Origin of the sequence: Winslowiella iniecta, assembly GCF_001267535.1 — a bacterium.
Lineage (GTDB): Bacteria > Pseudomonadota > Gammaproteobacteria > Enterobacterales > Enterobacteriaceae > Erwinia > Erwinia iniecta.
In genome coordinates this window covers 78,064-127,124 of the sequence record NZ_JRXE01000016.1, presented here as the reverse complement: position 1 = coordinate 127,124, position 49,061 = coordinate 78,064, and the positions used below count along the sequence as shown (strand labels likewise).

The 49,061-nt window shown below is 54.1% G+C and carries 41 protein-coding genes, 7 tRNA genes and 1 pseudogene; 41 read left to right on the top strand and 8 right to left on the bottom strand.

Going from position 1 to position 49,061, the window contains the following annotated elements; translation table 11 throughout:
- Nucleotides 1–292: 292 nt before the first annotated feature.
- On the bottom strand, nt 293–493 hold the full coding sequence (locus NG42_RS12930; protein WP_052899841.1) for a YbfA family protein: 201 nt from the start codon (nt 491–493) through the stop codon (nt 293–295).
- Nucleotides 494–777: 284 nt separating this feature from the next.
- Here NG42_RS12930 and NG42_RS22460 point away from each other — a divergent pair, with 284 nt between their 5' ends.
- From NG42_RS22460 to kdpE, 6 genes are read left to right on the top strand one after another with little or no spacing between them, the layout of a single operon-like run.
- A complete protein-coding gene (locus NG42_RS22460) occupies nt 778–867 on the top strand; it encodes a potassium-transporting ATPase subunit F (RefSeq protein WP_156322112.1) in 90 nt (29 codons plus the stop codon).
- Entirely contained in the window at nt 867–2,549 is a 1,683-nt protein-coding gene (kdpA, locus tag NG42_RS12920; protein WP_052899840.1) for a potassium-transporting ATPase subunit KdpA, read from the top strand. Before NG42_RS22460 ends, kdpA begins: the two co-directional genes overlap by 1 nt.
- A 13-nt stretch (nt 2,550–2,562) precedes the next feature.
- Nucleotides 2,563–4,611 (top strand): potassium-transporting ATPase subunit KdpB, encoded by a 2,049-nt coding sequence (gene kdpB / locus NG42_RS12915; RefSeq protein ID WP_052899839.1) that lies wholly within the window; start codon nt 2,563–2,565, stop codon nt 4,609–4,611.
- A 9-nt stretch (nt 4,612–4,620) separates the two neighbouring features.
- Nucleotides 4,621–5,205 carry a potassium-transporting ATPase subunit KdpC gene (gene kdpC, locus NG42_RS12910; RefSeq protein ID WP_052899838.1) on the top strand — a complete coding sequence of 195 codons (585 nt, stop codon included), beginning with the start codon at nt 4,621–4,623 and terminating at the stop codon, nt 5,203–5,205.
- A 36-nt stretch (nt 5,206–5,241) separates the two neighbouring features.
- Nucleotides 5,242–7,911 (top strand): two-component system sensor histidine kinase KdpD, encoded by a 2,670-nt coding sequence (kdpD, locus tag NG42_RS12905; protein ID WP_052899837.1) that lies wholly within the window; start codon nt 5,242–5,244, stop codon nt 7,909–7,911.
- Entirely contained in the window at nt 7,908–8,585 is a 678-nt protein-coding gene (gene kdpE / locus NG42_RS12900; protein ID WP_052899836.1) for a two-component system response regulator KdpE, read from the top strand. The genes kdpD and kdpE overlap by 4 nt, the downstream gene beginning before the upstream one ends.
- A 120-nt stretch (nt 8,586–8,705) precedes the next feature.
- On the opposite strand, the gene pgm is transcribed toward kdpE, so the two are convergent.
- Nucleotides 8,706–10,346, bottom strand: a complete 1,641-nt coding sequence (gene pgm, locus NG42_RS12895; RefSeq protein ID WP_052899835.1) for a phosphoglucomutase (alpha-D-glucose-1,6-bisphosphate-dependent) — start codon at nt 10,344–10,346, stop codon at nt 8,706–8,708.
- Nucleotides 10,347–10,370: 24 nt separating this feature from the next.
- A complete protein-coding gene (seqA, locus tag NG42_RS12890; protein ID WP_052899834.1) occupies nt 10,371–10,913 on the bottom strand; it encodes a replication initiation negative regulator SeqA in 543 nt (180 codons plus the stop codon).
- 263 nt (nt 10,914–11,176) lie between these two features.
- Here seqA and ybfF point away from each other — a divergent pair, with 263 nt between their 5' ends.
- From ybfF to fur, 4 genes are all read left to right on the top strand, one after another.
- Nucleotides 11,177–11,941 (top strand): esterase, encoded by a 765-nt coding sequence (gene ybfF, locus NG42_RS12885; RefSeq protein ID WP_052899833.1) that lies wholly within the window; start codon nt 11,177–11,179, stop codon nt 11,939–11,941.
- Between the two features lie 167 nt (nt 11,942–12,108).
- A complete protein-coding gene (gene ybfE / locus NG42_RS12880) occupies nt 12,109–12,390 on the top strand; it encodes a LexA regulated protein (protein ID WP_052899832.1) in 282 nt (93 codons plus the stop codon).
- Between the two features lie 153 nt (nt 12,391–12,543).
- Entirely contained in the window at nt 12,544–13,074 is a 531-nt protein-coding gene (gene fldA / locus NG42_RS12875; RefSeq protein ID WP_052899831.1) for a flavodoxin FldA, read from the top strand.
- 360 nt (nt 13,075–13,434) lie between these two features.
- Nucleotides 13,435–13,878, top strand: coding sequence for a ferric iron uptake transcriptional regulator (gene fur, locus NG42_RS12870; protein ID WP_052899830.1), 444 nt, complete (start codon nt 13,435–13,437; stop codon nt 13,876–13,878).
- 63 nt (nt 13,879–13,941) lie between these two features.
- Here fur and mtr read toward each other — a convergent pair whose 3' ends face one another.
- The 3 genes from mtr to nagE form a co-directional block, all read right to left on the bottom strand.
- Entirely contained in the window at nt 13,942–15,189 is a 1,248-nt protein-coding gene (gene mtr, locus NG42_RS12865) for a tryptophan permease (protein ID WP_052899829.1), read from the bottom strand.
- A 74-nt stretch (nt 15,190–15,263) separates the two neighbouring features.
- Entirely contained in the window at nt 15,264–16,931 is a 1,668-nt protein-coding gene (gene glnS, locus NG42_RS12860; RefSeq protein ID WP_052899828.1) for a glutamine--tRNA ligase, read from the bottom strand.
- A 188-nt stretch (nt 16,932–17,119) separates the two neighbouring features.
- The gene (gene nagE / locus NG42_RS12855) at nt 17,120–19,153 is read right to left on the bottom strand and encodes an N-acetylglucosamine-specific PTS transporter subunit IIBC (protein WP_052899827.1); all 2,034 of its coding nucleotides are present in this window, start codon (nt 19,151–19,153) and stop codon (nt 17,120–17,122) included.
- A 334-nt stretch (nt 19,154–19,487) separates the two neighbouring features.
- Between nagE and nagB the strand changes: the two genes are divergently transcribed.
- From nagB to NG42_RS12795, 12 genes are all read left to right on the top strand, one after another.
- Nucleotides 19,488–20,288, top strand: coding sequence for a glucosamine-6-phosphate deaminase (gene nagB / locus NG42_RS12850; RefSeq protein ID WP_052899826.1), 801 nt, complete (start codon nt 19,488–19,490; stop codon nt 20,286–20,288).
- A 97-nt stretch (nt 20,289–20,385) separates the two neighbouring features.
- Nucleotides 20,386–21,534: an N-acetylglucosamine-6-phosphate deacetylase gene (gene nagA, locus NG42_RS12845; RefSeq protein WP_052899825.1), complete on the top strand. Its 1,149-nt coding sequence runs from the start codon at nt 20,386–20,388 to the stop codon at nt 21,532–21,534.
- Between the two features lie 7 nt (nt 21,535–21,541).
- The gene (gene nagC / locus NG42_RS12840) at nt 21,542–22,762 is read left to right on the top strand and encodes a DNA-binding transcriptional regulator NagC (protein WP_052899824.1); all 1,221 of its coding nucleotides are present in this window, start codon (nt 21,542–21,544) and stop codon (nt 22,760–22,762) included.
- Between the two features lie 46 nt (nt 22,763–22,808).
- Nucleotides 22,809–23,561, top strand: a complete 753-nt coding sequence (locus NG42_RS12835; RefSeq protein ID WP_052899823.1) for an HAD-IIA family hydrolase — start codon at nt 22,809–22,811, stop codon at nt 23,559–23,561.
- A 272-nt stretch (nt 23,562–23,833) separates the two neighbouring features.
- Entirely contained in the window at nt 23,834–25,501 is a 1,668-nt protein-coding gene (asnB, locus tag NG42_RS12830) for an asparagine synthase B (RefSeq protein WP_052899822.1), read from the top strand.
- A gap of 218 nt (nt 25,502–25,719) precedes the next feature.
- Nucleotides 25,720–25,796, top strand: a tRNA-Met gene (locus NG42_RS12825).
- 10 nt (nt 25,797–25,806) lie between these two features.
- A tRNA-Leu gene (locus NG42_RS12820) sits at nt 25,807–25,891 on the top strand.
- A 24-nt stretch (nt 25,892–25,915) separates the two neighbouring features.
- Nucleotides 25,916–25,990, top strand: a tRNA-Gln gene (locus NG42_RS12815).
- A 35-nt stretch (nt 25,991–26,025) separates the two neighbouring features.
- Nucleotides 26,026–26,100 (top strand) — tRNA-Gln (locus NG42_RS12810).
- Nucleotides 26,101–26,150: 50 nt separating this feature from the next.
- A tRNA-Met gene (locus NG42_RS12805) sits at nt 26,151–26,227 on the top strand.
- 16 nt (nt 26,228–26,243) lie between these two features.
- Nucleotides 26,244–26,318 (top strand) — tRNA-Gln (locus NG42_RS12800).
- A 41-nt stretch (nt 26,319–26,359) separates the two neighbouring features.
- Nucleotides 26,360–26,434 (top strand) — tRNA-Gln (locus tag NG42_RS12795).
- A gap of 145 nt (nt 26,435–26,579) precedes the next feature.
- On the opposite strand, the gene ubiF is transcribed toward NG42_RS12795, so the two are convergent.
- Entirely contained in the window at nt 26,580–27,755 is a 1,176-nt protein-coding gene (gene ubiF / locus NG42_RS12790; RefSeq protein WP_052899821.1) for a 3-demethoxyubiquinol 3-hydroxylase, read from the bottom strand.
- A 231-nt stretch (nt 27,756–27,986) separates the two neighbouring features.
- Here ubiF and miaB point away from each other — a divergent pair, with 231 nt between their 5' ends.
- From miaB to NG42_RS12740, 10 genes are all read left to right on the top strand, one after another.
- Nucleotides 27,987–29,411: a tRNA (N6-isopentenyl adenosine(37)-C2)-methylthiotransferase MiaB gene (gene miaB / locus NG42_RS12785; RefSeq protein ID WP_052899820.1), complete on the top strand. Its 1,425-nt coding sequence runs from the start codon at nt 27,987–27,989 to the stop codon at nt 29,409–29,411.
- Nucleotides 29,412–29,645: 234 nt separating this feature from the next.
- Nucleotides 29,646–30,704, top strand: a complete 1,059-nt coding sequence (locus NG42_RS12780; RefSeq protein ID WP_052899819.1) for a PhoH family protein — start codon at nt 29,646–29,648, stop codon at nt 30,702–30,704.
- Nucleotides 30,701–31,174: an rRNA maturation RNase YbeY gene (gene ybeY / locus NG42_RS12775; RefSeq protein WP_052899818.1), complete on the top strand. Its 474-nt coding sequence runs from the start codon at nt 30,701–30,703 to the stop codon at nt 31,172–31,174. Before NG42_RS12780 ends, ybeY begins: the two co-directional genes overlap by 4 nt.
- A gap of 106 nt (nt 31,175–31,280) precedes the next feature.
- A complete protein-coding gene (gene corC, locus NG42_RS12770) occupies nt 31,281–32,159 on the top strand; it encodes a CNNM family magnesium/cobalt transport protein CorC (RefSeq protein WP_052899817.1) in 879 nt (292 codons plus the stop codon).
- A gap of 7 nt (nt 32,160–32,166) precedes the next feature.
- Complete coding sequence (gene lnt / locus NG42_RS12765) at nt 32,167–33,699, top strand: apolipoprotein N-acyltransferase (protein WP_052899816.1); 1,533 nt, start codon at nt 32,167–32,169, stop codon at nt 33,697–33,699.
- A 506-nt stretch (nt 33,700–34,205) separates the two neighbouring features.
- Nucleotides 34,206–34,934 (top strand): class I SAM-dependent methyltransferase, encoded by a 729-nt coding sequence (locus NG42_RS12760; RefSeq protein ID WP_052899815.1) that lies wholly within the window; start codon nt 34,206–34,208, stop codon nt 34,932–34,934.
- 407 nt (nt 34,935–35,341) lie between these two features.
- On the top strand, nt 35,342–36,280 hold the full coding sequence (locus tag NG42_RS12755) for a glutamate/aspartate ABC transporter substrate-binding protein (RefSeq protein WP_052899814.1): 939 nt from the start codon (nt 35,342–35,344) through the stop codon (nt 36,278–36,280).
- A gap of 154 nt (nt 36,281–36,434) precedes the next feature.
- Nucleotides 36,435–37,175, top strand: coding sequence for an amino acid ABC transporter permease (locus tag NG42_RS12750; RefSeq protein ID WP_052899813.1), 741 nt, complete (start codon nt 36,435–36,437; stop codon nt 37,173–37,175).
- On the top strand, nt 37,175–37,849 hold the full coding sequence (gene gltK, locus NG42_RS12745; RefSeq protein ID WP_052899856.1) for a glutamate/aspartate ABC transporter permease GltK: 675 nt from the start codon (nt 37,175–37,177) through the stop codon (nt 37,847–37,849). The genes NG42_RS12750 and gltK overlap by 1 nt, the downstream gene beginning before the upstream one ends.
- Nucleotides 37,850–38,575 (top strand): amino acid ABC transporter ATP-binding protein, encoded by a 726-nt coding sequence (locus NG42_RS12740; protein ID WP_052899812.1) that lies wholly within the window; start codon nt 37,850–37,852, stop codon nt 38,573–38,575.
- 42 nt (nt 38,576–38,617) lie between these two features.
- On the opposite strand, the gene NG42_RS12735 is transcribed toward NG42_RS12740, so the two are convergent.
- On the bottom strand, nt 38,618–39,100 hold the full coding sequence (locus NG42_RS12735) for a zinc ribbon-containing protein (RefSeq protein WP_052899811.1): 483 nt from the start codon (nt 39,098–39,100) through the stop codon (nt 38,618–38,620).
- Between the two features lie 252 nt (nt 39,101–39,352).
- Here NG42_RS12735 and leuS point away from each other — a divergent pair, with 252 nt between their 5' ends.
- From leuS to rlpA, 9 genes and pseudogenes are all read left to right on the top strand, one after another.
- Nucleotides 39,353–41,935 carry a leucine--tRNA ligase gene (gene leuS, locus NG42_RS12730; RefSeq protein WP_052899810.1) on the top strand — a complete coding sequence of 861 codons (2,583 nt, stop codon included), beginning with the start codon at nt 39,353–39,355 and terminating at the stop codon, nt 41,933–41,935.
- Between the two features lie 14 nt (nt 41,936–41,949).
- Nucleotides 41,950–42,555 (top strand): LPS assembly lipoprotein LptE, encoded by a 606-nt coding sequence (lptE, locus tag NG42_RS12725; RefSeq protein WP_052899809.1) that lies wholly within the window; start codon nt 41,950–41,952, stop codon nt 42,553–42,555.
- Entirely contained in the window at nt 42,552–43,583 is a 1,032-nt protein-coding gene (gene holA, locus NG42_RS12720) for a DNA polymerase III subunit delta (RefSeq protein ID WP_052899808.1), read from the top strand. The genes lptE and holA overlap by 4 nt, the downstream gene beginning before the upstream one ends.
- Nucleotides 43,576–44,256 carry a nicotinate-nucleotide adenylyltransferase gene (nadD, locus tag NG42_RS12715; RefSeq protein WP_052899807.1) on the top strand — a complete coding sequence of 227 codons (681 nt, stop codon included), beginning with the start codon at nt 43,576–43,578 and terminating at the stop codon, nt 44,254–44,256. The genes holA and nadD overlap by 8 nt, the downstream gene beginning before the upstream one ends.
- A 106-nt stretch (nt 44,257–44,362) precedes the next feature.
- Entirely contained in the window at nt 44,363–44,680 is a 318-nt protein-coding gene (gene rsfS, locus NG42_RS12710; RefSeq protein WP_052899806.1) for a ribosome silencing factor, read from the top strand.
- Nucleotides 44,681–44,683: 3 nt separating this feature from the next.
- Nucleotides 44,684–45,154 (top strand): 23S rRNA (pseudouridine(1915)-N(3))-methyltransferase RlmH, encoded by a 471-nt coding sequence (rlmH, locus tag NG42_RS12705; protein ID WP_052899805.1) that lies wholly within the window; start codon nt 44,684–44,686, stop codon nt 45,152–45,154.
- A 117-nt stretch (nt 45,155–45,271) separates the two neighbouring features.
- The gene (gene mrdA / locus NG42_RS12700; RefSeq protein ID WP_052899804.1) at nt 45,272–47,176 is read left to right on the top strand and encodes a peptidoglycan DD-transpeptidase MrdA; all 1,905 of its coding nucleotides are present in this window, start codon (nt 45,272–45,274) and stop codon (nt 47,174–47,176) included.
- Nucleotides 47,177–47,185: 9 nt separating this feature from the next.
- A complete protein-coding gene (gene mrdB / locus NG42_RS12695; RefSeq protein WP_052899855.1) occupies nt 47,186–48,298 on the top strand; it encodes a peptidoglycan glycosyltransferase MrdB in 1,113 nt (370 codons plus the stop codon).
- A 10-nt stretch (nt 48,299–48,308) separates the two neighbouring features.
- Nucleotides 48,309–49,061 (top strand): annotated as a pseudogene (rlpA, locus tag NG42_RS12690) (endolytic peptidoglycan transglycosylase RlpA); the annotation flags it as partial.

Genomic DNA, 49,061 nt, shown 5'->3' with positions numbered 1-49,061 from the left:
TGATCTCGGCAAACACGCTGGCGTGCATCAGCGCATCGCCCTGACGGGCTGCACGGTTATCGTTCATGGTTCAGACGTCCTGTCCGGTTTGTTTTATCTCGTCACGGCTTCCGCGTGCAGAGATGAAAGATGAGTTATTCTGATTAATTTCACACGGTGATTAGTTTTTTACCGTGACGACGATCGCGAAGGCGCTTCAGGGGATATTTTGGGGCGCGGGCGGAGGCAAAAAAAATCCGCCACCCGGTGAAGGATGACGGATTAAAGCAAAGATCAGTATGGGCGGCGAAACTTAATAAAAATCGCAGCCTGCCGCTTCTGCCTGAGCCAGCCAGACCGGTTTAGTGCTGGTTTTGCTCCAGAATCGATGCAGATAGCTGTAGAAGCGCGCACGATCCTCGCGGAATAACATCACCGGCAGCGCCAGCAGACCAATAATGACCGCCGCGACGCGACGCAGAATGACTTTATGCAGTGAATAGTGTTGATACATGGTCCACGCCCTCCGAAGTTAAAAAATGCTGTATGTAATCTGTCCAATAATAATACGCCGCCTGATGTAATTTTACTACTGATCCGACCACTTTTTTGAGCAAAAAAGCGCAGTTTTTGGCTATCGCTGTAATTGAGTTACAAAATTGTTATCAAACGATCGCCAGGGATTAACACTCCGGTCATTTTTATACTTTTTTTATACCGCGCCCCGCTTTCTATACACCGTCTTTGCACGCCAATGATTACTCTGCGTTTATCTGAATCACACCCCGGAGGTGTACTGTGAGTGTTGGGATTATCGCTGGCGTGGCAGGGGTTGCATTACTGACCGGCTACCTGATTTATGCGCTGATTAATGCGGAGGCGTTCTGATGGCCGCCTCCGCAAGCCTGTTACTGTTTAGCTTTGTGGCACTGTTACTGCTGCTGGCACAGCCACTGGGTAAAAGCATGGCGAAACTGGTGGACGGCGATGCTGGCCGATGGCGGGCGGCCTTTGAACGCCGCCTGTGGTGGCTGTGCGGTGTCCGCCAGAAAGAGATGAGCTGGATCCGCTATTTTTGGGCAATTATCGCCATTAATCTGCTGGGCGTGCTGGTGCTGTTTGCCATCCTGATGTTGCAGGATCGTCTGCCGCTGAATCCACAGCAGTTCCCGGCGATAAGCTGGCATCTGGCGCTGAACACCGCCATCAGTTTTGTCACAAATACCAACTGGCAGGCGTACAGTGGCGAAAATACCCTGAGCTACTTTAGCCAGATGGTGGGCCTGACGGTGCAGAACTTCCTGTCCGCCGCCAGTGGTATCGCGGTCGCTTTTGCGCTGATCCGCGCTTTCTCGCGCCAGAGCGTACAGACCCTCGGTAACGCCTGGCAGGATCTGCTGCGCATCACCCTTTATCTGCTGCTGCCGCTGTCATTTATCCTCGCGCTGTTGTTTGTCAGCCAGGGCGTGCTGCAAAACATTAATCCTTATCAGACCCTTCACTCGCTGGCCGGATCGAGTCAGACCTTACCCATGGGGCCAATTGCCTCACAGGAGTCGATTAAGCTACTGGGTACTAACGGCGGCGGCTTCCTCGGTGCCAACTCCGCGCATCCGTTTGAAAACCCCAATGCCCTGACCAACTTTATGCAGATGCTGGCGATTCTGCTGATTCCGGCGGCACTCTGTTTCACCTTCGGCGAAGCAGTGCGCGACCGCCGTCAGGGTCACGCGCTGCTGGCGACCATGACGCTGATGTTTATCCTCGCCGCGATCGTGGTGATGTGGGCCGAGCTAAACGGCAATCCGCATCTGCTTTCCGCCGGCGCTTCCTCGCCGTTCAATATGGAAGGCAAAGAGGCGCGCTTTGGCATTCTCAGCTCCGCACTGTATGCAGTCGTCACCACCGCCGCCTCCTGTGGCGCGGTTAATGCCATGCATGACTCGTTTACTGCACTGGGCGGGATGGTGCCGATGCTACAGATGCAGATTGGTGAAGTGATTTTCGGCGGCGTCGGCTCTGGCCTGTACGGCATGATGCTGTTTGTGCTGCTGGCGGTATTTATTGCCGGGTTGATGATTGGCCGCTCGCCGGAATACCTCGGTAAAAAAATCGATACCCGGGAGATCAAAATGACCGCGCTGGCGATTCTGGTCACGCCGACACTGGTGCTGCTCGGCAGCGCGCTGGCCATCGCCACCGACGCCGGACGCGCAGGCATACTGAATCCTGGCGCGCACGGCTTCAGTGAAGTGCTGTATGCCCTCTCCTCGGCGGCGAATAACAACGGCAGTGCCTTTGCCGGTCTGAGCGCCAATACCCCGTTCTATAACCTGTTGCTGGCGTTTGCCATGTTTGTCGGCCGCTTCGGCATTATTCTGCCGGTACTGGCGATTGCCGGTTCACTGGTGGCGAAAAAAGCCCAGCCGGTGAGCAGCGGCACCCTGCCGAGCCATGGCGCGCTGTTTATCGGTCTGCTGACCGGCACAGTGCTGCTGGTTGCCGCACTGACTTTTGTCCCGGTGCTGGCGATTGGCCCGGTGGCTGAACATCTTCAACTGACTCAGTAAGGCGGAGCAACTCATGACTCGCAAGCAACAACCTCTCTTTGATGCGGTAATGACGCGTCAGGCGCTGATTGATGCGCTGAAAAAATGCGATCCGCGCGTGCAGTGGCGTAATCCGGTGATGTTCGTGGTGTATCTCGGCTCGATAGTCACCAGCCTGATCGCCCTGGCGATGCTATCCGGTTACCGCAGCGGCAGCGGCGGATTCACCGCCGCTATCGCCATCTGGCTGTGGTTTACCGTGCTTTTTGCCAACTTTGCCGAAGCGATAGCCGAAGGCCGCAGCAAAGCGCAGGCGAACGCGTTAAAAGGCATGAAGAAAACCAGCTGGGCCAATAAGCTGACCGCCGCACGCCATGATGCGCCTGCCGAACGTGTTCCGGCTGAGTCGCTGCGCAAAGGCGATATCGTGCTGGCCGCCGCTGGCGATACCATTCCCTGCGACGGCGAAGTGATTGAAGGCGGCGCATCCGTCGACGAAAGCGCCATTACCGGCGAGTCCGCGCCGGTGATTCGTGAATCGGGCGGTGATTTTGCCTCCGTCACTGGCGGCACGCGGGTGCTGTCCGACTGGCTGGTGATTCAGTGCAGCGTGAATCCTGGCGAAACCTTCCTTGACCGGATGATTGCGATGGTCGAAGGGGCACAACGCCGTAAAACGCCAAGCGAAATCTCACTGACCATCCTGCTGGTGGCGCTGACGCTGGTATTTTTATTTGCCACCGCCACCCTCTGGCCGTTCAGCGAGTTTGCCGGTCAGCCGATTAGCATCACGGTGCTGGTCGCACTGCTGGTGTGTCTGATTCCGACCACCATTGGCGGATTGTTGTCGGCCATTGGTGTCGCCGGGATGAGCCGGATGCTGGCGGCGAATGTGATTGCCACCAGCGGCCGCGCGGTAGAAGCCGCCGGTGATATTAATGTGCTGCTGCTGGATAAAACCGGCACCATCACGCTGGGTAATCGCCAGGCGTCCGCGTTTTTAACCGCACCCGGCGTCAGTGAACAACAGCTGGCGGATGCCGCTCAGCTGGCGTCGCTGGCCGATGAAACCCCGGAAGGCCGCAGCATCGTGGTGCTGGCAAAACAGCGCTTTAATCTGCGCGAACGCGACCTGCACGCACTGGATGCCAGCTTTGTGCCCTTTTCGGCGCAGACCCGGATGAGCGGCGTCAATATCCAGCAGCGCATGATTCGTAAAGGCGCGGTCGACGCCATTAAACGCCATGTCGAAGCGAATGGTGGTCAGTTTCAGCCGGAAGTGATGGCGCTGGTTGAACAGGTGGCGCGCACCGGCGGTACACCACTGGTGGTCGCCGAAGGCAATGTGGCGCTGGGCGTCGTGGCATTAAAAGATATCGTTAAAGGTGGCATAAAAGAGCGCTTTGCCGAGCTGCGCACCATGGGGATTAAAACCGTGATGATCACCGGCGATAACCCGTTAACCGCCGCAGCGATTGCCGCCGAAGCCGGGGTGGATGACTTTCTGTCCGAAGCCACGCCGGAAGCCAAGCTGGCGCTGATTCGCCAGTATCAGTCCGAGGGGCGGCTGGTGGCAATGACCGGTGACGGCACCAATGATGCACCGGCGCTGGCGCAAGCCGATGTCGCGGTGGCGATGAATTCGGGTACCCAGGCGGCAAAAGAGGCGGGCAATATGGTCGATCTTGATTCCAATCCCACCAAGCTTATCGAGGTGGTGCATATTGGCAAACAGATGCTGATGACCCGCGGCTCGCTGACCACCTTTAGTATTGCCAATGACGTGGCGAAGTATTTTGCGATTATTCCGGCGGCGTTTGCCGTTACCTGGCCGCAACTTAACGCGCTGAATATTATGCACCTGCACTCCCCCGCCTCGGCGATTCTGTCGGCGGTGATCTTTAATGCGCTGATTATCGTCTTTCTGATCCCGCTGGCCTTAAAAGGGGTCAGTTACCGGCCGCTAAGCGCCGCCGCGCTGCTGCGTCGCAACCTGTGGATTTATGGCGCAGGCGGCATGCTGGTGCCATTTGTCGGCATCAAAGTTATCGATCTGCTGTTAACCATTACCGGTCTGGTTTAAGGAAACACTATGTCCCTCTTACGTCCGGCACTGCTGGTGTTTATTCTGCTGTCACTGATTACCGGTGCCGCTTATCCGCTGTTAGTTACCGGCGTGGCGCAGGCGATTTTCCCGTGGCAGGCGAATGGATCTTTGGTCACTGTGTCAGGTCAGGTGCGTGGTTCTGAGCTGATCGGTCAGCCCTTTACCGATGCGGCTGATTTCCACGGTCGCCCGTCCGCCACTGCTGACACGCCGTATAATGCGCTGGCGTCAGCAGGCAGTAATCTGGCCGCCAGCAATCCGGCGCTGGATCGGTTAGTTGCCGAGCGCGTCGCGGCACTGCGCGCGGCGAATCCGCAGGCCAGCCGCGAGGTGCCAGTCGATCTGATTACCGCTTCCGGCAGCGGGCTGGATCCGGAAATCTCACCGGCAGCCGCGTACTGGCAGGCAGCACGTGTGGCACAGGCGCGCGCGATTCCGTTGGCAGAGGTTAATGCGTTGATTGCGCAACATATTCACCAGCCGATGTTGAAATTTGCTGGCGAAGCGACGGTAAATGTCCTTATGCTGAATCTGGCGCTTGAACAAAAGTACCCGCAGTCACCCCGCTAAGGGCAGCGCCGCCCGAGCCGATAATAAGGAAAATTCATGAACCAGGAGCTACAGCGTCCGTCGCCGGAAAAGCTGTTGCAGCAGCTCAGCTCCCCGCCGCGCGGTAAGCTGAAGATCTTTTTCGGTGCCTGTGCCGGTGTCGGTAAAACCTTCGCCATGTTGCAGGAAGGGCGTCGTCTGCGCGAACAGGGTCTCGACGTGCTGGTGGGCGTAGTGGAGACCCACGGGCGGCGCGAAACCGCCGCCCTGCTGGACGGCCTTAGCCTGCTGCCACTGAAGTCATGGACGCAGCAGGGCCGACAGTATCCGGAGTTCGATCTCGACGCGGCCCTCGCCCGTGCGCCAGCGGTTATCCTGGTTGATGAGCTGGCGCACAGTAATATTATGGGTTCACGTCATCCGAAGCGCTGGCAGGACGTGGAAGAGCTGCTGAATGCCGGTATCGATGTCTTTACCACGGTCAATGTTCAGCATCTGGAAAGTCTGAATGATGTGGTCGGCAGCATTACCGGTATTCGGGTGCGCGAAACCGTGCCGGACCCGATTTTCGATCTGGCCGATGAGATTGTGCTGGTCGACCTGACGCCGGACGATTTAAGACAACGGCTGGCGGAAGGCAAAGTGTATATCGCCGGGCAAGCGGAACGCGCTATCGAACACTTCTTCCGTAAAGGCAATTTGATTGCGCTGCGCGAACTGGCGCTGCGCCGCACTGCCGATCGCGTTGATGATCAGATGCGCGCCTGGCGTGACCATAAAGGGCGCGAACAAGTCTGGCATACCCGCGATGCGGTGTTGCTGTGTATCGGCGAAAGCGCCGGCAATGAAAAGCTGGTGCGCACCGCTGCGCGTCTGGCGGCAAAACTGGATGCGCCGTGGCACGCGGTGTATGTCGAAACGCCGCGGCTGCATAAATTGCCCGGCGAACAGCGACGCCGCATCTTGCAGGCGTTGAAACTGGCGCAGGATCTCGGCGCGGAAACCGCCACGCTTTCTGACACCCACGAAGAGCGGTCGGTACTGCGTTACGCACGTGAACACGACCTCGGCAAAATTGTGATTGGCCGTCGCGCTTCACAGCGCTGGAAACGCGACGGTTTTGCCAACCGGCTGGGCAAACTGGGGCCGGATCTCGATCTGCTGATCGTCGCGCGGGATGAACCCGATTCTGCGCTGTCAGCCCGCCCGGTCAGTAATAAAAGCGCCGCCGAAAAATGGCGTAAACCGCTGGAAGGCTGCGCGCTGGCGGTCGCATGGTGCGCGACCCTTACCGTCGGTGCCAGCTGGCTGTTTCCGCAGGTGGCCGATGCCAACCTGGTGATGCTGTATCTGCTCGGCGTGGTGATCGTCGCCCTGTTGTATGGCCGCTGGCCATCGGTGGTGGCATCGCTGATTAATGTCGCCAGCTTTGACCTGTTTTTTATTGCGCCACGCGGTACCCTGGCGGTGTCGGATCTTGAGTATTTGCTGACCTTCGCCATTATGCTGACGGTGGGTATCATTATCGGTAACCTGACCGCCAGTATGCGTTATCAGGCGCGGGTGGCGCGCTATCGTGAAGCACGCGTGCGTCAGTTATATGAGGTTTCCCGCGCGTTAAGCCGCACCCGTAGCCAACAGGATATTATTGCGGTCAGCCAGCATTTTATTGATAACACCTTTCGCGCCAGCAGCGAGCTACTGATCCCCGATGCCCACGGACAGTTACCGCAGCCGCGCCAGGCCGATGCCGCGATTGCCCGCTGGAGTTTTGATAATGGTCAGCCCGCCGGAGCGGGTACCGCCACCCTGCCAGGCCTGCCCTGCCTGATACTGCCGTTGATGATGCAGGAAAAATGCTGGGGATTGCTGATTATTGAACCGTCCAGCTTGCGGCAGCTGATGATCCCGGAACAGCAGCGGCTGATTGAGACAGTGATTGTGCTGATCGCCAGTGCGCTGGAGCGGCTGGCGCTGACCCAGTCCGAAGAGCAGGCGCGCTTCTCCGCCGAAAGTGAACAGTTACGCAACTCGCTGCTGGCTGCGCTGTCCCACGATTTACGCACCCCGCTGACGGTGCTGTTTGGCATGGCGGAAATCCTGACGCTGGATTTATCCGCCGTTAATTCGCCGCACGCCCCGCAGGCGAATCAGATCCGTCAGCACATTATCAATACCACCCGGCTGGTAAATAATCTGCTGGATATGGCGCGCATCCAGTCCGGCGGCTTTGTGCTGCGCAAAGAGTGGCTGACGCTGGACGAAATTATTGGCAGCACCCTTAATGCCATGGCACCGCTGCTGAATGGACGCCGTATCCTTACCGATCTCCCCGATGAGCTATTGCTGGTTGAAGTTGATGGCCCGCTAATTGAACGGCTGCTGACCAATCTGCTGGAGAATGCGGTTAAATATGCGGGTAACACGGCGCAAATCGGTATTCGCGCGCGCCGCACCGACAATCTGCTGGATATCGAAGTGTGGGATAATGGGCCAGGCATTTTGCACGGGCAGGAAAAGCAGATTTTTGATAAATTTATGCGTGGTAATAAAGAGTCAGCGATCCCTGGCGTCGGGCTTGGCCTGGCGATCTGCCAGGCGATTGTTACCCTGCATCAGGGTGAGATTATCGCTGAAAATCGTCCGGCCGGTGGTGCCAGCTTCCACCTGCGCCTGCCACAGGATAAGCCGCCAGAATTGGCCCCCGAAGAGACAGAGGAAATGTGACCACCGTCCTGATTGTCGAAGATGAAAAAGAGATTCGTCGCTTTTTGCGTATCGCGCTGGAAGGCGAGTCGTTGCGCGTGTTTGACAGTGAAACGCTACAGCGGGGATTAATCGAGGCCGCCACCCGCAAACCGGATCTGGTGATTCTCGATCTCGGGCTGCCCGACGGCGACGGCATTGAATTTATCCGCGATGTACGCCAGTGGAGCGCCATGCCGATTGTGGTGCTGTCGGCGCGCAGTGATGAACAGGACAAAATTGCGGCGCTCGATGCCGGAGCCGATGATTTTTTGTCGAAGCCGTTCGGCGTCGGTGAACTGCTGGCGCGGGTGCGGGTTGCGTTACGTCGTCAGGCTTCCGCCAGTCCGCAGGCGGCGGTAATCAGCTTTTCTGCCGTTACGGTGGATATCGCCGCCCGACGCGTCACCCGTGACGGCCAGGAGCTGCATCTGACGCCGATTGAATTTCGTCTGCTGGTGATCTTACTGAACAATGCCGGAAAAGTGCTGACTCAGCGCCAGTTACTGACTCAGGTGTGGGGGCCAAATGCGGTGGAGCACAGTCATTATCTGCGCATCTATATGGGTCATTTGCGACAGAAGCTGGAAGCCGATCCGGCGCAACCCAAGCATCTGCTGACAGAAACCGGAATCGGCTACCGGTTTATGCCTTAATGATTGGCACCCTGCCAACCTTCGGCACGGGCGGCGCAAACGCCGCCGCTACGCCAGAATGCGCGCCAGATAAAAAAAAGGCGCTGATTGCTCAGCGCCCTCTGTTATCAGCTGCGTCAATTACGCGTTTTTCAGCACTTCGCTGACAATCTCTACCGCTTCTTTTTCAATCTTTTCACGATGCTCAGCACCGAGGAAGCTTTCACAGTAGATTTTGTAGGCGTCTTCAGTACCGGACGGGCGCGCGGCAAACCAGCCATTCTCTGTCATCACTTTCAGACCGCCAATCGATGCGTCATTACCTGGAGCCGCCGTCAGACGTGCGGTGATCGGGTCACCGGCCAGCGTATCTGCGCTGACCATTTCCGGTGACAGCTTAGACAGCGCCGCTTTCTGCGCGGACGTCGCCGACGCTTGCAGACGGTTGTAGCTTGGTGCGCCAAAGCGCCCGGCCAGCTCATCGTAATGCTGCTGTGGGTTTTTACCGGTCACCGCAGTGATTTCCGCCGCCAGCAGGCACATAATGATGCCGTCTTTATCCGTTGACCACGGCGTGCCGTCAAAGCGCAGGAAAGATGCCCCGGCACTCTCTTCGCCACCGAAACCGAAGCTGCCATCAAACAGCCCATCAACGAACCATTTGAAGCCCACCGGAACTTCCACCAGCTTGCGACCAATGTCGTTGACCACACGGTCAATCATCGCGCTGGAAACCAGCGTTTTACCGACGGCAACCTCTTTGCCCCACTGCGGACGATGCTGGAACAGATAGTGGATCGCCACCGCCAGATAGTGGTTCGGGTTCATCAGACCAGCAGGCGTGACAATGCCGTGACGGTCATAGTCCGGGTCATTGGCAAAAGCCAAGTCGAACTTATCACGCAGCGCCAGCAGGCCCGCCATCGCCGATTCAGAGGAGCAATCCATACGGATAGCACCATCTTTATCGAGATGCATAAAGCGGAAAGTCTGATCGACTGCATCGTTAACAATTGTCAGGTCGAGATGGTAAAACTCTGCAATGCGCTGCCAGTAGGCAATGCCGGAACCACCAAGTGGATCGACACCGATTTTCAGGCCCGCTTTCTGGATCGCCGCAATATCCACAACCTGCGCCAGACCTTCGATATAAGGCTGGATCAGATCCTGCTCCTGAATATGGCCGCTCGCCCAGGCTTGATCCAGCGTCAGACGGTTTACCCCTTTCAGGCCATCCTGGATCAGCTGGTTAGCGCGATCTTCCACCACTTTGGTGACGTTTGTATCCGCCGGACCGCCATTCGGTGGATTATATTTAATCCCACCGTCTTCTGGCGGGTTATGTGATGGCGTGATCACGATCCCGTCGGCCAGCGCACCCGCGTGCTTATTGTGTTCCAGAATCGCGTTTGAGATCGCCGGAGTTGGCGTGTAGCCATTATCCTGCTGAACGATCACATCCACACCGTTGGCTGCCAGCACTTCCAGCACCGAAATAATCGCCGGCTCAGAGAGTGCGTGCGTGTCTTTACCGACATAGCACGGGCCGGTGATGCCATTTTTTTTGCGTTCTTCTGCAATGGCCTGTGCGATCGCCAGAATATGCGACTCGTTAAAGCTGTGGCGTCCTGCGCTGCCGCGATGGCCAGATGTACCAAATTTCACCGCATGTTCTGCATTGGCCAGATCCGGCTGCAGCACGTAATACTGGGACGTTAATTGTGCAACGTTAATCAAATCGCTTTGCTGGGCGGGTTGCCCGGCACGGGGGTGATTGGCCATTGGCGCTTCTCCCTGACGCTTCAGTTAGATGGTGCCGCAAACCTTCTCTGTCAGCTCCACCGGGAACTGCATCGACAACATGATGTGTTCAATCATGCTGCATTTGCGACCTGTATTAGTATTGGTAATCACCCAGTATGGCGTGCCGGGAACGTGCTTCGGCTTGGTATGGGTGCCATTCTGGATCAGAACTTGTTGATTTCCCGCAAAATAGACGCGAGTACGGCCGTGAAGTGACTCGGTCGCCTCGGCAAACGCTTTCGGATCGAGTGAATACAGGGTCGACAAAATCAGCATAAAGCGGTTAACCGCTCGTTTCTGCTCCGCATATTCATCGGACAGCAGCAGTTCACGCACGGCGCGGACACGGTCCTGCGGGCGGGATTCGGTTTTCACCACTGCGGCTTCTTTCACCGGCAACGTTTGCGGTGCTACTGCCGCTGGTGCGCTCTGACCGGCGGTAAACTTCAGCATACGCCGCAAAATATCAGATGCGCTTTCACCAATGTGTTGAGTGTGGCTGGCAATATAGCGGTATAGCTCTTCGTCGACTTCAATCGTTTTCATCTTTATCCGTACGGTTATTGCGTTTTGCAGAACCGGTCCCATCTGGTCGCAGCCGTTAGTATTAACGTCTGCACAAATTGTGACCCGGCTCTAACATAAGGATTATAAAGTTAAATCTTGTGGCAGTGTAGCGCCAGCGACCTTTGCAGGCAAAAGTCAGATTATGCCGCAAAAAGTTCGTTAACCGCGTTGCGCTTTCACCCGGCAAGAAATGTGAAATCCATGATAACCTAAGCTTTCGTTTCCACTGTAAGAACTTTGCCATGAATTTGAATGCTCGCCTGCAAACTGAACAATCTGTCGCTAACTCTACCCCGATTCTGCTGATCCATGGGCTGTTTGGCAGCCTCGATAATCTGGGTGTGCTGGCACGCGGCCTGAAAACCGATCGACCGATTCTGCAGGTTGACGTGCGCAATCATGGTTTGTCGCCGCGCAGTGAGGAAATGAACTATCGGTTGATGGCGCAGGATGTGCTCGACACGCTGGATGCTCAGGGCATTGATAAGGTCGCGGTGATTGGCCATTCCATGGGCGGAAAAATTGCCATGACACTGAGTGCGCTGGCACCGGAGCGTATTGAACAGCTGGTGATGATCGATATCGCGCCGGTGGATTACCAGACGCGCCGCCATGACGCCATCTTTGCCGGGGTGAATGCCGTCACCGAAGCCGGTGTCACGTTGCGCTCGCAAGCCGCTGAAGTGATGCGCAGCCAGATTGATGAAGAGGGCGTGATTCAGTTTCTGCTGAAATCGTTCCACGAAGGTCAGTGGCGCTTTAATGTGCCTGCGCTGTGGAACAATTACCGCACCATTTCTGGCTGGGAAACCGTCCCGGCATGGCCCCATCCGGCACTGTTTATTCGCGGCGAGCTCTCCCCTTATCTTGATGATATTCATCGTGCTGCGCTGCTCAGCCAGTTCCCGCAAGCGCGTGCTCACGTGATCGCCGGAGCCGGACATTGGGTGCATGCTGAAAAACCTGATGCTGTTTTGCGCGCAATTCGCCGTTTTTTTGCGCTTTAAAAGCAAATAGTTGCTGACACAGTGAAATGATTGTCGCGACGACTTTCACTGGGGTATGATGGCGCGCTAAAATTTTGCCGCTGTACGCAACGGCGGCAAACCGGCTCATACTTAGTCAGAAACCTTGGCGTTTTCAGACGCCGACGCTCATTCAGTATCACGATTCTATGGCAAAAGAGAACACGGACCGCACGACGATCGATCTGTTTGCAGACGAGCGCCGCCCGGGACGACCAAAAACCAATCCGCTTACGCGTGATGAACAGCTGCGCATCAATAAACGCAATCAGTTAAAACGCGACAAAGTTCGTGGGCTGCGCCGCGTCGAATTAAAGATGAACAGCGATGCGGTTGATGCGCTCAATCAGATGGCTGAAGAGCGCAATATGAGTCGTAGCGAGCTGATTGAAGAGATGATTCTGTCACAGCTTAACGCCACCACCCTATAACTGAGGCGCGGTCAGCTGCGGCTTTGAGCGCACAATGCGACAAATCCGGCAGCATTTGAAGTTCCGCGCCCCGACACTGTCTGCTATCATTGCCAATAACTGGCTATCTGTAGTATTCACCATATCATTAAGTTTCAAGAGGTTATTAAACTCATGGCAATCGTAGGCATTTTCTTTGGCAGCGATACTGGCAATACGGAAAACATTGCAAAGATGATCCAAAAGCAACTGGGTAAAGATGTTGCTGAGGTTCATGACATTGCCAAGAGCGCCAAAGAAGATCTTGAAGCCTTTGATATCTTACTGCTTGGCATCCCGACCTGGTATTACGGTGAAGCGCAGTGCGACTGGGATGATTTCTTCCCGACGCTGGAAGAGGTCGACTTCAATGGCAAACTGGTCGCCCTGTTTGGCTGTGGCGATCAGGAAGACTACGCTGAGTACTTCTGTGATGCGATGGGCACCATTCGCGATATCATTGAGCCAAATGGCGCGGTGATCGTTGGCCACTGGCCAACCGAAGGTTATCATTTCGAAGCCTCAAAAGGGCTGGCGGATGATAAAAACTTCCTCGGCCTGGCGATTGATGAAGATCGCCAGCCAGAACTGACCAACGAACGTGTTGATAAGTGGGTTAAGCAAATTTTTGATGAACTTCAGCTGAAAGAAATCATCGAAGCTTAAGCTGTCTGGCCATTGTGGGCGCTAACTCACAATGAGCCAGTGGTTTTTCCTATAGAAATGATAGATACATATTTGTAACTGCAGACTGTAAATCTGTACAATACCCCTCATCGGTCACCTCGCTAATGACTCTTTTTTGAGAGTACAGGGTTTAGCAAAGTAGCCATAATGGGACAGGCTTTGAAGCATGAACTTCTCACGGACGTAACGCCTTACATCCTGTGGTAGTTTATCGCCCTCCCTGCGGTTTTCATTTCAAAGCACGAGTTCTATAATGAGACGCCATTAGATCTGGCGTCGACCGATGTTCAGGGCTTTTCAGCCACATTGTGACTAGCAAAGTAACAGGACAATATCCGCATGACTGACAACAACACCGCATTAAAGAAGGCCGGCCTGAAAGTCACGCTTCCACGTCTGAAAATTCTGGAAGTGCTTCAGGAACCAGAGGGCCATCACGTCAGTGCGGAAGACTTGTATAAGCGCCTGATTGATTTGGGCGAAGAAATTGGTCTGGCGACGGTATATCGCGTTCTTAACCAGTTTGATGACGCGGGTATCGTTACCCGTCATAATTTTGAAGGCGGCAAGTCCGTTTTCGAACTTACGCAGCAGCATCATCACGATCACCTGATCTGCCTTGATTGCGGCAAAGTGATTGAATTCAGTGATGAATCAATTGAAACGCGTCAGCGTGAAATCGCGACACGTCATGGCATCAAGCTGACCAACCACAGTCTGTACCTTTATGGTCACTGTTCGACGGGTGATTGCCGCGAAGACGAAACGCTGCACGACAAATAAATTCTGCGCTGCAGAACGTTAAACAAAACCGGTGACTTGTCACCGGTTTTTTTATGCCTGCATTCAGCGCGCGTAAACCGGCAGCAGATCGGCGTAGGACAGTAAACTGACCACGATATTGATGCCGCCAAACAGTAATACCAGCATAATCGTCAGATTGCCGCCGGCCACGCGATAGCCGGTGTAATCAAAACGCTTTCTGGCTTTTACTGCCAGTAACGCCGGGGTAATGACCGCCCACAGGGTTGCCGCCAGTCCGGCATAGCCAATCGCATGCAGAAAACCGTTCGGATAGATCAGGCTGGCTGTCAGCGGAATAGCAAAAGTCAGTAGCGTGGTTTTCAGCCGCCCTGCCGCATTGTTCGCAATGCCAAACAGATCGGCAAGATAATCAAACAGCCCGAGGCTGACGCCCAAAAATGAACTGGCAACGGCAAAGTTGGAAAACAGCAGCAGCAACATACCCAGCCACGGGCTGCTGATCAGATCGCCAAATGTCGCCACCAGCGCATCGATATTGCCGCCAGCCTGAGCGATAGCGATAAATTTCGGGCGCTGAATATTGCCCATCGCGCTGATTAACCAGACAAAGTAGATTGCCAGCGCAATCACCGTGCCGTAAATCAGGCACTTCCTCACCTTCGCGGCATCCTGACGGTAGTAGCTGACCAACCCGGAAATATTGCCATGGTAGCCAAACGACGCCAGGCAGAATGGCAGCACCATAAAGATGTACGGGAAATAGCTCGCCCCACTCTGCTGAGTATCCAGCAAATTATCGACCCGCACATGCCACAGCAGACCGCCAAAGGTCATCAGAAAAGCGGCCAGCTTAGCGAACAGGAAGATAAAGGTCATTCTGCTGACCACTGCGGTGCCCAGCCAGATAAACACCGCCAGCAACAGGGTAAACAGCAATCCCGCCTGACGTTGTGATAGCCATGGCAGCGTGCTGCTAAAGGTATGATGCAGGATGGAACCGCTGGCAGAGATATAGGCGTAAGTTAAAATTCCCAGCACAAACGCGATGGTGACACCGTTAACGAGATTCCACTTACTGCCCAGCAGATCGCGGGTTACCGTGGAAAAATTTGCGCCGTCCGGATAATGCAGACTCGATTCCAGATACAGCAACCCGGATAACAGCATGCAAAACCACGAGAACAGCAAGATCAGCGTCGACCATGAAAACCATGCGCCGGACATCACCACCGGCAGTGAAAACATGCCTGCACCAATAATTGTGCCGCTAATGATCATGGTTCCCCACATCACCGACGGCGCTTTTCGTCCTGAAAGTATTTCAGCCATAAAAATGTTGTCGTGTCCTTAGCCGATAAAAAAAACGCAGCTCTCAGGCTGCGTTTTTCACTGTCACAGCGGGATTATCCGCCGATTTTCGCCCAGGTGTCGCGCAGGCCAACGGTGCGGTTAAATACCAGCTTTGACGGGCTGGAATAAACACTGTCAGCACAGAAGTAACCTTCACGCTCGAACTGGTAAGGGCTGCTGGCTTCTGCCGCTTGCAGGCTCGGCTCAACAAAGCCCTGCTGGATCACCAGTGATTCCGGGTTGATGCTGGCGAGGAAGTCCTCAGCACTGGCCGGATTGGGTACGCTGAACAGGCGGTCATACAGACGGAATTCCGCCGGTAACGCATGCACAGCAGAAACCCAGTGAATCACCCCTTTCACCTTGCGGCCATCAGCCGGGTCTTTACTCAAAGTGTCAGTGTCGCAGGTGCAGTACAGGCAAGTGATATTGCCCGCTTCATCTTTGGCCACGCGCTCGGCTTTAATCACGTACGCATTACGCAGACGCACTTCTTTGCCCAGCACCAGACGCTTGTACTGCTTATTGGCTTCTTCGCGGAAGTCAGCGCGATCGATATAGATCTCGCGGCTGAACGGCACTTCGCGGCTGCCCATTTCCGGCTTGTTCGGATGAGCAGGCATCGTCAGCAGCTCTTCATGACCGGCCGGTAAGTTTTCGATCACCACTTTCACCGGGTCCAGCACTGCCATCGCGCGCGGCGCGTTCTCATTCAGGTCGTCACGAATACAGGATTCCAGCGACGCCATTTCGACAATGTTATCCTGCTTGGTGATACCGATACGGCGGCAGAACTCGCGAATCGAAGCCGCAGTATAACCACGACGACGCAGGCCAGAAACTGTCAGCATACGCGGATCATCCCAGCCTTCCACCACGTTCTCGGTGACCAGCTGATTCAGCTTACGCTTGGACATAATCGCGTATTCGAGATTCAGTCGCGAAAACTCGTACTGGCGCGGATGCACAGGAATGCTGATGTTATCCAGCACCCAGTCATACAGGCGACGGTTATCCTGGAACTCCAGCGTACACAGTGAGTGGGTAATCCCTTCCAGTGCATCGGAAATGCAGTGGGTAAAGTCATACATCGGGTAGATGCACCACTTGTTACCGGTCTGATGGTGGTCAGCGAATTTAATGCGATACAGCACCGGATCACGCATCACAATAAAGTTGGACGCCATATCGATTTTTGCACGCAGGCAGGCGGTGCCCTCGGCAAACTCACCGTTACGCATTTTTGCAAACAGTGCCAGGTTTTCCTCTGGCGTACGATCGCGGTATGGGCTGTTTTTGCCCGGCGACGTCAGGGTACCGCGATATTCACGGATCTGTTCTGGCGTCAGCTCATCAACATAGGCGAGGCCTTTGTTAATCAGCTCAATCGCATAGTTGTGCAGTTGATCGAAATAGTCAGAGGAATAGCAAACTTCGCCGCTCCACTGGAAACCGAGCCATTGCACGTCACGCTTGATAGATTCAACAAACTCCAGATCTTCTTTGACCGGGTTGGTGTCGTCGAAACGCAAGTTACATTGACCCTGATAATCTTGCGCGATGCCAAAGTTCAGGCAGATCGACTTTGCATGACCGATGTGCAGGTAGCCATTCGGCTCCGGCGGAAAACGGGTATGCACACTGGCGTGCTTACCGGTCGCCAAATCTTCGTCGATAATCTGACGAATAAAGTTAGTTGGGCGGGCTTCTGCCTCACTCATCTTAATTTCCTCAACACAATATATGTCTGGTGATTTGTATCACGAAATAACGGAGTATGATCCACAAAGCAGAGAAGGGAAACAACCGTTTGTTGACGGAATAACGTAAAAAAGGGCGGGAATCGCTTCCCGCCCTGCTCAGGCTTCATATTCAGACCGCAGATGCTCTGACAGCATCCGCGACTGACTTAGCCTTTAATTTCGAACAATTTGGTTTCACCCGCCACCACCGAACCGCTGGCCAACAGATTCACACCGGCAAAGTCATCAATATTGCTGACCACCACCGGGCTGATCATTGAGCGTGCGTTGGCGTTAAGGAAATCAAGATCCATCTCCAGCACCGGCTGACCGGCCGTCACCACCGCGCCCTCTTCGACCAGGCGGCTAAAGCCTTTACCGCCCAGCGCCACGGTATCCAGCCCCATATGCACCACAATTTCCACACCGTTGTCAGATTCCAGACAGAAAGCGTGATTGGTGTTAAAGATCTTCACGATAGTCCCGGCAATCGGTGCCACCACGGTTTTGTCGGTCGGTTGAATTGCCAGACCGTCACCGACCGCTTTACTGGCAAAGGCTTCGTCAGGCACGTGTTCAATTGCCACCACCTCACCGCTGACCGGTGCCACCAGCGTGGCAATAATCCCTTTCGATGCGTTGGAGACCGCTTGCGGCTGTGCCGTTGGCGCAGCGCCGGATACCGCAGGAGCAGAAGCCGCAACCGGACCTTTGGCTAGCACGGTTTTCATCGCCGAAGCGATGGTTTCTGCACGCGTCCCGACAATAATCTGCACGCTCTGCTTGTTAAGACGAATCACTCCCGACGCGCCAAGGCGTTTGGCCACCGCATCATTCACTTCAGCAGAATCTTTCACATTCAGACGTAAACGGGTGATACAGGCATCAATCCCGGTCAGATTATCGGAACCGCCCACTGAGCTGATATAACGGCGCGCCAGTGATTCAGCTTCTGATTCACCCTTACCGCTGTGATCAACGCTAGTGTCATAACCATCACTTTCATCACCGGCCACCGACAGTTCACGACCTGGCGTCATCAGATTGAATTTTTTAATGGTGAAGCGGAATACCACGTAGTAAATAACAAAGAACACCAGACCCTGTGGAATCAACATATACCACTGGGTCGCCAGTGGGTTACGCGATTGCAGTGCCATATCGACCAGGCCAGCACTGAAGCCGAAACCGCTGATCCAGTGCATGCTGGCGGCGATAAATACCGAGATCCCAGTCAGAGCAGCGTGCAGTACATACAGTACCGGCGCCACAAACATAAAGGAGAATTCCAGCGGCTCAGTAATCCCGGTAAAGAAGCTGGCGAAAGCGGCAGCAATCATAATACCGGCCACTTTCGCGCGGTTTTCCGGACGGGCACAGTGATAAATCGCCAGCGCCGCACCCGGCAGACCGAACATCATAATCGGGAAGAAGCCCGCCTGATAACGACCGGTGATACCGACAATGCCTTTACCGGTTTCGATAGATTGCGCGCCGCCAAGGAAGTTTGGAATATCGTTGATACCGGCAACGTCAAACCAGAACACCGAGTTCAGTGCGTGATGCAGACCGACCGGGATCAGAATACGGTTAAAGAAGGCGTAAATACCCGCACCGGCAGAGCCCAGTTTCTGAATGTGCTCACCAAAGTTGACCAGACCATCAAACACCACCGGCCAGATATACATCAGGATAAAGGACACGAAGATCATCAGGAAGGAGACCAGAATCGGCACCAGACGACGTCCGCTAAAGAATGAAAGCGCTCTTGGCAGTTCAACATGGCTGAAGCGGTTATACACTTCAGCAGAGATGACCCCCACCACAATACCGACAAACTGGTTTTCAATTTTGCCAAATGCCGCAGGCACCTGATCAAGTGGGATCTTCTGGATCATCGACACGGCGGCAGGTGAACACAGCGTGGTAACTACCAGGAAGCCGACATAGCCGGTCAGCGCAGCGGCACCGTCTTTGTCTTTCGACATACCGTAAGCCACACCGATGGCAAACAGTACTGACATATGGTCAATAATCGCCGAACCTGATTTCAGTAATAAAGCCGCCAGCGCATTGCTGGCTCCCCAGCTATTCGGATCGATCCAGTAGCCGATGCCCATTAAAATCGCTGCTGCAGGCAGTATGGCTACCGGCACCATCAGCGCCCGGCCAACCTTTTGTAAGTAACTTAAAATATTCACCTTTTCCCCCTCCGAGAGCCGACAAGGTCACGAAAACTGTTTGGTATTATTATCACAATTATCAGCTAACCTGATGACAGTACACATCACAATACGAAGTGTAAAAAAAAATTAATTCGCTGCGCAAATTAAAACCGCTGCATCTGTGATATTTATCACCAAATACCGCACATTTTCCTCGATACGGCTGGCTATGGCTGCAAACTTATTTTATGATCCGAATTATCAGGGCGGTTTTTTCCTCTGTCGTTATAGCTAAGTCAGGTTACGCTTAGTTGTATCAGCACCAAGGCCGTCTTAAATCTGATTCAATTCCGCTTAAATGAGGTGAAACATGAGACTGATTCCACTGGCAACCCCTGGGCAAGTAGGCAAATGGGCCGCTCGTCATATCGTCAACCGTATCAACGCATTCAAACCCACGGCAGATCGTCCGTTTGTTCTGGGTCTGCCAACCGGCGGCACCCCGCTCGAAGCTTACAAACATTTAATTGAGATGCATAAAGCGGGCCAGGTTAGCTTCAAACATGTTGTCACCTTCAATATGGACGAATATGTCGGCCTGCCAAAAGAGCACCCGGAAAGCTATCACAGTTTTATGTATCGTAATTTCTTTGATCATGTTGATATCCCTCGTGAAAATATCAACCTTCTCAATGGTAATGCGGACGATATTGACGCAGAATGTCGCCAGTATGAAGAAAAGATTCGTGCATACGGTAAAATCCACCTGTTTATGGGTGGCGTAGGCAACGATGGCCATATTGCGTTTAACGAACCCGCTTCTTCTCTGGCATCCCGCACCCGCATCAAGACGCTGACGCATGAAACCCGCTTAGCGAACTCTCGCTTTTTCAATGGCGATGTTGATCAGGTCCCTAAATATGCTCTGACGGTGGGTGTTGGCACCTTGCTGGATGCAGAAGAAGTGATGATTCTGGTTATCGGCCACGTTAAAGCGCAGGCGTTGCAGGCGGCAGTGGAAGGTAATGTTAATCATATGTGGACCATCAGCTGCCTGCAGCTGCATGCCAAATCTGTGGTGGTGTGTGATGAGCCGTCAACCATGGAACTGAAGGTAAAAACCGTAAAATATTTCCGCGAAATGGAAGCGGAAAATATGAAAGGTCTGTAATCGATCTCTGACGCTCACACCCACAGAGTTAAGGCGCGGAGAGGCTTCGCGCCAGAAATAACCAGTCATTTAGTCAGAATAATGCCGGGAGATAATTATGTACGCATTAACCCAGGGCCGCATCTATACCGGCCATGAAATCCTTGACGATCATGCAGTTGTCATTGCTGATGGCTTGATTGAGCGCGTATGTCCGCTCGCTGAGCTCCCTGCTGGCATCGCAACGCGTGACGTTAAGGGCGCGATTATTGCCCCCGGCTTTATTGATGTGCAGCTTAACGGTTGTGGCGGCGTGCAGTTTAATGACGACATCAACGCCATCAGTGTGGAAACGCTGAATATTATGCAGCGGGCCAATGAAAAGTCCGGCTGCACCAGCTTTTTACCGACGCTTATCACCAGCAGCGATGAGCTGATGACGCGTGCGGTTGAAGTAATGCGCGCTTATCTGGCGCAAAATGCCCATCAGGCGCTCGGCTTGCACCTGGAAGGCCCGTGGCTGAATGTCGCCAAAAAAGGCACCCACGACCCGGCGTTAATTCGCCAGCCGGATCCGGCGCTGGTTAATTTTCTCTGCGAAAATGCCGATGTGATCACTAAAATCACGCTGGCACCGGAAGTGGCAGGCAGCGAGGTGATTCGTCAGCTGCGCGCAGCCGGGATTATCGTTTCTGCCGGTCACTCGCATGCCACTTATCAGGAAGCAAAACACGGCATCACCGCGGGCATCAGCTTTGCCACTCATCTGTATAACGCCATGCCGACCATTACCGGCCGCGAGCCGGGCCTGATTGGCGCGCTGTTTGATTCCCCGGATGTATACTGCGGCATTATTGCGGATGGTTTACATGTCCATTACGCTAATGTGCGCAATGCAAAACGCATTAAAGGCGACAAGCTGGTACTGGTTACCGACGCCACCGCGCCAGCTGGTGCGACCATTGATCAGTTCATTTTTGCAGGCAAAACAATATACTATCGTAACGGGCTGTGCGTTGATGAAAACGGTACGCTCAGTGGTTCTGCATTAACTATGATTGAAGCAGTAGAGAACTGCGTCGAACATGCCGGTATTGCACTGGATGAAACCCTGAGGATGGCAACGCTCTATCCAGCCCGCGCAATGGGCGTGGACAAACAGTTAGGTTCTGTTGAAGCAGGAAAAGTGGCAAACCTGACTGTTTTCACCCGCGATTATAAAATTATCCAGACTATCGTTAATGGTGACGAAGTCCTAAGCGAGTAATCACTGAATGACCACTGGCGGCCAGGCACAAATAGGAAATGTCGATCTCGTTAAGCAACTGAACAGCGCAGCCGTCTACCGGCTGATTGACCAGCAGGGTCCAATCTCGCGCATCCAGATCGCCGATCTCAGCCAGCTTGCTCCCGCCAGCGTCACCAAAATTACCCGCCAGCTTATTGAGCGCGGGCTGATTAAAGAGGTCGATCAACAGGCCTCTACCGGTGGTCGCCGCGCGATCTCCATCATCACGGAAACCCGTGGTTTTAACACCATCGGTGTACGCCTTGGCCGACATGATGCCACCCTGACGCTGTACGATTTAAGCGGTAAATCCCTTGCTGAAGAGCACTATTCGCTGCCAGAGCGCACCCAGGAAACGCTGGAAAATGCGCTGTTCACTGCTATCGAAAACTTCAGTGAACAGCATCAGCGTAAACTGCGTGAGCTGATTGCCATTTCGGTGATTCTGCCCGGTCTGGTCGATCCGAAAAACGGTGTGATCCGCTATATGCCGCATATCAATGTCAGCAACTGGGCGCTGGTCGCGCAACTGGAAAAACGTTTTAACGTCACCAGTTTCGTCGGCCACGATATCCGTAGTCTGGCGCTGGCTGAGCACTACTTTGGTGCATCCCGCGACTGCGCTGACTCCATCTTAGTGCGTTTACATCGCGGCACCGGCGCCGGCATTATTACCAACGGCCATATTTTTCTCGGCAGCAATGGCAACGTTGGTGAAATTGGTCATATTCAGGTCGACCCGCTGGGTGAACGCTGCCATTGCGGCAACTTCGGCTGTCTGGAAACCATTGCTGCCAATGGCGCCATTGAAAATCGCGTGCGCCACCTGCTGACGCAGGGCTATCCGAGTTCCCTGACACTGGACGATTGCCAGATTCAGCAGATCTGTAAAGCCGCCAACCGTGGCGATGCGCTGGCCTGCGAAGTAATTGAGTACGTTGGCCGCTACTTAGGTAAAGCGATTGCGATTGCGATTAACTTGTTTAACCCACAAAAAGTGGTGATCGCCGGTGAGATTACCGAAGCCGAGAAAGTGCTGCTGCCGGCGATTGAAGGCTGCATCAATACTCAGGTACTGAAAGCGTTCCGCAAAAATTTACCGGTCGTGCGCTCCGAAATCGATCACCGCTCTGCTATCGGCGCTTTCGCGCTGGCCAAACGCGCGATGCTGAACGGCATTCTGTTGCAGCGTTTGCTGGAAGCGTAATACCTCAGCCAGCCTGCTGCTGGCTTACTCCCTACGGATAAGCGTAATGACCTTGAAAAATGTAATTTGTGATATTGATGGCGTGCTGATGCACGACAACACCGCCGTTCCTGGCGCCAATGAATTTCTCAATCGCGTGCTGGAAAACGGCATGCCGCTGGTGGTGCTGACCAACTACCCTTCTCAGACCGCGCAGGATCTGGCCAACCGTTTTGCTTCAGCCGGGATTGATGTGCCGGACAGCGTGTTTTACACCTCGGCGATGGCGACCGCGGATTTTCTGCGGCGTCAGGAAGGTAAGAAAGCCTATGTGGTCGGCGAAGGCGCACTGATTCATGAACTGTATAACGCCGGTTTCACCATTACGGATATTAATCCTGACTTTGTGATTGTCGGTGAAACGCGCTCTTTTAACTGGGAGATGATGCATAAGGCCGCCTTCTTTGTCGCCAATGGCGCGCGCTTTATTGCCACCAACCCCGACACCCACGCGCGCGGCTTCTCCCCGGCCTGCGGTGCCCTCTGCGCCGGGATCGAAAAAATCTCTGGCCGTAAGCCGTTCTACGTAGGCAAGCCAAGCCCATGGATTATTCGCGCCGCGCTGAACAAGATGCAGGGCCACTCTGAGGATACGGTGATTGTCGGCGATAATCTGCGCACCGATATTCTGGCCGGTTTCCAGGCGGGTCTGGAGACCATTCTGGTGCTCTCCGGCGTCTCGACATTAAGTGATATCGATGCCATGCCTTTCCGCCCGACATGGATTTACCCGTCGGTGGCGGATATCGATATTATCTGACCTTGATAAGCCCGGCAGCGCCGGGTTTTTTTACGCCCACGCCTCGCCTGTTTTTTAGGCGCTTTTGCGGCTTTATTGTCGAATCGTTAATAAATACCGCTTGAAACTGATAAATCATCAAAGATCCACGAAGGTCAACAGACAATTTCTCAGGTAAAGGCTAAATTGCTTGATTGAAGTTCAGATATAGAGCATTTTCTTATGCATCGGGCAGCAAAAGCGCTGCGTAAATAAAATCATTACCGCCAGGGTTAGCCGTTAGGAGCGTTACTATGTGTTCTATTTTTGGTGTGCTGGATCTGAAAACCGATCCTGTTGAGTTGCGTAAGAAAGCGCTGGAGCTTTCCCGCCTGATGCGTCATCGCGGTCCTGACTGGTCTGGCGTTTACGCCGATGACAATGCCATTCTGTCCCATGAGCGTCTCTCGATTGTTGACGTTAACAACGGTGCACAGCCGCTGTATAACGCCGCTCACACCCACGTTCTGGCCGTTAACGGCGAAATCTATAACCATCAGGCGCTGCGTGCCGAGCTGAGCGATCGTTACGAATTCCAGACCGATTCTGACTGTGAAGTGATTCTGGCGCTGTATCAGGAAAAAGGCATCGACTTCCTTGACGACTTGCAGGGCATGTTTGCGTTTATCCTGTATGACAGTGTGAAAAACACCTATCTGATTGGCCGCGACCATATCGGCATCATCCCGCTCTATATGGGTAACGATGAGCACGGTAACCTGTTTGTTGCCTCAGAAATGAAAGCGCTGGTGCCGGTGTGCCGCAGCATTAAAGAGTTTCCGCCGGGAAGCTACCTGTCGAGCGAAGATGGCGAAATACGCCGATACTGGCAGCGTGACTGGTTCGATTACGACGCGGTTGAGCACAACACCACCGATGCCACCGCGCTGAAAAACGCGCTGGAAGAGTCAGTCAAAAGTCACCTGATGTCTGATGTGCCTTATGGTGTCCTGCTGTCAGGCGGCCTCGACTCTTCGATTATCTCGGCAGTCACTAAGCGTTATGCCGCAAAACGTATTGAAGATCAGGATAAAAGCGAAGCCTGGTGGCCACAACTGCACTCCTTTGCTGTCGGTCTGGAAGGTTCACCGGATCTGAAAGCGGCTAAATCCGTCGCGGAGCATCTCGGCACCGTGCACCATGAAATTCATTTCACCGTGCAGGAAGGCCTTGATGCCATCCGTGATGTGATTTACCACATTGAAACTTATGATGTCACCACCATCCGTGCTTCCACGCCGATGTACCTGATGTCACGTAAGATTAAAGCGATGGGCATCAAAATGGTGCTGTCTGGCGAAGGTGCGGACGAAGTCTTTGGCGGTTACCTCTACTTCCATAAAGCGCCGAATGCCAAAGAGTTCCACGAAGAAAACGTGCGTAAGCTGCTGGCACTGCATATGTTCGACTGTGCGCGTGCTAACAAAGCGATGTCCGCATGGGGGGTTGAAGCGCGTGTGCCCTTCCTCGATAAGAAGTTCCTTGACGTGGCGATGCGTATCAATCCGCAGGATAAAATGTGTGGTCCAAACGGCAAAATGGAAAAACATATCCTGCGTGAATGTTTCTCATCTTACCTGCCGGAAAGTGTGGCATGGCGTCAGAAAGAGCAATTCTCTGACGGCGTAGGCTACAGCTGGATTGACACACTGAAAGAAGTGGCAGCCCAACAGGTGAGCGATCAGCAGTTGCAGACCGCGCACTTCCGTTTCCCGTACAACACGCCATCCTCGAAAGAAGGCTATCTGTACCGCGAAATCTTTGAAGAGCTGTTCCCGCTGCCAAGCGCTGCGGAATGCGTACCCGGCGGCCCTTCAGTGGCTTGCTCATCTGCGAAAGCGATTGAGTGGGATGAGTCATTCAAAAACATGAATGATCCATCAGGACGCGCCGTCGGCGTGCATGCCTCTGCATACAAATAAGCAATTGTTTCACTGATTAAAAACGGGCCAGTTATGGCCCGTTTTTGTTTACCACCAGCGTCTGTTAGCCTAAAAACGCTGCCTTTATCACCAAACTGGTTACAACCCAGACAAACAACACGTTTCAGCTAAAAAACGACAAAAAAGAGGTTGACGCTTTCAGGCCACTTACGCATAATGCGCCCCGCAACGCCGATGAAGGTAACGCGAAAAAAGATGGCTACTTAGCTCAGCTGGTTAGAGCACAGCACTCATAATGCTGGGGTCACAGGTTCGATTCCCGTAGTAGCCACCATCTTTTTTTAGCGGGAGTGGCGAAATTGGTAGACGCACCAGATTTAGGTTCTGGCGCCGCAAGGTGTGCGAGTTCAAGTCTCGCCTCCCGCACCATTTCCAAAAGCGACGTTGTACGGATGGGATATCGCCAAGCGGTAAGGCACCGGTTTTTGATACCGGCATTCCCTGGTTCGAATCCAGGTATCCCAGCCACAAACTGATTTATCACGGACACGTGGTACGGATATTGGGATATCGCCAAGCGGTAAGGCACCGGTTTTTGATACCGGCATTCCCTGGTTCGAATCCAGGTATCCCAGCCAAATCAGTTTTGTAGTAAGATGTGTAGTGAGAAAATGTAATTGCAACAAAAGGCTACTTAGCTCAGCTGGTTAGAGCACAGCACTCATAATGCTGGGGTCACAGGTTCGATTCCCGTAGTAGCCACCATTTTCTTCTAAAAATTTGGGGTGTCGCCAAGCGGTAAGGCTCTGGTTTCTGATACCAGCATTCCGGGGTTCGAATCCCTGCACCCCAGCCAAATTTTAAGACGATTTGTAGTACAGATCGCACCCAATCTATTGGGGTGTCGCCAAGCGGTAAGGCACTGGTTTCTGATACCAGCATTCCGGGGTTCGAATCCCTGCACCCCAGCCAAGTCAGTAAAAAAGCCCGCTTTTGCGGGCTTTTTTACGTCTGTTTGTAGGGAAGGCGTTTTCGCCGCCTGAGTCACCCGAGTCATTAGCTGGCACCCTACCTGTCATCAGGGCGGGAGCCGAAAACGACTCCCCTACCTCTCTGACTACAATCCCAACGCGTAACGCAGTGCCTGACGCTTTAACACGCCGGAATGCTGCGCGGCGATCAATCCGAGATTACGCATCACTTTCAGCGGGCCAAGTTGATTACTGAAGGTGAAATAGAACAGATCCATGCCGCTCTGCATCAACAGGTTATCTTTCTGACGTTTTCGCTGATAGCGCTGCAACACTCGGTTCGCCCCCCAGTCCTCGGCCTGATTGCGCGCCTCGCTCAGAATGTCAATCAAGGCGTCAACATCGCGATAGCCCAGATTCACCCCCTGCCCCGCCAGCGGATTGATGGTATGTGCCGCATCGCCGACCAGCGCTAAGCCATCCATCACATAGTGGGTAGCGTGACGTCGCACCAGCGGGAAGGAACCGGCGGCGACCGCGCTAAAACGCCCTAAGCGCGCCGGGAAGCTGGCCTGAATCTCTTTTTGCAGTTGTGCCATCGGCATCGCCTGTAACTGGCGGATACGCGCTGGCGCGTCATACCATACCAGCGATGCCCAGTGATCAAACAGCGGCAGAAACGCCCGCGGCCCCTGCGGGGTAAACTGCTGCCAGGTGGTATCCCCGGCAGGATGTTCACAACGAATACTGATGAGCATGCAGGACTGGCTATAGTTCCAGCCATGAATACCGATGCCGGCCAGTTGACGCACCTGCGAATTCGCCCCGTCGGCACCCACCACCAGCCGCGCCGTCAGTTGTTGCTGGTTATTCAGCGTTACCGTCCAGCCGCCGTTGCGCTGCTCAATATTTTGCAGGCTGGCCGGGCAGAACAGTGTCACCTGCGGCTGCTGCTGCAAACGCTGCCACAGCGCACGCTGCAACACCCGGTTCTCCACCATATACCCCAGTTCAGGTAATCCCAGCGAAGCGGCATCAAAGCTCACACAGGCGGTTTGCCACTCCCAGGTTTCCAGCTGGCGATAGGCAGCCGAACGCATCTGCTCGATGGCGGGCCATACCTCAAGCTGTTTCAGCAGATCCACTGATGCGCTGCCAATCGCAGAAATTCTCACATCAGGGTCACTTTGCGCATCAAACTCCGCCGCCTGCTCCTGCTCCAGTACCGCAATCGAAAATCCTTGTTGCGCCAAACCGCTGGCCAGCGCTGCGCCCACCATGCCGCCACCGACTACCACGACATCAAAATGTGTTTCTTGCATAGTATTATCCTTATGCGGCCGGGGATGGCTGGCCGTTAAGTCAGAAAGTGCTTTACGCTAAAGTGTACCGGATTTTCAGCGGACAAGCAGAATCGCCCGCCCCACTTGCATAATTCGCCCGGCGGTCAGCCACATCTCCCGCCAGTTTGAAAGGGTATGCTGGTCACAACAGCATGTAAGCATTACAATACGAGCCCTGCCCCCCCTTCTGCATTGAGTAATGGCATGTCGATGACAAAAAAACTGCATATTAAAACCTGGGGCTGTCAGATGAACGAGTACGATTCATCAAAGATGGCTGACCTGCTGGAAACGACTCACGGCTATACCCTCACTGAGGTAGCTGAAGAGGCCGATATTCTGCTGCTGAATACCTGCTCGATCCGCGAAAAAGCGCAGGAAAAGGTATTTCATCAGCTGGGCCGCTGGAAAACGTTGAAAGAACGCAATCCCGAGCTGATTATCGGCGTCGGTGGCTGCGTGGCATCGCAGGAAGGGGATCATATTCGTCAGCGCGCGCATTACGTCGATATCGTCTTCGGCCCGCAAACGCTGCATCGCCTGCCGGAAATGATTAACACCGTGCGCGGCTCCAAAAGCCCGGTGGTGGATATCAGCTTCCCGGAGATTGAGAAATTCGATCGGCTGCCAGAGCCGAAAGCTGACGGCCCGACCGCCTTCGTGTCGATTATGGAAGGCTGCAATAAGTACTGTACCTTCTGCGTGGTGCCCTATACCCGCGGTGAAGAAGTCAGCCGTCCGTGCGACGATATTCTGTTTGAAATCGCCCAACTGGCGGCACAGGGCGTCCGTGAAGTGAACCTGCTGGGTCAGAACGTCAATGCGTATCGCGGCATGACCTTCGACAATGAAATCTGCACCTTTGCCGACCTGCTGCGCCTGGTGGCGGCCATCGACGGCATCGACCGTATCCGCTTTACCACCAGCCACCCGATCGAGTTCACCGACGACATTATCGATGTCTATCGTGATACGCCGGAGCTGGTCAGCTTCCTGCACCTGCCGGTGCAAAGCGGTGCTGACCGTATTCTGACGCTGATGAAACGCGCGCACACCGCGCTGGAATATAAAGCCATTATTCGCAAACTGATTGCAGCACGGCCCAATATTCAGATCAGCTCAGACTTTATTATCGGCTTCCCTGGCGAAACCCAGGCTGACTTTGAACAGACCATGAAGCTGATTGGCGATGTAAACTTTGATGTCAGCTTCAGCTTTATCTACTCTGCCCGTCCGGGAACGCCAGCGGCCGACCTGCCAGATGATGTGTCAGAGGAAGAGAAAAAGCAGCGCCTGTATATTCTGCAGGATCGCATTAACCAGCAGGCGATGGCGTGGAGCCGTCGTATGCTGGGTACGGTTCAGCGCATTCTGGTGGAAGGCACCTCCCGTAAAAACGTGATGGAGCTGTCAGGCCGCACGGAGAATAACCGCGTGGTGAACTTTGAAGGCACCCCGGAGATGATCGGTAAATTCGTCGATGTTGAAATCGTTGATGTGTATACCAACTCGCTGCGCGGCAAATTAGTACGCACCGAAGATCAGCTGGGTCTGCGGGTGGTTGAAAGCCCGGCCTCAGTGATTGCGCGTACGCGTAAAGAAAACGAGCTGGGTGTGGGTACCTTCCAGCCTTGATTCCCCGACGATACTGCGGCGAGCGTTCCGGCTCGCCGCGCAATTTCACCCCGTTGCTCTTGCTTTCTGAAAGCAGCGCCCAAATATCTGCTCTCTCGCTTGCGACATTTTGCACGGACATAAATAATTCATGTCATGGCGCTGACCTGAAAAGTCAGTTATCCGGCATTGCCGGTCAGCAAGCTATTGTTCCCTTATCCCTGTAACTGGCCCTGAGCGACCCAAAGGATTAGTTTGAATATCGAAACTCGCGAAATAGTGTTAGAACCCGCCGATAATCGCCGGTTACTCAGCCTGTGCGGGCCGTTTGACGATAACATTAAGCAACTGGAACGTCGGTTGGGCATTGAGATCAATCGTCGCGACAACGCCTTTAAGCTGGTTGGTCGCGCACTGGTGGTGAATGCCGCTGCGGACATCCTGCGCGATTTGTATGTTGAAACGGCACCAGTGCGCGGTAACAGTACCGACATCGATCCCGAACAGATTCATCTGGCGATCAAAGAGAGCCGCGTACTGGAACAGAGCGCCGACAGCGTGCCGGAATTCGGCAAAGCGGTAAATATCAAGACCAAGCGTGGCGTGATCAAACCGCGCACACCTAACCAGGCACAGTACATCGCCAATATTCTTGATAACGACATTACCTTCGGTATTGGTCCGGCCGGTACCGGTAAAACCTATCTGGCGGTGGCCGCCGCGGTTGATGCGCTGGAGCGCCAGGAGATCCGTCGTATTCTGCTGACGCGTCCGGCGGTGGAAGCCGGTGAGAAACTGGGCTTCCTGCCAGGCGATCTCAGCCAGAAAGTCGACCCGTACCTGCGTCCGCTGTATGACGCCCTGTTCGAGATGCTGGGCTTTGAGCGCGTAGAGAAGCTGATGGAGCGCAACGTGATTGAAGTTGCGCCGCTGGCTTATATGCGCGGTCGTACCCTTAACGATGCCTTTATCATTCTTGATGAGAGTCAGAACACCACCATCGAGCAGATGAAGATGTTCCTGACGCGTATCGGCTTCAACTCGAAAGCGGTGATCACCGGTGACGTGACGCAAATCGACCTGCCGCGCAACCTGAAATCCGGTCTGCGCCATGCGATTGAAGTATTATCCGATGTTGAAGAGATCAGCTTTAACTTCTTCCACAGCGAAGATGTGGTACGCCATCCGGTGGTTGCCCGTATCGTGGTCGCCTATGAGGCATGGGAAGAAGCCGATCAGAAACGCCGCGATGCACAGGCTGAAGAGCGTAAGCGCGAAGCCCTTGCCGCACAAGCTGCCCAGGAGCAGAAATGAGTGAAGTGATTCTCGACCTGCAAATCGCCAGCGAGTCTGCCGAAGGTTTACCGCAGGAAGCTGATTTTCAGCACTGGCTGGACGCGGTTTTACCCCAGTTTCAGCCAGAGAGTGAAGTGACCATCCGCATCGTTGATGAAGCGGAAAGCCACGAGCTGAATATGACCTATCGCGGTAAAGATAAACCGACTAACGTGCTGTCATTTCCGTTCGAGGCACCGCCCGGTATTGAGCTGCCGCTACTTGGCGACCTGATTATTTGTCGTCAGGTGGTGGAGCAGGAAGCCGCTGAGCAGCAGAAAGCGCTGCTGGCCCACTGGGCACATATGGTGATTCATGGCAGTCTGCATTTACTTGGCTATGATCACATCGAAGATGACGAAGCCGAAGAGATGGAATCGCTGGAAACCGAGATAATGCTTGCTCTTGGTTACCCCGATCCGTACATTTCGGAGAAAGAAGAGCCGTAATGGCAACCGGCAGCCGATTTCTGCTGCCGGCTTCTGCAGAATTACACAGCTGTCAGCAGTGCGTTGGCAGACCGATCCCCAAAAGAGAGACCTTAACAAAAACGCCATGAGCGACGACCATTCACAAAACAGCGACAGTCCCAGTAGTAAAAAGGGATTCTTTACCCTTATCCTCAATCAGCTTTTTCACGGCGAGCCCAAAAACCGTGATGACTTGCTGGAACTGATTCGCGACTCTGAACAGAACGAGCTGATCGATCCCGATACCCGTGACATGCTGGAAGGTGTGATGGATATTGCGGAACAGCGCGTTCGCGACATTATGATCCCCCGTTCGCAGATGGTGACGTTAAAACGTAACCAGACGCTCGACGAATGTCTTGCCGTAATTATCGACTCCGCGCACTCGCGTTTTCCGGTAATCAGCGAAGATAAAGATCATATTGAAGGGATTCTGATGGCCAAAGATCTGCTGCCGTTTATGAGCAGTGCCTCTGAGCCATTCAGCATGGAAAAAGTATTGCGCCCGGCGGTGGTGGTACCGGAAAGTAAGCGTGTTGACCGCATGCTGAAAGAGTTCCGTTCCCAGCGCTACCATATGGCAATTGTGATTGACGAATTTGGCGGTGTTTCTGGTCTGGTCACTATCGAAGATATCCTCGAGCTGATCGTCGGTGAAATTGAAGATGAATATGACGATGAAGAAGATCGCGATATCCGTCAGCTTAGCCGCCACACCTACACCATTCGCGCGCTGACGCCGATTGAAGACTTCAATGAAGTGTTTGAAACCAACTTCAGCGATGAAGAGGTCGACACCATTGGCGGTCTGGTGATGCAAGGGTTTGGTCATCTGCCGGCACGCGGTGAAAGCATCGACATTGATGGCTACCAGTTCAAAGTTGCTATGGCCGACAGTCGACGCATCATTCAGGTCCACGTTAAAATTCCGGAAAATTCGCCGCAACCCCAACTGGAAGAATAATTGATCTATGGCTATCGCCTCACTTTACCAGCGTCAGCGGGTTCGCCTGCTACTGGCGCTGATTACAGGTGCCTGTGGCACGCTGGCATTTTCGCCCTATGATTTCTGGCCCGCCGCACTGGTTTCACTGGTCGGTTTACTGGCTTTAACACTGAACCGCACCACGCCTCAGGCCACTGCCATTGGCTTTATCTGGGGAATGGGACTGTTTGGTAGTGGTATCAATTGGGTCTACGTCAGCATTGCCACATTTGGCGGTATGCCAGGGCCGGTAAACGTATTGCTGGTGGTGCTGTTGGCGGCGTATCTGTCGCTGTTCACCCTGCTGTTTGCCGCATTACTTAACCGCCTGTTTCCGCGCACCTCGCTGGTGCGTCTGGTGCTGGCGGCACCGGTACTGTGGCAAATCACCGAGTTTTTACGCGGCTGGATACTGACCGGCTTCCCGTGGCTGCAATTTGGCTACAGCCAGATTAACGGCCCGTTGAAAGGCCTGGCACCGATGTTCGGCGTCGAGTCGATTACCTTTGTGCTGATGATGATTGCCGGCCTGCTGGCGTATGCGGTTACGCAGCGCCATCTGCTGGCCGCTGTCGGCGCGATTGCCCTGCTGTTACTGCCATGGCCGCTGCGTCAGCTTAGCTGGTATCAGCCGTTACCTGAACGCGCAGTGAATGTAGCACTGGTGCAGGGCAATATTGCCCAGTCGATGAAGTGGGATCCCAACGAACTGCTGAAAACACTGCGCGTTTACAGTCAGGCTTCACGTCCGTTTTTCGGCAAGTCACCGATTATTATCTGGCCTGAATCGGCTATTCCTGATCTTGAAGTCAATCAGCAGCCATTTATTAAGTCGCTGGATGCTGAACTGCGCGCGTCCGGCAGTAGTCTGATTACCGGTATCGTTGATTCACGCCTTGAGGGTAATCGCTACCATGATTACAACTCAATTATCGTGCTGGGCGGTAAGCAGCCTTACAATTACAACAGCGGCAATCGCTATCAGAAAAACCATCTGGTGCCGTTTGGCGAGTTTGTCCCGCTGGAAAGCGTGCTGCGCCCGCTGGCGCCGTTCTTCGACCTGCCAATGTCCTCGTTCAGCCGTGGCGATTACGTGCAGCCACAACTGGATGTGGCAGGCTATAACCTGACGGCGGCCATCTGCTATGAGATTGTGCTGGGCCAGCAGGTGCGAGATAACTTCCGCCCGGATACCCATTTCTTGCTGACGATTTCCAATGACGCCTGGTTCGGTCATTCGATTGGTCCGTGGCAGCACTTCCAGATGGCGCGCATGCGTGCGCTGGAACTGGGGCGTCCGCTGCTGCGCGGCACCAACAATGGTGTCACTGCGGTGATTACCGCTGACGGTGAAGTGCAGAAAATTATCCCGCAGTTTACCCGCGAGGTGCTGGACGCACAGGTCACGCCAACCACCGGCCTGACCCCATACGCACGTTTCGGCAACTGGCCGGTGTGGCTTATCACTCTGCTGTTTGGCGTTGCTGCGGCAATATTCGGATTGCGTAAGCCGCGCTGATTTCTCTTCCGATGAGGCACGGTATTGACGCCGCCCTGACGATATTCTGTGCTCAGGGCGGCTCTTCCGCCGCCCCCCTTCAGTCACGGTCTGTAGCTGTTAGTTTGCCCCTTGCGAAGACCACAGGGCCGGGTTGACGGCTTATTAGCCCAACGCTAGTATGACTCACATCTACTTTTTCATTCAGGAACTGACATGCTAACCCTGTTCGCTTCGGATCAACTCGTTACCCGAGTTTGCTCTGACATTCGCTTGCGATGAAGCATTGTTCAGAGCCTGATCGGGAGGGTTAACCTCCATCCATTTATCGCCAGGTTACTTTATCCGCGTTCAGATAAGCGGTGATGCAAGGTATGTGGCGAGGAATTCAGGGCCATGGATGATTTTTCATCCATGGCCCTTTTCGTATGAATTGCCTTATGGCAACGACTCATAACGAGCAGGGCATTCCCTGCTCGTTTTTTTTTGCCTCATTCAGAGGCCCCCGGACATTTAAGAGGTTTACCATGTCTCAAAATATTTACGACAATCAGGCGTTCTTCGATGGTTACGCACAACTCCCCCGCTCGCAGTTAGGCCTGGAAGGCGCCCCCGAATGGGCGGCGATTCAGGTCATGCTGCCGGACCTGACCGGTAAAAAGGTTATTGATCTCGGTTGCGGCTACGGCTGGTTTTGCCGCGCTGCACGGGCTGCTGGCGCCGCCGAAGTGACCGGTATCGATTTATCTGAGAAAATGCTGGCGCGAGCACGCGAGCTGACTCACGATTCCGGCATCACCTACCAGGCTGGCAATCTCGGGAATCTCACCTTGCCCAGCCAGGCGTACGATCTGGTATACAGCTCACTGACCTTGCATTATCTGCCCGATCTCGCCCCGCTGCTGGCCACCATTTTTCAAGCGCTGCAACCCGGTGGATGGCTGGTTTTCACCACCGAACATCCCATCTACACCTGTCCAGTTCGCCAGGGCTGGCTGACTGATGAAGATGGCCAGCGGTCCTGGGCGGTCAATAATTATCAATATGAAGGCCAGCGCATTAGCAACTGGCTGGCAGACGGAGTAATAAAATACCATCGCACCCTTGGCACCACCTTAAATGCGCTGATGGCTGCCGGTTTTACTCTTCGCTGTGTGAATGAGTGGGGGCCAGATGCGCAGCAGATTGCCTCGTTCCCGGCGCTGGCTGAAGAGGCAGAGCGGCCGATGATGGTACTGATCTCCGCGCAACGATAACCCTCCCTTCTGCCACCTAAATTAACTGAGGTGGCAGAGTTTTATGTTATCGATTTGGCACACAATCCTTCTCTCTCCCTGCTTAACGCATTTGGCATGATGCTTGCTACCTCTTTCAGTGTATCTGCTGCTGAGACTGCCCTGTAACGCAATGAAAAATTGATTTGCACTGTTGAGGCTCACAACTTGCCCCAAGGCGGAGCACAGCCAAAAAAATTGCCTTGTATTGGTGCGGGCGAGTTCGCAAAAAAGAAACTTTTTTGTTTCATGGCGTTAACATTCCGCTATTTTAATAGCTATCAGAGCAGTAAGTGAACGGCTATCAGAAGCAACGCAGCTGGAATTACACACAACATCATAATCGGCGCAGTTTTATTTTTGTGTCAAAACGACAAAGGAGTTGGAACATGAAATTACGGAAACTGGGGCTTAGCCTTGCATTGGCTGGATTAGCCTCCGGTATCGCTCATGCAGAAGATGCAAAGCCGCAAACAGCAGACCAGGCTGCGGTTGCACAGCAGCAAATGACCACTCTCGATAAAATCAGTAAAAATGGCGTTATCGTGGTCGGCCATCGCGAATCGTCTGTTCCTTTTTCCTATTACGACAACCAGCAAAAAGTCGTCGGTTATTCGCAGGACTATTCCAACGCCATTGTTGAGGCGGTGAAGAAAAAGCTGAACAAACCTGATCTGCAAGTGAAGTATTTGCCCATCACTTCGCAGAACCGTATTCCACTGCTGCAAAACGGCACTTTCGACTTTGAATGTGGTTCCACCACCAACAACCTTGAGCGTCAGAAACAGGCTGCCTTCTCTGACACCATTTTTGTGGTCGGTACGCGCCTGCTGGTGAAAAAAGGCGGCGCGATTAAGGACTTCGGCGATCTTAAAGGCAAAACCGTGGTTGTCACCTCCGGCACCACTTCCGAAATTCTGCTGAATAAGCTGAATGACGAGAAGAAAATGGAGATGCGCATTATCAGTGCCAAAGACCATGGCGACTCATTCCGCACGCTGGAAACCGGTCGCGCGGTGGCCTTTATGATGGACGATGCACTGCTGGCCGGTGAGCGCGCGAAAGCGAAAAAACAGGCTAACTGGGACATCGTCGGCACGCCGCAGTCCAAGGAAGCGTATGGCTGTATGCTGCGTAAAAACGATGCTGAGTTTAAAAAGCTGATGGATGACACCATTGCCCAGGCGCAAACGTCCGGTGAAGCGGCGAAATGGTTTGATAAATGGTTTAACAACCCGATCCCACCGAAAAACATGAACCTGGATTTCGCGCTGTCGGATGATATGAAAGCGCTGTTTAAAGAGCCGAATGATAAAGCACTGAACTAATAATGAAAAAAAGGGCAGCCTGCCTGCCCTCTCGATTGTTGATAACCGGCCCGGACAGACACCATGTTGACTGGTCGTTCCCCAGACAACATTACCGGGGGCCTCTCACCAATCTTCAGGGTAGCTTCGCTACCCTTTTTTACCGGAGTTATTTATGTCAATCGATTGGAACTGGGGTATTTTTTTAGAACAGGCCCCGTTCGGTAATACCACCTATCTTGGCTGGCTGTGGTCAGGCTTTCAGGTCACCATTGCGGTGTCGGTCTGCGCCTGGGTTATTGCCTTCTTTATTGGCTCGCTGTTTGGCATCCTGCGCACCGTGCCCAACCGCCTGCTCTCCTCAATCGGCACCTGTTACGTTGAGTTATTCCGTAATATTCCGCTGATCGTGCAGTTCTTTTTCTGGTATCTGGTCGCGCCGGAGCTGGTCGGTGAAGATCTCGGCATGTGGTTTAAAGCTGAGCTGGACCCGAATATTCAGTTCTTTATCTCCTCAATGATCTGTCTTGGCCTGTTTACTGCCGCCCGCGTTTGCGAGCAGGTCCGTGCGGCCATTCAGTCACTGCCGAGCGGTCAGAAAAATGCCGGACTGGCGATGGGGCTGACGCTGCCACAAACCTACCGCTATGTGCTGCTGCCCAATGCTTACCGGGTGATTGTGCCGCCGATGACCTCGGAAATGCTCAACCTTGTGAAGAATTCTGCCATTGCATCAACCATCGGACTGGTGGATATGGCCGCCCAGGCCGGCAAGCTGCTGGACTATTCCGCTCACGCTTACGAATCCTTCACCGCCATCACTCTGGCGTATGTGGCGATCAACCTGGTGATTATGCTGATGATGAGCCTGGTCGAACGTAAGGTTCGCGTGCCGGGTAATATGGGGAGTAAATGATGTACGAGTTTGACTGGAGTTCGATTATTCCCAGCCTGCCGTATCTGCTGAACGGACTGGTGATCACCCTGAAAATTACCGTTACGGCAGTGATTTTCGGCATCATCTGGGGCACCCTGCTGGCGGTGATGCGCCTCTCCACTTTTAAACCCATCAGCTGGTTCGCCAAACTGTACGTTAACCTGTTCCGTTCGGTCCCGCTGGTGATGGTGCTGCTGTGGTTTTACCTGGTGGTGCCCAGCTTTCTGCAACAGGTACTGGGATTATCGCCGAAAACCGATATCCGTCTGATCTCGGCGATGGTGGCCTTCTCACTGTTTGAAGCGGCCTACTATTCTGAAATTATCCGTGCAGGCATTCTTAGTGTGTCACGCGGACAAGGCAACGCGGCGCTGGCACTGGGTATGACGCAGTGGCAGTCGATGAAACTGATCGTTCTGCCGCAGGCATTCCGCGCCATGGTACCGCTGCTGCTGACGCAGGGCATCGTCCTGTTCCAGGACACCTCGCTGGTGTATGTGCTTAGCCTTGCCGACTTCTTCCGTACCGCCTCAACCATTGGTGAACGCGATGGCACCCAGGTCGAGATGATTCTGTTTGCCGGTCTGGTCTATTTTGTTATCAGTCTTTCCGCTTCGATGCTGGTCAGCTATTTAAAGAAAAGGACAGTTTAAATGATTACCCTGAAAAATATTTCCAAGTGGTATGGTCACTTTCAGGTGCTGACCGACTGCTCAACCGAAGTGAAAAAAGGTGAAGTGGTGGTGGTTTGCGGCCCTTCTGGCTCAGGGAAATCGACGCTGATTAAAACCGTTAACGGACTTGAGCCGATTCAGCAAGGTACCATTGAAGTCAACGGCATTACCGTTACCGATAAAAAAACCAATCTGGCCCAGCTGCGCTCCAAAGTCGGCATGGTGTTCCAGCATTTCGAGCTGTTTCCACATCTCAGCATTGTGGAAAATCTGACGCTGGCGCAGGTCAAAGTATTAAAGCGCAACAAAGAAGAGGCGCGGCAGAAAGGGCTGAAATTACTGGAGCGTGTGGGCCTCGCGGCACATGCCAATAAGCATCCGGGGCAACTTTCCGGTGGTCAGCAACAGCGCGTGGCGATTGCCCGTGCGCTGTGCATGGACCCGGTGGCGATGCTGTTTGACGAACCGACCTCAGCACTCGACCCGGAAATGATCAATGAAGTGCTGGACGTGATGGTTGAGCTGGCCAATGAAGGCATGACCATGATGGTGGTAACGCACGAAATGGGCTTTGCGCGCAAAGTGGCTAACCGGGTGATCTTTATGGATGAAGGGAAAATTGTTGAGGACCGTCCGAAAGACGAATTCTTTAATAATCCGCAATCCGAACGCGCCAAAGACTTCCTGGCGAAAATCCTGCATTAATCATGATGGGCGAGGTTCGCCTCGCCCTGCTGCCACAGCCGATCACGGCGCAAAAGGCTGACGCTGAAACTGATCGTGACCACACTCCGTGCAGCGCGTTAAGGTTTCCGGCGTATAAATCGCCCGGGTGAAATGGCACTTTTCACACACCAGATTGCCTAATCCCACCACTTCACCACTCTGGTACACCCCATGGTGGTTCAGATCCTGAAATACCTCGCGCCACTCCAGCTGGCTTTTATCGGTAATATCGGCCAGTTCTTTCCAGACGCTCTGGCGAATCACGCGCATAAACACACTGTCGTTAAGATCTTCCTCATTCTCACTGTAGCTACGGGCAAACTCTTCCAGATCGCGCCGCACCGCGCGCAATACTCCTTCGACTTCGCTACGGCTCAATTCGCCGGTAGCCAGTAACCGCTGGCGCGCATTGTCTACCAGCGCATCAATATCACGATCGCCCTGGTTCAGCCGGTCAGTTAACGATGCGACTAATTCGCGATAATACTGAGCAACCTTGTTCATGTTCTCTCCTGTAAAATCCTGAAAGATAACCCCCTTTAACTATAGCCTCTGCCAGGCGTTTGCCCTGTCGGCAACGTCACAACAGTGAAAATCTGCAAGCAAGATTCCGGCTTGAGGATAAATCCGCCTCGTCTGGACGCTAACTATTGTTGCTGCGAAGGCTTATCAGCTATGCTATGCGGATCTGATGTCTACTAATCTAAATAGTAAATTAGTTAATAATTGAGCTATTCATAAGGACCACTGGCAGCCATGCAAGAGCAATACCGCCCGGAAGAGATAGAATCCCACGTCCAGCTTCACTGGCACGAGAAGCAAACTTTTAAAGTGACTGAAGAGGAAGGCAAAGAGAAGTATTACTGCCTCTCCATGCTGCCCTATCCTTCTGGCCGCCTACATATGGGCCACGTTCGTAACTACACCATCGGCGATGTGATCGCCCGTTACCAGCGTATGCTGGGCAAAAACGTGTTACAGCCGATTGGCTGGGACGCCTTTGGTCTGCCAGCAGAAGGCGCAGCGGTTAAGAACAATACTGCTCCGGCGCCGTGGACCTACGACAATATCGACTATATGAAGAACCAGCTGAAACTGCTGGGCTTTGGCTATGACTGGAGCCGTGAACTGGCGACCTGTCAGCCGGAGTACTATCGCTGGGAACAGTGGTTCTTCACCAAACTGTATGAGAAAGGCCTGGTTTACAAAAAGACCTCGGCAGTCAACTGGTGCCCGCATGACCAGACCGTGCTGGCGAACGAACAGGTTATCGACGGCTGCTGCTGGCGCTGTGATACCAAAGTTGAGCGTAAAGAGATCCCACAGTGGTTTGTGAAAATCACTGATTATGCGGATGAACTGCTGAACGACCTCGACAAGCTGGAAGACTGGCCTGAGCAGGTTAAAACCATGCAGCGCAACTGGATCGGTCGCTCTGAAGGGGTGGAAATCACCTTTGATGTTGTCGACAGCAGCGAAAAACTGACGGTCTACACCACCCGTCCGGACACCTTTATGGGTGCCACTTACCTGGCGGTTGCCGCCGGACATCCGCTGGCAGCACAGGCGGCGGCGAACAATCCGGCGCTGGCAGACTTTATTGCTGAATGCCGTAACACCAAAGTCGCGGAAGCCGAAATGGCGACCATGGAGAAGAAAGGCATGGCCACCGGCCTGTTTGCTCTCCACCCACTGACCGGCGAACAAGTCCCGGTATGGGCCGCGAACTTCGTATTGATGGAATACGGCACCGGCGCAGTGATGGCAGTTCCGGCACATGACCAGCGCGACTGGGAATTTGCCAGCAAATATGCCCTGAACATCAAACCGGTGATCCTTAACCTGGATGGCAGCGAGCCAGATGTCAGCGCTGCGGCGATGACCGATAAAGGCACCCTGTTTAACTCAGGTGAATTTAGCGGCCTGTCTTATGAAGAAGGCTTCAACGCTATTGCCAATAAACTGGCAGAAAAAGGCGTTGGCGAGCGCAAAGTAAACTACCGCCTGCGCGACTGGGGTGTTTCCCGTCAGCGCTACTGGGGTGCGCCAATTCCAATGGTGACGCTGGAAGACGGTACCGTGATGCCAACGCCAGAAGATCAGCTGCCGGTGATCCTGCCGGAAGATGTGGTGATGGACGGTATTACCAGCCCGATTAAAGCCGACCCTGAGTGGGCAAAAACCACTGTTAACGGCCAGCCGGCGCTGCGTGAAACCGACACCTTTGACACCTTTATGGAGTCTTCCTGGTACTACGCGCGCTATACCTGCCCGGACTACGACAAAGGGATGCTGGACCCGGCTGCGGCCAACTACTGGCTGCCGGTCGATCAGTATGTCGGCGGTATCGAACACGCCATTATGCACTTGTTGTATTTCCGCTTCTATCACAAGCTGCTGCGTGATGCCGGTCTGGTCAGCTCTGACGAGCCAGCAAAACGTCTGCTGTGTCAGGGCATGGTGCTGGCCGATGCGTTCTATTTCCTCGGGGCGAGCGGCGAGCGTAACTGGGTCTCTCCGGTTGACGTTACCGTCGAGCGTGACGAGAAAGGCCGCATCGTGAAAGCTTCCGACGCCGAAGGCCATGAGCTGGTCTACGCTGGCATGAGCAAAATGTCGAAGTCGAAAAACAACGGCATCGACCCGCAGGTGATGGTTGAACGTTACGGCGCTGATACCGTGCGTCTGTTTATGATGTTTGCTTCACCGGCAGAAATGACGCTGGAATGGCAGGAATCCGGTGTGGAAGGGGCGAACCGCTTCCTGAAACGCGTCTGGAAACTGGTGTTCGATCACACCGAAAAAGGTGCGGTCAGCGCGCTGGATATCGCGGCGCTGAATGACGATCAGAAAGCCCTGCGTCGCGATCTGCATAAAACCATCGCCAAAGTTTCCGATGATATTGGCCGTCGTCAGACCTTCAATACCGCGATTGCGGCTATTATGGAACTGATGAACAAACTGGGTCGTGCGCCGCAGGAGAGCGAGCAGGATCGTGCGCTGATGAACGAAGCGCTGCTGGCAGTGGTTCGCATGCTGTATCCGTTTACCCCGCACGCCAGCTTCACTCTGTGGCAAGCGCTGGGTGGCAACGAGGATGTGGATAACGCACCGTGGCCACAGGCTGACGAAGCGGCAATGGTTGAAGACTCGCTGCTGGTGGTCGTTCAGGTCAACGGCAAGGTACGTGGCAAAATTACCGTTCCGGCTGATGCCACTCAGGAACAGGTACAGGCACGTGCTGCGCAGGAGCATCTGGTAGCGAAATATCTGGACGGCGTGACCATTCGTAAAGTGATTTACGTCCCCGGCAAACTGCTTAACCTGGTCGTAGGTTAAGTTCAGGAGGAACTGTGCGACATCCGATTTTGACTCTGTTTTTAGGCCTTGCGGTGCTGGTCACCGCCGGTTGCGGTTTTCATCTGCGTGGCACCACTCAGGTGCCATCAGAAATGAAAACCCTGATCCTCGACAGCAGCGATCCGTATGGCCCGCTGGCGCGTTCGGTGCGTGAGCAGTTGCGCCTGAATAATGTGTCGATCGTCGATAATCCAGGACTGCGTGATGATATTCCATCGCTGCGCATTACGGGTTCTACTGAAGGCCGCGATACCGCCTCTATTTTCCAGGACGGCAGAACGGCGGAGTACTCGATGATGATGACGGTCAATGCTCAGGTGCTGTTGCCGAATAAGGGAATCTATCCAATTAGCGCGACGGTTTATCGATCCTTCTTCGATAACCCACTGGCAGCGCTGGCGAAAGACTCCGAACAGGAGATCATTCGTCAGGAGATGCGCGAGCAAGCCGCACAACAGCTGGTACGTAAGCTGCTGACGGTACACGCTGCGCAGGAGAGCCTTGATGACGCTGCGGCTAACAACGCGGCGGCCGCGGGAAGCACAGTTAATCCTCAGACCGACAGCGCACCGATGTCAGGTGCAGCCGGTCGCCAATGATCAGGATCTATCCTGAGCAACTCAGCGCGCAGCTTCGGGATGGGCTGCGCGCCTGTTATCTGCTCTGCGGCAATGAGCCGCTGTTACTTCAAGAAAGTCAGGACGCCATCCGTGCTGCGGCTCAGCAGCACGAATTTAGTGAACACTTCAGCGTCACCCTCGATGCCAGCACCGACTGGGATGCCATTTTCAGTACCTGCCAGGAACTTAGCCTGTTTGCCAGCCGGCAAACCCTGCTGCTGATTCTGCCGGATAATGGTCCGAATGCCGCTATCGGCGAACAGCTGGTTAAACTGTCGACCCTGCTGCACAGCGATATTATGCTGATTTTGCGCAGCCCCAGGCTGACCAAAGCGCAGGAAAACAGTGCCTGGTATAGAGCCTTAAGCACCAACGGCGTGGTGGTTCCCTGCCTGACGCCCGAGCAGGCGCAGCTGCCACGCTGGGTCGCCACCCGCGCCAAAGCGATGAAGCTGACGCTTGATGATGCCGCTAACCAGCTGCTCTGCTACTGCTATGAGGGCAATTTACTGGCGCTGTCACAGGCGCTGGAACGCCTTTCATTGCTATGGCCGGACGGTAAACTGACGCTGCCACGGGTTGAACAGGCGGTCAGTGATGCCGCGCACTTTACCCCTTTTCACTGGGTCGATGCGCTTCTGGCCGGTAAAAGCAAACGCGCGTTACATATCCTGCGCCAGATGAAAGCGGAAGACAGCGAGCCGGTGATTATGATCCGCACGCTGCAACGCGATTTGATGACCTTGTTGCAACTGCAACGGCAGATGACCAGTACCGCGCTGCGCACGCTGTTTGATCAGCATCGCGTCTGGCAGAACCGTCGCCCGTTGTTCAGCGATGCTTTGCAACGTATTAATGCACGACAGTTATTGCAGGCGATTCGCCTGTTAACCCGCATTGAAATGACGCTGAAGCAGGATTACGGTCAGTCGTTATGGTCAGAGCTGGAAACGCTGTCGCTGCTACTGTGTAATAAATCGTTTCCTGAGAGCTTTTGTGATGTCTGAACACCTCTCGCTGCATGCGCTGTTTGGCGGCACCTTTGATCCGATTCATTTCGGTCACTTACATCCGGTCGCAGCGCTGGCGCATCAGGTGGGTTTGCAGCAGGTGACGCTGTTACCCAATAACGTACCGCCGCACCGGCCTCAGCCCGAAGCCTCAGCGGCTCAGCGGGTGGAGATGGTGAAACTGGCGATTGCTGACCAGCCGCTGTTCCGCCTCGACCAACGCGAATTGCAACGCGCCACCCCGTCCTGGACAGTCGAAACGCTGGCAGAACTGCGTCAGGAGCGCGGCGAACAGCAACCGCTGGCGTTTATTATTGGTCAGGATTCGCTGCTGACTCTCCATAAATGGCATCGCTGGCAGGATCTGCTGTCGCTGTGTCATTTGCTGGTGTGCAAACGTCCCGGCTATCCGGCAACCATGGAGAGCGCCGAGCTGCAACAGTGGCTCGACAGTCACCTGACGACCGATGCCCGCGCATTGCACCAACAACCTGCAGGCTGGATTTTTATGGCAGATACGCCACTGGTGTCGATCTCCGCGACAGAAATTCGTCAGCGACGCCATGATGGCGAATCCTGTGACGACCTGTTACCTGCCGCAGTCAGCGCGTATATCGATCGTGAAGGGTTATACTCTCACTGCCAGGGTCGTGATATACTTCGCCGCTAATTTTTTGGGCTGCTGCCCATGGATAAATCCTGTTACGGTTATCAACGACTGTTCAACGCTCGTTATGAGATAACCGTCCAGACACAACTACCCGAGGGGGAACCTTTTGCAAGGTAAAGCACTCCAAGACTTCGTTATTGATAAGATTGATGATCTCAAAGGTCAGGATATCGTTTCCCTGAATGTTCAGGGCAAGTCCAGTATTACCGACTGCATGATTATTTGCACCGGCACTTCCACCCGTCATGTCGCCGCCATTGCTGACCACGTGGCGATGGCATCACGCGCTGCGGGCCTGATTCCAATGGCGATCGAAGGTCAGAGCATCGCCGACTGGGTGGTGGTTGATCTCGGTGAAGTGATTGTGCACGTGATGCAGGAAGAGAGCCGTCAACTGTACGAGCTGGAAAAACTCTGGGGTTAATGCGTGAAGTTGCAGCTTGTTGCCACAGGCACCAAAATGCCCGATTGGGTACAAACCGGCTTTATGGAATACCTGCGCCGTTTTCCCAAAGATATGCCGCTGGAGCTGACTGAAGTTCCGGCAGGCAAACGAGGCAAAAATGCCGACATCAAACGCATCCTTGATAAAGAGGGTGAGTCGATGCTGGCTGCCGTCGGCAAAGGTAATCGCATCGTTACGCTGGATATCCCGGGCCAAAAGTGGGAAACCCCACAGCTGGCTAATCAGCTTGAACGCTGGAAGCAAGACGGACGAGATGTCAGCCTGTTAATCGGCGGCCCCGAAGGGCTTTCACCGGCCTGTAAAGCCGCTGCCGAGCAGAGCTGGTCTCTCTCAGCACTGACCCTGCCCCATCCGCTGGTACGTATTTTAGTTGCTGAGAGTCTTTATCGCGCATGGAGTATTACTGCGAATCATCCTTATCATCGTGAATAACCGATATACCCGTCATAGCAGTGCGTGTGGGCTATGTGGGCGGCGATAACGCCGCCCCGGCATACCGGCAACGCCAATTATTTAGGGTATGCATTAACCGGATAGAATAAGCAGCGGATGAAATTACAACGCAACTCTTTTCGTGACTACTCCGCCGAACAATCGCTGTTTGTGCGGCGTGCGATACTCGCCTTTTTAGGCATTCTGATCCTCTCCAGCGTGCTGGTGGTCAATCTGTACCATCTGCAAATTCTGCGTTTCGACGATTACAGTACCCGCTCCAATCAGAACCGAATCAAACTGGTGCCGGTTGCTCCCAGCCGCGGCATTATTTACGACCGTAACGGCATTCCACTGGCACTTAATCGCACCATTTATCAGGTTGAACTGGTTCCCGAAAAGGTGGATAACCTGAAGCAGACGCTCGAAGAGTTACGTCCGGTGGTCGATCTGACCGATGCGGATATCGAGGCGTTTGAAAAAGAGCGCAAACGCTCGCGGCGTTTTACCTCTATCGCGGTGAAAACCGGGCTGAATGACGTGCAAGTGGCACGTTTCGCCGTTAACCAGTACCGTTTCCCCGGCGTTGAAGTCAAAGGCTATCAGCGTCGTTACTACCCGTATGGTGCCGCACTGACCCACGTGATTGGCTACGTTTCTAAAATCAACGACCGCGACGTGGAACGCCTTGATAAAGCCGGTAAGTGGCCGAACTATGCCGCCACGCATGACATTGGCAAGCAAGGGGTCGAGCGCTATTACGAAGATGTGCTGCATGGCAAAACCGGCTATGAAGAGGTGGAAGTCAATAACCGGGGTCGGGTGATTCGTCAGTTGCATGAACAGTCACCGCAGGCCGGGCGTGATATTACCCTGACCATCGACCTGAAACTGCAACAGTATATTGAGACCCTGCTGGCTGGCAGCCGTGCGGCGGTGGTGGTCAGCGACCCGCGTACCGGTGAACTGCTGGCGCTGGTGTCGATGCCAAGTTATGACCCGAACCTGTTTGTCGATGGCATCTCCAGCACCGACTACAATCGCCTGCTGCACGATGAAAACCGTCCGTTAATCAATCGTGCCACTCAGGGAACTTACCCACCGGCTTCAACGGTTAAGCCTTACGTGGCGGTCTCGGCACTCAGTGCCGGGGTTATTAACAAAAATACCAGCCTGTTTGATCCCGGCTGGTGGCAACTGCCTGGCTCGGAGAAACGCTACCGCGACTGGAAGCGCTGGGGTCATGGTCGTCTGAATGTCACCAAGTCGCTGGAAGAGTCGGCGGATACCTTCTTCTATCAGGTGGCTTACGATATGGGTATCGACCGCCTGTCAGAGTGGATGAGCAAGTTTGGCTATGGTCATCTGACTGGCATCGACCTGTCGGAAGAGTACGCGGGCATCATGCCAACGCGCGACTGGAAGCTGAAGCGCTTTAAAAAGCCGTGGTATCAGGGTGACACCATTCCGGTCGGTATCGGCCAGGGCTACTGGACGGCAACACCGCTGCAAATGAACAAGGCGATGATGACGCTGATCAACGACGGCATTGTCAAAGTGCCCCACCTGCTGCGCGCCACCCATATTAACAATGTGATGGTGCCGTATAAGCAAGCCGAAGAGCCGCCGATTGGAGATATTCATTCCGGCTACTGGGAAATTGCCAAAGATGGTATGTACGGCGTTGCCAACCGACCAAACGGTACCGCACATAAGAGCTTTGCTGATGCGCCGTATAAAATTGCGGCGAAATCCGGTACTGCTCAGGTGTATGGCCTGAAAGAGAATGAAACCTATAACGCTCATAAAATTGCCGAACGCCTGCGCGACCACAAACTGATGACCGCGTTTGCACCTTACGACAAGCCACGTGTTGCCGTCAGCATTATTCTGGAAAACGGTGGTGCCGGGCCGGCGGTAGGAACCATTATGCGCCAGATTCTCGACCACATTATGCTGGGCGACAACAATACAGATCTGCCTGATGCGCCACCGATGCCATCAGGTTATGAAGGTGAATAAAGCATGTCCATGAACGATAGCCCGCAAAAAAGGAGCATCTGGACCAAACTCCATATCGATCCGATCTTCCTGGTGATTATCTCGGGGTTACTGATTTACAGTGCCTTTGTGATGTGGAGCGCCAGCGGCCAGGATCCGGGCATGATGGAGCGCAAGGTCGGCCAGATTTTTATGGGGCTGGTGGTGATGATCGTGCTGGCGCAGGTGCCGCCACGCGTTTATGAAGGCTGGGCGCCCTATCTGTATATTGTCTGCGTGATACTACTGATCGCCGTCGATGCTTTCGGTCATATCAGTAAAGGCGCGCAGCGCTGGCTGGATCTCGGTTTCGTCCGCTTTCAGCCATCGGAAATCGCCAAGATTGCCGTGCCGTTAATGGTGGCGCGCTTTATTAACCGCGATGTCTGCCCGCCGACGCTGAAAAATACCGGTATCGCGCTGATTCTGATTTTTATGCCGACCTTACTGGTCGCCGCCCAGCCCGACCTCGGCACCTCGATTCTGGTTGCCGCTTCCGGTCTGTTTGTCCTGTTCCTGGCAGGCATGAGCTGGCGACTGATCGGCATTGCGGTACTGTTAGTCGCCGCCTTTATTCCGGTGCTGTGGTTCTTTTTGATGCATGACTACCAGCGCGACCGCGTGATGATGCTGCTCGACCCGGAGAGCGATCCGCTCGGTGCCGGCTATCATATTATTCAGTCGAAAATCGCTATCGGCTCCGGCGGTCTGCGCGGTAAAGGCTGGCTGCACGGCACCCAGTCACAGCTGGAATTCTTGCCCGAACGTCACACCGACTTTATCTTCGCGGTACTGGCGGAGGAGTTAGGCTTAGTCGGGGTACTGATTTTGCTGGCGCTCTATATATTGCTGATCATGCGCGGACTGATTATTGCCGCACGTGCGCAGACCACTTTTGGTCGGGTGATGGCAGGCGGTCTGATGCTTATTCTGTTTGTCTATGTTTTCGTTAACATTGGTATGGTTAGTGGTATCTTACCGGTAGTTGGCGTACCTTTGCCGCTGGTCAGTTATGGTGGCTCTGCGTTGATCGTACTTATGGCCGGATTTGGCATCGTGATGTCGATCCATACTCATCGAAAAATGTTATCAAAAAGCGTTTAAGAGGCTTCACATGCGTAAGGATTGGCTTTGGGTTGGCGCAGCATCACTGGTACTGGCAGCATGTACCACCCCGGATCAGCAGACACAAGCGCCTCAGCAACCGGCTTATAATGGCCCGGTGGTTGAGATTGGCGGTGTGGAACCCCGCTATGAGCCGATTAATCCCGGCACCAATCAGGATTATTCGGTTAACGGCAAAACCTACCGTATTGTGAAAGATCCTTCGAACTTCAGCGAAATCGGCCTGGCGGCCTGGTATGGCGATGAAGCCGACGGCAACCAGACGGCCATCGGTGAAACCTTTGACTCCAACGGGCTGACTGCCGCCCATCCAACCCTGCCGCTACCCAGCTATGTTCGCGTGACGAATATGGCGAATGGTCGCCAGATTGTGGTGCGCGTCAATGACCGCGGGCCGTACACGCCAGGACGGATTATTGATCTGTCGCGCGCGGCGGGCGATCGCCTGAATATATCCAATAACACCAAAGTGCGCGTCGACTATATTCAGGTCGCGCCAGATGGCTCGCTTTCTGGCCCAGGCACGGTGGGCACCACCGTGGCGAAACAGAGCTATGCCCTGCCGCCACGGCCGGATATTGCCGGTGGCATGGCGGTTATGGGTGGCGCTGCCGCCAGCCAGTCACAGCCGGTGGCAAGCCAGGACGATGGCAGCCGCCAGCTGGATAATCAGAACCTCAACAGCGACGACAATCCAGGTGCACCGGTGCGTAGCAGTGGTTTCCTTGGCGCCGCCACACCA

What these genes read in the sequence shown, in the direction of transcription:
- NG42_RS12930 (WP_052899841.1), bottom strand. Translation starts at nt 493, where the DNA reads ATGTATCAACACTATTCACTGCATAAAGTCATTCTGCGTCGCGTCGCG.
- kdpA (WP_052899840.1), top strand. Translation starts at nt 867, where the DNA reads ATGGCCGCCTCCGCAAGCCTGTTACTGTTTAGCTTTGTGGCACTGTTA.
- kdpB (WP_052899839.1), top strand. Translation starts at nt 2,563, where the DNA reads ATGACTCGCAAGCAACAACCTCTCTTTGATGCGGTAATGACGCGTCAG.
- kdpC (WP_052899838.1), top strand. Translation starts at nt 4,621, where the DNA reads ATGTCCCTCTTACGTCCGGCACTGCTGGTGTTTATTCTGCTGTCACTG.
- kdpD (WP_052899837.1), top strand. Translation starts at nt 5,242, where the DNA reads ATGAACCAGGAGCTACAGCGTCCGTCGCCGGAAAAGCTGTTGCAGCAG.
- pgm (WP_052899835.1), bottom strand. Translation starts at nt 10,346, where the DNA reads ATGGCCAATCACCCCCGTGCCGGGCAACCCGCCCAGCAAAGCGATTTG.
- seqA (WP_052899834.1), bottom strand. Translation starts at nt 10,913, where the DNA reads ATGAAAACGATTGAAGTCGACGAAGAGCTATACCGCTATATTGCCAGC.
- ybfF (WP_052899833.1), top strand. Translation starts at nt 11,177, where the DNA reads ATGAATTTGAATGCTCGCCTGCAAACTGAACAATCTGTCGCTAACTCT.
- ybfE (WP_052899832.1), top strand. Translation starts at nt 12,109, where the DNA reads ATGGCAAAAGAGAACACGGACCGCACGACGATCGATCTGTTTGCAGAC.
- fldA (WP_052899831.1), top strand. Translation starts at nt 12,544, where the DNA reads ATGGCAATCGTAGGCATTTTCTTTGGCAGCGATACTGGCAATACGGAA.
- fur (WP_052899830.1), top strand. Translation starts at nt 13,435, where the DNA reads ATGACTGACAACAACACCGCATTAAAGAAGGCCGGCCTGAAAGTCACG.
- mtr (WP_052899829.1), bottom strand. Translation starts at nt 15,189, where the DNA reads ATGGCTGAAATACTTTCAGGACGAAAAGCGCCGTCGGTGATGTGGGGA.
- glnS (WP_052899828.1), bottom strand. Translation starts at nt 16,931, where the DNA reads ATGAGTGAGGCAGAAGCCCGCCCAACTAACTTTATTCGTCAGATTATC.
- nagB (WP_052899826.1), top strand. Translation starts at nt 19,488, where the DNA reads ATGAGACTGATTCCACTGGCAACCCCTGGGCAAGTAGGCAAATGGGCC.
- nagA (WP_052899825.1), top strand. Translation starts at nt 20,386, where the DNA reads ATGTACGCATTAACCCAGGGCCGCATCTATACCGGCCATGAAATCCTT.
- nagC (WP_052899824.1), top strand. Translation starts at nt 21,542, where the DNA reads ATGACCACTGGCGGCCAGGCACAAATAGGAAATGTCGATCTCGTTAAG.
- NG42_RS12835 (WP_052899823.1), top strand. Translation starts at nt 22,809, where the DNA reads ATGACCTTGAAAAATGTAATTTGTGATATTGATGGCGTGCTGATGCAC.
- asnB (WP_052899822.1), top strand. Translation starts at nt 23,834, where the DNA reads ATGTGTTCTATTTTTGGTGTGCTGGATCTGAAAACCGATCCTGTTGAG.
- ubiF (WP_052899821.1), bottom strand. Translation starts at nt 27,755, where the DNA reads ATGCAAGAAACACATTTTGATGTCGTGGTAGTCGGTGGCGGCATGGTG.
- miaB (WP_052899820.1), top strand. Translation starts at nt 27,987, where the DNA reads ATGACAAAAAAACTGCATATTAAAACCTGGGGCTGTCAGATGAACGAG.
- ybeY (WP_052899818.1), top strand. Translation starts at nt 30,701, where the DNA reads ATGAGTGAAGTGATTCTCGACCTGCAAATCGCCAGCGAGTCTGCCGAA.
- corC (WP_052899817.1), top strand. Translation starts at nt 31,281, where the DNA reads ATGAGCGACGACCATTCACAAAACAGCGACAGTCCCAGTAGTAAAAAG.
- lnt (WP_052899816.1), top strand. Translation starts at nt 32,167, where the DNA reads ATGGCTATCGCCTCACTTTACCAGCGTCAGCGGGTTCGCCTGCTACTG.
- NG42_RS12760 (WP_052899815.1), top strand. Translation starts at nt 34,206, where the DNA reads ATGTCTCAAAATATTTACGACAATCAGGCGTTCTTCGATGGTTACGCA.
- NG42_RS12755 (WP_052899814.1), top strand. Translation starts at nt 35,342, where the DNA reads ATGAAATTACGGAAACTGGGGCTTAGCCTTGCATTGGCTGGATTAGCC.
- NG42_RS12750 (WP_052899813.1), top strand. Translation starts at nt 36,435, where the DNA reads ATGTCAATCGATTGGAACTGGGGTATTTTTTTAGAACAGGCCCCGTTC.
- gltK (WP_052899856.1), top strand. Translation starts at nt 37,175, where the DNA reads ATGTACGAGTTTGACTGGAGTTCGATTATTCCCAGCCTGCCGTATCTG.
- NG42_RS12740 (WP_052899812.1), top strand. Translation starts at nt 37,850, where the DNA reads ATGATTACCCTGAAAAATATTTCCAAGTGGTATGGTCACTTTCAGGTG.
- NG42_RS12735 (WP_052899811.1), bottom strand. Translation starts at nt 39,100, where the DNA reads ATGAACAAGGTTGCTCAGTATTATCGCGAATTAGTCGCATCGTTAACT.
- leuS (WP_052899810.1), top strand. Translation starts at nt 39,353, where the DNA reads ATGCAAGAGCAATACCGCCCGGAAGAGATAGAATCCCACGTCCAGCTT.
- holA (WP_052899808.1), top strand. Translation starts at nt 42,552, where the DNA reads ATGATCAGGATCTATCCTGAGCAACTCAGCGCGCAGCTTCGGGATGGG.
- nadD (WP_052899807.1), top strand. Translation starts at nt 43,576, where the DNA reads ATGTCTGAACACCTCTCGCTGCATGCGCTGTTTGGCGGCACCTTTGAT.
- mrdA (WP_052899804.1), top strand. Translation starts at nt 45,272, where the DNA reads ATGAAATTACAACGCAACTCTTTTCGTGACTACTCCGCCGAACAATCG.
- mrdB (WP_052899855.1), top strand. Translation starts at nt 47,186, where the DNA reads ATGAACGATAGCCCGCAAAAAAGGAGCATCTGGACCAAACTCCATATC.